The organism is Duganella sp. Root336D2 (assembly GCF_001425005.1).
Taxonomy (GTDB): domain Bacteria; phylum Pseudomonadota; class Gammaproteobacteria; order Burkholderiales; family Burkholderiaceae_D; genus Rugamonas.
Window position 1 is genome coordinate 1 of record NZ_LMDB01000011.1, and the last position, 45,059, is coordinate 45,059.

Annotated in this window: 28 protein-coding genes and 3 pseudogenes; 20 read left to right on the plus strand and 11 right to left on the minus strand. The window is 58.8% G+C overall.

All coding sequences use genetic code 11. The features are described 5' to 3' along the window. Positions 1 to 107: 107 nt before the first annotated feature. Positions 108 to 1,678: pseudogene (locus tag ASD07_RS09915) on the minus strand (IS3 family transposase). A gap of 140 nt (positions 1,679 to 1,818) precedes the next feature. On the opposite strand from ASD07_RS09915, the gene ASD07_RS09925 reads away from it, so the two are divergent. After that, on the plus strand, positions 1,819 to 2,862 hold the full coding sequence (locus ASD07_RS09925) for an RNB domain-containing ribonuclease (protein ID WP_082507240.1): 1,044 nt from the start codon (positions 1,819 to 1,821) through the stop codon (positions 2,860 to 2,862). Positions 2,863 to 3,082: 220 nt separating this feature from the next. Here ASD07_RS09925 and ASD07_RS32300 read toward each other — a convergent pair whose 3' ends face one another. Then, a complete protein-coding gene (locus ASD07_RS32300) occupies positions 3,083 to 3,271 on the minus strand; it encodes a hypothetical protein (RefSeq protein WP_156397952.1) in 189 nt (62 codons plus the stop codon). A gap of 742 nt (positions 3,272 to 4,013) precedes the next feature. Further along, positions 4,014 to 4,223 (minus strand): cold-shock protein, encoded by a 210-nt coding sequence (locus ASD07_RS09935; RefSeq protein WP_055928837.1) that lies wholly within the window; start codon positions 4,221 to 4,223, stop codon positions 4,014 to 4,016. A gap of 469 nt (positions 4,224 to 4,692) precedes the next feature. Here ASD07_RS09935 and ASD07_RS09940 point away from each other — a divergent pair, with 469 nt between their 5' ends. Next, complete coding sequence (locus ASD07_RS09940; protein ID WP_055928840.1) at positions 4,693 to 5,832, plus strand: GGDEF domain-containing protein; 1,140 nt, start codon at positions 4,693 to 4,695, stop codon at positions 5,830 to 5,832. A gap of 75 nt (positions 5,833 to 5,907) precedes the next feature. Here ASD07_RS09940 and ASD07_RS09945 read toward each other — a convergent pair whose 3' ends face one another. The 3 genes from ASD07_RS09945 to ASD07_RS09955 all read right to left on the minus strand — a co-directional run bounded on the left by ASD07_RS09945 (position 5,908) and on the right by ASD07_RS09955 (position 7,267). Further along, on the minus strand, positions 5,908 to 6,120 hold the full coding sequence (locus ASD07_RS09945) for a hypothetical protein (RefSeq protein ID WP_055928843.1): 213 nt from the start codon (positions 6,118 to 6,120) through the stop codon (positions 5,908 to 5,910). Between the two features lie 159 nt (positions 6,121 to 6,279). Further along, positions 6,280 to 6,588, minus strand: a complete 309-nt coding sequence (locus ASD07_RS09950; protein ID WP_055928845.1) for a hypothetical protein — start codon at positions 6,586 to 6,588, stop codon at positions 6,280 to 6,282. 409 nt (positions 6,589 to 6,997) lie between these two features. Further along, positions 6,998 to 7,267, minus strand: a complete 270-nt coding sequence (locus ASD07_RS09955; RefSeq protein ID WP_055928848.1) for a hypothetical protein — start codon at positions 7,265 to 7,267, stop codon at positions 6,998 to 7,000. Positions 7,268 to 7,943: 676 nt separating this feature from the next. On the opposite strand from ASD07_RS09955, the gene ASD07_RS09960 reads away from it, so the two are divergent. The 7 genes from ASD07_RS09960 (at position 7,944) to ASD07_RS09995 (ending at position 13,995) form a co-directional block, all read left to right on the plus strand. Then, positions 7,944 to 9,455, plus strand: coding sequence for a sodium:proton antiporter (locus ASD07_RS09960; RefSeq protein WP_082507242.1), 1,512 nt, complete (start codon positions 7,944 to 7,946; stop codon positions 9,453 to 9,455). Positions 9,456 to 10,396: 941 nt separating this feature from the next. Further along, entirely contained in the window at positions 10,397 to 10,663 is a 267-nt protein-coding gene (locus ASD07_RS09970) for a hypothetical protein (RefSeq protein ID WP_055928854.1), read from the plus strand. 22 nt (positions 10,664 to 10,685) lie between these two features. Then, positions 10,686 to 11,003: a hypothetical protein gene (locus ASD07_RS09975; protein ID WP_055928857.1), complete on the plus strand. Its 318-nt coding sequence runs from the start codon at positions 10,686 to 10,688 to the stop codon at positions 11,001 to 11,003. Positions 11,004 to 11,352: 349 nt separating this feature from the next. Further along, a complete protein-coding gene (locus ASD07_RS09980) occupies positions 11,353 to 11,991 on the plus strand; it encodes a hypothetical protein (protein ID WP_055928861.1) in 639 nt (212 codons plus the stop codon). 26 nt (positions 11,992 to 12,017) lie between these two features. Continuing rightward, positions 12,018 to 13,202: a fatty acid desaturase gene (locus tag ASD07_RS09985; protein WP_055928864.1), complete on the plus strand. Its 1,185-nt coding sequence runs from the start codon at positions 12,018 to 12,020 to the stop codon at positions 13,200 to 13,202. A 4-nt stretch (positions 13,203 to 13,206) separates the two neighbouring features. Then, positions 13,207 to 13,458, plus strand: a complete 252-nt coding sequence (locus ASD07_RS09990) for a hypothetical protein (RefSeq protein ID WP_156397954.1) — start codon at positions 13,207 to 13,209, stop codon at positions 13,456 to 13,458. A 306-nt stretch (positions 13,459 to 13,764) separates the two neighbouring features. After that, positions 13,765 to 13,995, plus strand: coding sequence for a hypothetical protein (locus ASD07_RS09995; protein ID WP_156397955.1), 231 nt, complete (start codon positions 13,765 to 13,767; stop codon positions 13,993 to 13,995). Between the two features lie 242 nt (positions 13,996 to 14,237). Here ASD07_RS09995 and ASD07_RS10000 read toward each other — a convergent pair whose 3' ends face one another. The 3 genes and pseudogenes from ASD07_RS10000 to ASD07_RS10010 all read right to left on the minus strand — a co-directional run. Next, the gene (locus ASD07_RS10000) at positions 14,238 to 14,555 is read right to left on the minus strand and encodes a response regulator (RefSeq protein ID WP_055928873.1); all 318 of its coding nucleotides are present in this window, start codon (positions 14,553 to 14,555) and stop codon (positions 14,238 to 14,240) included. 858 nt (positions 14,556 to 15,413) lie between these two features. Continuing rightward, positions 15,414 to 15,653 carry a hypothetical protein gene (locus tag ASD07_RS10005; protein ID WP_055928876.1) on the minus strand — a complete coding sequence of 80 codons (240 nt, stop codon included), beginning with the start codon at positions 15,651 to 15,653 and terminating at the stop codon, positions 15,414 to 15,416. A gap of 207 nt (positions 15,654 to 15,860) precedes the next feature. Continuing rightward, positions 15,861 to 16,429: pseudogene (locus ASD07_RS10010) on the minus strand (transposase); the annotation flags it as partial. 1,163 nt (positions 16,430 to 17,592) lie between these two features. Between ASD07_RS10010 and ASD07_RS10015 the strand changes: the two are divergent. Both ASD07_RS10015 and ASD07_RS10020 read left to right on the plus strand, forming a co-directional pair. Then, a complete protein-coding gene (locus tag ASD07_RS10015; protein ID WP_055928879.1) occupies positions 17,593 to 17,907 on the plus strand; it encodes an autorepressor SdpR family transcription factor in 315 nt (104 codons plus the stop codon). Next, entirely contained in the window at positions 17,904 to 18,320 is a 417-nt protein-coding gene (locus tag ASD07_RS10020) for a hypothetical protein (RefSeq protein ID WP_055928882.1), read from the plus strand. The genes ASD07_RS10015 and ASD07_RS10020 overlap by 4 nt, the downstream gene beginning before the upstream one ends. Before the next feature lie 1,586 nt (positions 18,321 to 19,906). Here ASD07_RS10020 and ASD07_RS30745 read toward each other — a convergent pair. Next, on the minus strand, positions 19,907 to 20,530 hold the full coding sequence (locus tag ASD07_RS30745) for a hypothetical protein (RefSeq protein WP_156397956.1): 624 nt from the start codon (positions 20,528 to 20,530) through the stop codon (positions 19,907 to 19,909). A gap of 388 nt (positions 20,531 to 20,918) precedes the next feature. On the opposite strand from ASD07_RS30745, the gene ASD07_RS10025 reads away from it, so the two are divergent. The 9 genes from ASD07_RS10025 to ASD07_RS10060 all read left to right on the plus strand — a co-directional run bounded on the left by ASD07_RS10025 (position 20,919) and on the right by ASD07_RS10060 (position 44,711). Continuing rightward, the gene (locus ASD07_RS10025) at positions 20,919 to 21,917 is read left to right on the plus strand and encodes an alpha/beta fold hydrolase (RefSeq protein WP_057246653.1); all 999 of its coding nucleotides are present in this window, start codon (positions 20,919 to 20,921) and stop codon (positions 21,915 to 21,917) included. A 159-nt stretch (positions 21,918 to 22,076) separates the two neighbouring features. Beyond that, positions 22,077 to 22,937 (plus strand): c-type cytochrome, encoded by an 861-nt coding sequence (locus ASD07_RS10030; protein ID WP_162246550.1) that lies wholly within the window; start codon positions 22,077 to 22,079, stop codon positions 22,935 to 22,937. 32 nt (positions 22,938 to 22,969) lie between these two features. Continuing rightward, on the plus strand, positions 22,970 to 25,105 hold the full coding sequence (locus tag ASD07_RS30750; RefSeq protein WP_156397957.1) for a DNRLRE domain-containing protein: 2,136 nt from the start codon (positions 22,970 to 22,972) through the stop codon (positions 25,103 to 25,105). Positions 25,106 to 25,173: 68 nt separating this feature from the next. Further along, the gene (locus ASD07_RS10040) at positions 25,174 to 25,995 is read left to right on the plus strand and encodes a M48 family metallopeptidase (protein WP_055928890.1); all 822 of its coding nucleotides are present in this window, start codon (positions 25,174 to 25,176) and stop codon (positions 25,993 to 25,995) included. A 310-nt stretch (positions 25,996 to 26,305) separates the two neighbouring features. Then, positions 26,306 to 28,018 carry a ShlB/FhaC/HecB family hemolysin secretion/activation protein gene (locus ASD07_RS10045; RefSeq protein WP_082507245.1) on the plus strand — a complete coding sequence of 571 codons (1,713 nt, stop codon included), beginning with the start codon at positions 26,306 to 26,308 and terminating at the stop codon, positions 28,016 to 28,018. A 5-nt stretch (positions 28,019 to 28,023) separates the two neighbouring features. Further along, the gene (locus ASD07_RS10050; RefSeq protein WP_055928896.1) at positions 28,024 to 28,551 is read left to right on the plus strand and encodes a toxin-activating lysine-acyltransferase; all 528 of its coding nucleotides are present in this window, start codon (positions 28,024 to 28,026) and stop codon (positions 28,549 to 28,551) included. Between the two features lie 5 nt (positions 28,552 to 28,556). Next, positions 28,557 to 43,439, plus strand: coding sequence for a hemagglutinin repeat-containing protein (locus ASD07_RS10055; protein WP_055928899.1), 14,883 nt, complete (start codon positions 28,557 to 28,559; stop codon positions 43,437 to 43,439). Between the two features lie 8 nt (positions 43,440 to 43,447). Then, positions 43,448 to 44,080 carry a hypothetical protein gene (locus tag ASD07_RS30755; protein ID WP_156397958.1) on the plus strand — a complete coding sequence of 211 codons (633 nt, stop codon included), beginning with the start codon at positions 43,448 to 43,450 and terminating at the stop codon, positions 44,078 to 44,080. Between the two features lie 328 nt (positions 44,081 to 44,408). Beyond that, positions 44,409 to 44,711: a hypothetical protein gene (locus ASD07_RS10060; RefSeq protein ID WP_055928902.1), complete on the plus strand. Its 303-nt coding sequence runs from the start codon at positions 44,409 to 44,411 to the stop codon at positions 44,709 to 44,711. A gap of 129 nt (positions 44,712 to 44,840) precedes the next feature. On the opposite strand, the pseudogene ASD07_RS30060 reads toward ASD07_RS10060, so the two are convergent. After that, a pseudogene (locus tag ASD07_RS30060) lies at positions 44,841 to 45,059 on the minus strand (IS5/IS1182 family transposase); the annotation flags it as partial.

The following is a 45,059-nucleotide window of genomic DNA, read 5'->3' on the forward strand; positions in this document are numbered from 1 at the left end:
AAATTCTCCGGCGTTTAAACTCCGCTTCCCAGCGGTGTTGGGAACATCATCGGTTAAAGCAGCGTGGCGCTCAAGACGGCGCTGCTTTGACGCTTACATTTGATAATTCAAGCTGCTTGTTTCAGTGTCAGTGGTTCCGCCTCCGTTTCGCTGTTCAGCGTGTTTCCTTTTTCGGGGTTCAGATGCACGATCTCGACCAGCTCCCAGTTGCGTACATCGCCACTCCAGCGGTTGGGATGCAAGGCCTTGGCGGCCTCGTAGACCACGGTCCGCTCGCGCAGCAGCGCGGCATCGAGCCCGGCATGGCGCTGCTCCGGCGTGACGAATCCGATGGCGCTGTGACGGTGTTCGGCGTTGTACCAATGGACGAAGGCACCCACCCATTGGCGCGCGGCCATCAGGTTAGCGAATGGTCGCGCCGGATAGGCCGGACGGTACTTCATCGTCTTGAACAACGCTTCGGAGTAGGGATTGTCATTGCTCACGGCCGGGCGGCTGAACGACGGCATCACGCCCAGCGTCTGCAGCGTGGCCAGCATGGTCGCTCCCTTCATCGGGGCGCCGTTATCCGAATGCAGCACCACCTGCTCGGCCGCGATTCGTTCACGCGTGCAGATGTCGCGCATCACCGCCCCAGCCAGCGTGCTGCACTCGGCGTCATAGACCTGCCAGCCGACGATTTTCCGGCTGAAGATATCCATGAACAGGTACAGATAGAAAAAACTGCCTTTGACCGAGCTTGGCAAGTAGGTGATATCCCAACTGAACAACTGGTTCGGTCCCGTCGCGCTCAGCGCGCGCGGCCTGGCTCTGGGCTTCGATGGTTTTTCGGCGCGCCGGTGCGCCAACTGGCCATTCTGTTTCAGCAGGCGGTAGATGGTCGACTCCGAGGCCAAATACTCGCCGCGATCAGCCAGCCTGGGCACGATTTGGCTGGGCGGCAAATGGCCGAACTCCTTCGAGTTGACGACCGTCAGCAGGCGTTCGCGCTCAAGCTCGCTCAGCGCGTTCACGGGCTTCTGAACCCGTGCCGGCCGACGGTCGCCCACCGCTGCCCGCGCGTCGTCTTGCCAGCGCTGCAGGGTGCGTTCGCTCAGATCGATGGCGGCGCACGCCTGCTCTTGGCGTGCACCGGCAACGACCGCCTCTGCCACCAATGCCATCACGTTCTGGCGCTGCGGGACGGCGGTCATTTTTCCTCGTCCTCCCACAACGCCCGGAACTTTTTTTGCAGCACCAACAGCGCTGCCGCCTCTGCTAATGCCTTGTCCTTGCGTCCCACTTCGCGCTTGAGCTTGGCCAACTCGTCCTTCAAAGTGCGCAGTTCGCGGGCGCTCGGCGGCGCCTCCTTGGCGCCGGCACAAAACGCCGCTTCCCAACTCATTAAATGGTGCTCAAACAGGCCGCGTGCACGGCACCACGCCTGCACCTGCTCGGTGGTCATGCCATGGGTTTCCCGCAAGGCCGAGAGTTGCTCTTGCGCTGTCCAGTCCTGTGGGCGTTTTTCCGTCGCCTGCACCGAGGCCGGTGTCGATATGGATTTTTTCTTCATCCAGGATCTTAACGTATGGTGGCTGAGGTTCAGCTCCTCAGCCACTGACGTGATGCTGCGTGAGCCGCGCGAAAACGCCTTGACCAGTGCCTGTTCGATAAATGCTTCTGTGTGTCTTGCTGTCATTCCTGCCTCGGTGGAGAGACGTCGATTCCGAGGCGGCAACTGCATTTCGCGGTGCGCCAGACCCTTGGTCAGGTTCCAATCAAACCGATTGAATTACCCGACAAGTAGTCTGACACAGGGGGAAAACGTCCGCATCCCCGGTGGGTCAAGATTCAATCAGCGCCAACACGTTGACCGCCTCTGGCGTTTATCGAGCGAGGGTTTGCAACCAGGCGCAATTGGCCTACGATGCGATAGCGGAATGGCTGGAAGGGCGAGCACCGGTGCCTGACGCGGTGCATGCCGTAGCGGGAATAGAGGCTCAACTGCGGATGCAGGACCATTTGGCGCAACTGCTCAGGTCGCAACGCCAGGCGCAAGGTGCACTGGAGTTCGAGAGCTTCCAGCCACGGGCTGTTTTTGATGGGAGCCGCATCGCGGATATCCGCTTGCAAGAACACAATCGCGCGCGCCAATTGATCGAGGAGTTCATGATCGCCACCAATGGCTGTACAGCGCGCTTCCTGGCGGCGCACGGCGGCGCTTCGCTGCGGCGGGTGGTGCGCTCGCCGGAGCGCTGGGCGCGTATCGTCCAGGTGGCGCACGGCTATGGCGTTGAACTGCCTGCCCAGCCCGATGGGAGCAAGCTGGAAGGATTCCTTGCCCGACAACGTAGACTGTCACCGGTGAGCTTTCCGGATCTCTCGCTCGAGATCATTAAACTCATGGGTTCGGGGGAATATGTTGTCGAGCGCGCAGGTGAGCAGGCGATCGGCCACTTCGGACTTGCAGTCCAGGATTATATGCACTCGACGGCGCCGAACCGTCGCTTTCCGGACCTCGTGACCCAACGGTTGGTCAAGGCGGTCATGGCGGGAAGTCCGCCGCCTTATTCACTTGCCGAATTGGCTGAGCTGGCAGTGCATTGCACAGGTCGGGAGGACGCCGTACGGAAGGTTGAACGGCAAATGCGCAAATCGGAGGCCGCGTTGCTGTTGCACGACGCAATCGGCCAGCATTTTCGGGCTATTGTATCCGGCGTCAATGCACACGGGGTCTGGGTCAAGATCTTTACTCCGCCCGCTGAAGGGCGCCTGGTTGGAGAGATTCCCGAGTTGCGACTAGGGCAGCTATTGCAAGTCCAGTTGATCTCAACTTCGGTGGAGCGCGGTTTCATCGACTTTTCCCTCCAAAGATCGCAATGAGCGTCAATGAAGGCGAAGTGCTTGGCACTCCACGCAGGCCATACCCTGGCTGACGCGCACGGCGCAAAGCCAGCGAGGACCCAACTTTTTACGGTAAAGATTGGGGGGGGCGTTGAAGCACGCGCCTTGGGGATGGCGACTATGTGGTCTGTCTGGCGCCATCGGCCAATTGTTGGAGTCTTACTTGATTGAGAATTTCAATTTCACCCTTGGTCACGCATTACAGACCGTTCTTGCGGAATCGCGCGAGTATGCGGCAGACGCATTCTGAGATCAGTCCTAGATAGTTTTCGACTTCTTCACGCATCATGGGCAACTGAAAGCAGTTGGCTGCATCGCCTTGCTTAGCCTGACCTGCACCAATAGCTGTCAGAAAGACGTGTTGTCTTATCCCTGGTATTGTTTGCATCGAAGCTGCGCCGCGTGTTCTTTGAAGTTCATTCTTGCCTCAGCTTGACTGGCGAAAACCTCGTCGGATTCGACGCGATGAGCGACCTGTCCGTTGGCGTCCATCCACGTCAAGGACCAGTGCCATCCGTTAGGATCATTCAGAAATATAGTCCTGGGGTTCGTGAGTTCCATGTTGTTCCCCTTGACAGAAACCGCTTTAACGTGTTTTCCGCTTCAATCGCCGACCAGAATCAACTTAAGCGGTTCGCCAGCACTGCCGATGTTCGCTAGCTTATTCCTGTACCCACATCGCACGCAAAGGAAGTAGGCGCCAAGGTCATCAATAGCGGTCTTGCAGAGTGAAACGGGCAACTGGGCTGTGCAGCGTTTGCAGATCTATATGCTCACATCCTTGGAAGAATGGAATGCATAGCATGACGCGCGCTCGCAAATTAACCGAGGACCAGAGTCACGAAATTCGCCTGACTTATAAGTGCCGCACGCATCGCTGCCGCTCGGGGGCCTTCGCCAAGAAGTACAGCGTTGGCTAATCGACGACGACCATGGTTCACGCTTGCTTGCGGTGCGGCCGCGGCGTGCCCGGATGGTGCACGCCGCGTGTAGGCAAGCGCTACAGGGCATGGGTTTCCGTGTCTGCGGAGGCTTTTGATCTAGCGTTCACCCGATGCGTTATGCTACGCTGCACGACTGGGAAGGCAGTTCGCGCCAACACCGCTTCGGCTGCAGGATGGTCGTCTTGTTCAGGCGGGCGTGACGTTGGTGGCCTTTTCTCCCTTGGGGCTGGGGGCGCGTTCAAAAGTAACGCGCTGATTTTCTGCCAGTGATTTGAATCCCGTCGCTTTGATATCCTGGAAATGGACAAACAGGTCAGGACCGCCCGCGTCTGGGCTGATAAAGCCAAAGCCTTTGGCTTCGTTGAACCATTTAACGATACCGCTTTGCGTAGTCATGATAGAACCTCGTAGTAGATGTAGAGAGTCGGGCCATGCCCGGCGACGCGCGCCAACAAGCAGGGTCAACAAGCGAGGGAATCAGACAGGAGTTACCAGGTTCGGCAAGACAGGACGGAGACCAGCAATATTTGCAGTGCTTCATACGCGGTGAGATCACTATACAAGGCTTAGCACGCTGCACCTAGCGCTATCTGTAAATAGTTGGCAGCCAAGTTGAAACCTATGATGTTGTTGCTGATGATAGGAAGCGCAACCGGCACATGGGATCAGCGCGTGTTACTTTAGAAACCTAAGCAGAGGCAACGCATGTTATGGCTTGCATAGGTGAAGGAATGACCTGGTGACGGTTTTGAGACGAGACGAGCGGCATGGAGACCATTGCGTGACCTTTACAATGGTTGACTCAGGGCCAGCAAGCGGGCCGTCAAATGCCGCGATCAATGATGTAGCGTTGAGTGCACGCGCAATGGAAAAGAGCGAAATTATGTCCGAAGCGCAGGAGGCAGTGTTGCCAAAGCGAAAGCGTGTTCGGACGGCCGCGAAAGCGAAGACGGGCACGTCCCGTCAGCCAAGCAAGGGTGAGTTGCTGTCGCTGCTGTGGATCGCCAAGGCGCTGCTGTGCGCAAACAGCGTAGAGGCGGCGCTGCGTTCCGTTGCCGAAGGCTTACCCGGGCTGAGGCCGGACGCCATTTTGCTTATAAGTCACAGCGATCGTGGTGATAGCTGCTTCTACCTCGATATGCCGGACGGCGGCAGTTGCCTTGAACTGAATCACCGCATGTGTAGCGAGGTGCGCAAGCTGGTGGGAAGCGGCACGCATCCATTGCCATTGCAAGCATTTACGTTAGACAACGGAAGCCACGTGGCGGCCCCGTTCTCACATGATGTGAACGGAGGCTACATTGTGCTGCGTTGGCAGGTACCGCCGGAGCTAACGGTGCAGCAGCATGCGCTCGCGTTTCTTCCGCGCATCGCAGAATTGGCCGGTGTCCGTCTCAGCACCCTCCTGGGCCAGTTACACCGGGAAGAAGAGGTGGAGGAACAATATCATGCCTTCGCAGCGACGCAAACCCGCCACATGGAGGAACTTCGCGTGAGCGAGCATGAGAAGGTCGAAGCGCGTGAACTTGCTGCGCAAGATGAGTTGACCGGTTTGCAGAATCGGCGGGGATTCCTCGCGAAATCGGAGCAATGCTTGTTGATCGCCCGCCGGCAGGACCTGGCGTGCGCTGTGATTTTTGCGGATGTGGATGGATTGAAGCTGATCAATGACCTACAGGGCCATGCCGCCGGCGATGAACTGATTCGCGATGCAGCGTATATCTTCAACAGCGCGTTCCGGCATGCTGACGTGGTGGGGCGGGTTGGCGGCGACGAGTTTGCGGCCTTCACGTTTGACAACGCGACGCCGCGTGCCATCGTCGAGCGCATCAGGGAGAAGATCGCCCAGTTCAATGCAGGCAGGAAAGGGGGGCTCACGATGTCGCTGAGCATTGGCGTGATCAATTGCGATATCCACAGCGAGGAAACGCTCTCGGAATACCTGGTGCGAGCGGATGAAGAAATGTATCGTCATAAGCGGCAACGCGGACGGGCGCCGCACTAATACAACAGCCGACAGGAACGTGGCGGAATGTGCCCGATCCGGGGCTGCTTAATCGCTGGGGCCCGCTGTGGCGCGCTATTCGGTAGGCACTTTGGCCCGTGTCGGCGTGCGACGCGCATCGATGGGTGCACTGAGAACGCGCTCGATGACATGGAGGGGAATGCGGCGAGACAGCAAATAGCGCTGAGCGCCGGCAATCCCGACGATCGCGCTCATGAGAATACCGTATTGCACATTGGCGGCGGACCAGACGTCTTCACGCCGCACGATCTCAGAATTATTGTTCATTGCCCGTTCCTTCCGTTTGCGTGAAGTATCGCACAACGCGCAGCCATTGCTATGGAATTATGCGTGACGACAACACAGGGGCGTCCTTGCAATGCGGCGATGAATCTCCGCATTGCAAGGACGCTTTCATTGAACGCAGAAAAAAAGGACGGAGCGCGATCAATGGTCTGTCTCGTGCGAACTGCCGGCCGGATAATCCACTTGCAGGCAATCCTGACCAACAAATGCGCCCCCCCGGATGTCATTGCGGAACAGGTCGAGCCATGAGGTGCTGTCACTGATCAGGTACTGTTTGGACTGCCCCGTTGATTTGCGCCGCACGGTCAACTCGCCCTGCAATCCTGGTACCTCGTCGGTCTTGGGATCCGTCGTGTCCGTAGCGCTGAGAGAAAAATCTGCACGGATGAGGCGATTGCTGCGCAAAATCCTCTGAAATTCGGCCACGTCTTCCGCTTCGATCAGTTCCATACAACCTCCAAATTTGATCCTGCAGTTTCAGTATAGGCCTAAACGCCGTTGCCCGATCTTCAAGTACGCGACGCCTGCCTCATGCGGGCGGCTATGCTCCTCGTTGCCGAGCGCAACCTGTGAGGTAATTGGTCCAGAAACAGTGGGACGTCCTGCCGCAGATGTGTTGCCGTCGCCACGTGCTGCCGTGTGGTGACCATTCTCCGGCAGCGCGCAACAAGTTTCGTGCGATTATGCGCGAGGGAATCCTGCCAGGGGCCTCCTTACGCTGAAACTTGATCGGGATCTGTCTGCCGAGAAAACAATCACTTGGTGGGCTTCGCGCCAGGTGCCGCGGCACCCAGGTGCGTAATCCCGTTCCCCGTTGGCCGCGGACAGCATCTGGCTTAACACCGCTAATGACAGCGAACTAGGCGTCCGAAGATGAATCGATCTCATCATCAAGCGAGCTCACATGCACGCTTGTAATGTGATTGAGTTCGAGGAATGCGATGGCCTGCGTAAGCCGATCGGTTCCTGGACATGCCTCCGCTTGCAAGTACATGTGATCGGTATCCCATTGAAGAATGGTGTCCACCAGGTCACTACACAACGGTTCACTGGGTAGCGCCATGTAGACCCTGCCGGTGCTGCCATCAGACCGGCAATATGAAGCTTTCCACTGCAGCATGTGTTCCATCGACTCCTCCTAACGTCGAGACAAATGGTCAGCGGCGCGCTAGCCGAGACTGATGTATTGGGGATCATGCGCGGCGAGGGGGGAATCGTCCACATGGGGCTATTGCCAAGGAGGCGCAGAACCTGAATTCATTATACGTAGGGATTGGTCCGGTTGCATCGTCCATTTTCCGTGGCACGACTGGTCGCTAGCGTCGGCGCATGAGCAGGGCGACATGAGGCACCAAGGCCAGAAGCCTCCAAGGACGCCGTTGTCGGAGTTAGTGCGCTCACTGTTTTGAAATGTTCGACGTGCATTGTGGGAGGGAGCGTATAGTGGTGCGAGGCGCGGTTCGTCGGCAAAGGGATGCGCAGCACTCTCCTTCGCTGGTGGCGCTTGGGGGGCGGTGCCCTTCCACAATTCCCCGGCATGTGCTGTCAAGAATCGCGGGCAGCTCATGCCATGCCGCCGAGTCATTCGAGGCAGTGTCGGCGCAGTCACGGACTTGTGCGCCAACGTTTTCTGCGACGTCGAGGACGTTCAGCGACAAGGGCCGGCAAGGCGTTCGGATGGTTTGCATGGGACGAGAAGTTGGCCGATGCCTGCCTGACAAAATCGGACGATCACGAGTCACGTAGCGGCGGGCGGCGGGCGGGTGAATGGTCGCGCACACGTGCGCGGCAGACGGGAGCCTTCTATGTCGATCGCAACGTGGGTGTTGTTGGGCGGGTTGATCCTGATTGCGCTGATGCTGATCGGAACGCTAGTGGTGCGCTTGCCGCTCAGTGGTGCGATGATCTACCTGGGACTTGGCGTCTTGCTCAGCCCCTATGGCTTTTGCGTCTTGGACCTGGATCCGATTGCGCAAGAGGCGTCGTTGGAATTGGTCGCTGAGGCCGCGCTGCTGATCTCCTTGTTTTCTGTTGGCTTGAAGCTAGAGGTGCCGATTCGTGACCGCCGATGGATCGCACCGTATCGCCTGGCCTTCCTGTCAATGGCGGTCACGGTGGGCGTGATCGCCGTCATTGGGGTCTATGGCATGGGGTTGCCGCCTGGCGTGGCCATCTTGCTTGGAGGGATTCTGGCACCCGCCGACCCGGTATTGGCTTCGGCGATCCAGTCCAGGCCCAGGGCCGAGCATGATGCCATGCGTTTTAGCCTGGCAGGGGAAGGTGCGCTCAATGATGGCACGGCGTTTCCGTTGGTATTGTTGGGACTTGGAATAATGCGACTACACGATTTGGGCGAGTGGGGATGGTCCTGGTGGTTGGTGGATGTCTTGTGGTCGACGATCTGCGGCATGTTGATGGGGACGTTGATCGGCGCACTGCTCGGGAAGCTGGTCATCCATTTACGCACCAGGCACCACAGCGCGATCGGTATGGATGAATTTCTCTCGCTTGGCGTGATTGCCGTTTCATTTGGTGCAGCCCAGAGTTGCTTGGCATCTGGCTTCTTGTCGGTATTCTTCGCCGGCCTGGCGCTGCGGCGCGCACGCAATTTTCCGTTGGCGGGAACGATGCCGATGTCCCGTGTTCCCGGTGCGCACGAACACGACGCCGCTGATCCCGCGACCCACTCGCATCACGCCAACGCAGTCATTGCGCGGGCCGTCCATGGCGTCAATGAGCAGCTTGAACGGTTCGCCGAACTCGGCATGGTCATGATGATTGGCGCGATGTTGCCTGCGCCCGGAAGCCTCACCAGTCTGTGGTGGTTTGTACCATTGGTGTTTCTGGTCGTGCGCCCGGCGTCGGTCGTGCTCGGGATGGCGGGTGCCGGCGTGTCCCGGTACGGGCTGGTCCTGGTCGGTTGGCTCGGCATTCGGCGGATTGGCTCAATATACTACCTGGTGTTTGCCTTGAATCACGGCGTCGCCGAGGCGTTCGCACCAGAACTGGTGAGTTTGACATTGGGTACTGTGGCTGCATCGATTCTCGCCCATGGGATCACCGTGCAGCCGTTAATGGCTTGGTACGAGCCACATCCAGCGAAATTAGCGGCCGTTGGAACTCGGCGCCAATGCGGGGCGCGTTTCGGCGTTTGCGGCGCGCGAATTGCCTCAACGCTTCAATGGTGGCGAGCGCGCAATTGCTGTGCAATGATCAAATGGTTTGCCGAGGCGCGACGGCTGCGCCATTCGCCAAAGAGCACCCGTTGTAACGTCGATTCGTCAATGTGTTGGTTCCGCAAGTATTCGACAGCATAGCGCCAGCCATGGGTACGCACCAGATCGATCGCATGGTTCAGATAGCGAAACTGTTGGACGTCGTACCTTCGATCAGAATAGATGTTCCTCATGATACGCCTCCCTGTGAGTGGGAATGCAGCTTGGATCTGGAAGTCGCCACCAATGAGCCCCAGTCGACCCATCCAGCAAACGCAATCCGTTGTTCAAAAAGGGATCCGCACTGCGAACTTACCAAGCTAACACATTGCGAATGCTCCAGCGATTGGCATTCTATATTGCAGCAGGTTGTAAGCGACCTGCGCTGCCGTAAGCGTATGTCGGACCATATCATGCTACCTGCAGCGAGGGGCTGCCGACGTTTCAGCAAACGTCGAGCTGTCGATGCTCGCGTGCAAGGAACACGGCCCGCGGATGATGTGGCGTGTCTGTGACTGGGCACACCGGGACCAACTCGTGTATTGAAGCGTCGTGTCCCGGCCCGGGTCGATGCGAGCGTTACTGAACATGACGGAAAGTTGTTGGAAATGAGCGACTGGTTGGCGACGCACTCGGCGTGATGGGCGTAGATTGCTAGGATGTCACGTCGAATCGATCATGCCACTGCGACGAAAATATCGGCAGCCTTCGCTGCCAGGGCCGCGTTTGGTGAACGGTTTGCCTACAACTCGGCGCAGTTGGCCGGGCTGCTGCAGCCTTTGGTCAGCGAGGTGTTCGCCCGCCCGATGTGGTTAACGTGCGAGCGCCATGCCATTGCCGGGCCACTGCCTGACCGGAGAATTGCTGGTAAGCGTTCCTGATGAAGCATCGTTTGGATTGTGGGTGCCCCGGGAAGTGAATGCGCGCCGGGCTTGATTGGCGGGGGTTGTTGACAGGCACCCCGTTCGCATGACGTTTCCCGGCATTTTCGTCCGTTTGGGACTACCATACTAGTGATAGCAACGTTACTGAGCTGGAGACAGATGATGGCCATTACCAATGCAATCCGGTATAAGGGCTTCTTCCTGGACTGCGAACCCATCAGACAGGGTAATGCGTGCTTCGTTGCGCAGGTCATTATTACACGCGAGTCTGGCCAGGCATTGGACGAGTATGCATTCCATGAGCTCTGGATGGCCAGGGCAGCGGCGGACGCGGTGTCCTTCGCCAAGGCATGGGGGCGAGAGTGGATCGACGACCATCTCCAAGCGGCCGACGCCGGCGTCGGTTCAGGCGTACACTTAGTGTGAGTCACCAATCAGGAGAACCGTCATGAAAGACTCTGGACCGGAATTCTCCTTCCGCGGCCTGCCTCTGAGTGCCGAACAGGAATCTGAAATTCAACACTATATTCTTCAACGGAAAAGGCGCGGATTGCGGCCGGAGGTTGAAGAGCTGCGCGCCATGGTGCACGACATGCTGGAGCCCCCAGCTTGCGAGAATCCCGGTGAGAGAGCCGAAGCCGACGGGGCACATGCCGACGCGGAACGCGCTGCCGCCATGGTCGACAACGGTGGCGACCCGATCAGCACGCGCGAGGAACGCACTGCTGTTCGTGAGGCAGAAGCCATGAAGCACTCAAAGTCGTAAGGGCGCGTCCTGCGGGTGCTGCTGTGTGGAGCGAACGGCTAATTGACCGTGAGTGAGAATGGCGACTGGGGGGTGATCTGTGTGCGTGAGCATGCAGCAGGGGCCGAAATTGTTAGGTGAATGCCGCTTGTCAGCGTATAGTAGGTAACAGGTACCCAGCCAACATTCCCAGTGTGTGCCGGTCTTCCTCCGCATTGCAGCCTAACGGCGCAATCGCGTCAAAGTCCCTCATCGACGTGCAGTGGTGTGTTACCTGCGTCTGGCACGCAGTGCCGCGCCGGAAAGGTGGGCTTGCTCGTCGCTTCCTCCTTTCCGAGTCTGTTCCTGAACGCGAGCGAAGGAGTGCGGCATGCGCCAACATTCAACATCGTGGTTCCAGGGATGGAAAATCCTGCTGAGGTGTGCCGAATTCAGGTGTCAGGACGGTTCGTTGAAGTTCGCGTCAACCGCCATCCTCAAACATAGGGCGCCGACAGCGGATTGCACGAGCCTTCAGTGGCCGGATAAGATGACGCGATCGATTGTTTTTCCGGAGGACGCATTCGAATCCTGTGAAGACGCCAATACCGATGCGATGGCGAAGGCCCGGCGTCAGGTCCAGATAATGAATGGGATCCCGGATAGCTGTGGGAGAAAGATCATGGAAAGTGCGCGCAATACAGATGCGCGCCAGGAGTCCGATGAAAGCCTGGCTGCGCAATATGAGATCTCGTTCGATGGGAAGCGTTATGCATTCCGACAGCACCGCTACGACGTGTTCCAGGATGCCTTGCGCTATGCGGTCGCGGAGCACGCCAAGGTTGACTTCTCGCACGACGAGGCGTTCCAACCGAGCTGGATGGGCGCATATCGCCCCAGCGACGAAGACGAAAGCACGATGAGACTGCATGGTATCGACTATATCGAGGGCCACTTCCTCTATGGTGGCTATCGATACGGTCAACTGTGTGACGCGGTCGCGTTTGCCGCAGAACATCCGAACTTGTAAGGCCTTGGTCGCGAAGGAGCGCCGGTATGGAGCAGTATCTGCAATGGCTGGCCGAAGGACTGCTCGCGTTGAGCTGGTGGAAGCTGCTGCTGATCGGGCTGATGACGACGCATGTGACGATCGTCGCGGTGACGGTCTACTTGCACCGGTGCCAGACGCATCGCTCGCTGCCATTGCGCCCGCTCGTGGCCCATTGCTTCCGCTTCTGGCTATGGCTGACGACAGGGATGGTGACGCGCGAGTGGGTGGCGGTGCATCGCTGCCATCACGCCCATTGTGAAAGCGAGAAGGATCCGCACAGCCCAGTGGTGGTCGGGATCAACCAGGTTCTGTGGCGCGGGGCCGAACTGTACCGGGACGCGACATGCGGTCCTGGGCTGGTGGATCGATACGGCGGTGGTGGACCGGCCGACTGGCTGGAACGACGGATATACGGCCGCTACACGTGGCAAGGCGTCGGCTTGCTGCTTCTGATCGAACTCGTCTTGTTTGGAGCGCGAGGCCTGACGCTATGGGCTTGCCAGATGATGTGGATTCCGTTCCTGGCAGCCGGCGTTGTCAACGGTCTGGGCCACTATGCCGGCTATCGCAATTATGACTGCAAGGAAGCCGCCACCAACATCGTTCCGGTTGGCCTGCTCATTGGCGGAGAAGAGCTGCACAACAATCATCACACTTTTCCAACCTCTGCAAAATTCTCGGTTCGCTGGTTCGAACTCGATATCGGCTGGGCCTATATCAGCTTGTTGCGGTGGTTGCGCCTGGCAACGCTACGGCGGCCGCCACAGCGACTGATGCGATGCGCGGGACAGTTCGTGCCGACACCGGCGACCTTGAAGCTGGTCCTGGGCAATCGTGCGATTCTGATGCGCGAGCTGACAGTCCTGACCCTGGACGTGTTTCGGAATGAACGCACGGGACTGGCGCAGTTGAGTCCCCACGAGGCGTTGGCCCAGACGAAGCGTTTGCTGCGGCGCGCACCTTGCCGGCTCACGGGAGCGCAAAAGGTGGCGCTGGAACTGGTGATCGTACACAGTGCACGACTCAATACCATGCATGTGGCGCGGCAGGCGCTGGAGAAGTTATGGGTACGTTCGCCGGCAACGCAGGAAGAACTCCTGACGGTCTTGCAAAACTGGTGCGTGGATGCCGAGCGCTCCGGTCCGCGCCCCTTGCAGCGATTTGCCCGGCAATTGGCGAGTTATGGATAGTGACATGAATCTTGCATTGCTCCACTCAACGGCGTGCCGGGAATTGCTCAACGAAGGAGACCTGGAGGACGCTGTACGCTATTGCATCGCCCAGGGAATTGAACCACCGGTCCCGCCATGCACCCGGCTCTCCTCCGACTACGAGCGGTGCGTGGAAGTGGCAAAGGAAACCTTGTCAGACTACGGCTGGTGGGAAAAACGGATAAAGGTCCGAAACACGCGTGAACGCAGGCAGGCTGAAATGCAGGAACGCTAAGGTGCGAAGTCCCGGTCGCCCTCCGGGACTGCCACACGTTGATGCGATGTTTTGCGCCGGATCGCGCCGGACTAGCGACGCCTTGGCGAGGCAGTTGCCGCAGCCTTCCGGCTTCCAAGGAACGATTCCAAGCCACGCTGATCTGGCGCGCATCGTGTGGGGTGACGGACGCATTCATCCCATGTGGCAGTCGCATGGCAGCCGCGCTGTGTGCAGGGGCGCTGGTTTCCGATAGTGCGAGCGTGGCGTTCGATGAGCGGCAGAAGTTTTGCAGCAATGAGGTGCGACGTCACGAAGGAGTCGGACATGCGACGCTATCGCGGGTACGAAATTGAATGTTCGACAGTCAGGGCGACGTTGGGAAAGCCTAGCGTAAAGTGGTACTGCCAATTGCGCATCAGGAAGTTCGGTGAGCCAATGTCGATGCAATATCAGGTCACGGTGATCGCCTGGACGATGCGCTCGGCGAGTGTGCTCGGCCTACACCAGGCCAAGGAACGCATCGACGATGTGCTCGGAATCGAATTGCCTGCTTGAGATCCCTCCGGCGCGAATCGACCAGGTTGCGCGGCGCGGCGCTGGTCAATGCTCTCCGCGCTAACGCAGCTTTCTGCGCCTACCGGTGTTGCCGATCATGCGTGGATGGGGGGGGGCGTAGCGCTGCTTCCGGGTGAAAGAGGTGCGTCGGGAGGTGCCGCCATGCGACATCTATCGTGTCGAGGCTCTGCCTCCAAAGTGGGACACCAGCGCCAGCAATTCTTCCATTGCTACGGGCTACGTTAGGCGGATACCATGTGTGCGTGTGCCATCGCTTCTTGACTGCCGGGACCATCCCAGCCGGTCCATGCAACTATGGGAAGTTCAACGCATTGGGGAAGGGCATGCATGGCAACCGCGGTTTCATAGCCATCCATTTCAGGCATTTGGATGTCGAGGAACACGATATCCGCAGGCCAGTCAGCCAGCAAGGCAACCGCTGAAGCGCCGTCATAGGCTACCTTGTTGTCGATGTGAAGGATACTTAGAAACTGGGAAACCATGTCGACGGCGTCCTTGTTGTCGTCAACCAGCAGCACACGGGCTTTGATTTGATGCATGACTCTCTCCCTGTGCCATCGTGACTCCTTCGCGATGGGCTAGAGAGGGGCCATCGGTCGGAAGTAGAAGATGCTTGAACATTTCTGTCTCCCATTTGAGTTGATACTTTCAATTTAGGACGACATTCTCGCAACAACCGATCAATGACGAAATAGCGGTGCCGGCTCGGCATTAGTGGTGCCATGACAAGACTTGCGCGAGGTTTACGCCTGCGGCAGCGCGGCTGCCGGTTTGATTCCAATGGAGATTCTGCGAGAGCTTCGATTCTTGGTCACGACCGATTGCTGAACGTTATGGCTGAAATTGTACCTTGGCGACGGCTCATGGATGAAACGCATTAGCCGTTAGCTGCACATAGGAAACTCCAATGCCGGGATGAGGTTAGGCATGTTAGATTTTCATCTTCAAACAGGTAGTCCATTTTCCATTCGAACCAGAGCCGGGAACAAATAAGGAGCGCGGAATGGGATCCAGATTGGTAATTGAAGACCGACGGTCGCTTGATGGTTTAACTCAGGTTATTGATGATGCTCTGACGCTGGCTGATGATTGCGGGTGGAGCTACGCGTTGACATATCTCATAAGTGAACGGGTTCCATCGCAAGTCATACAGCGACTCCTGTCGGGTAATGCACGCGCCAGAAAGACGGTGATCAACACGGATGTGGCTTTCCCAGACAAATGCTATGGCCGGAAGGGCAGTGATACGGACGAGATGAAGCGCCTATTCGCTGCACTGTGCATGCGGCGAACCAGGCTGAAGCCGCGTGCTGCCGACCGTCCGCCAGCGGCATCGCGTCGTAACGGACCGGTCGCGGCAGATGATTGATTCAGCGATCAAGCAGTCAGCCGCAGGTTTAGAGCTTCTCCAGAAATTCCGTTACGCGCGGATCGTCTGGCAGGAGGACATCACGCATGTCGCCGTCGTAAAAGGCGATTTCATCGCCATCCTGTAGATTGTCCAGGTGCTTGAAGTAATAAAAATCTTTGGCACGCACGATCAGGTGCGCTTCGTAGCCTTTGGGGGGAAGGGTGCGCGCCAGAAAGTCCTCGGCGAGTTCCTTTACAGGTAGCGGCTCAGACGGATCCAAGTCCATTTGCATGCCTCACTGAGTTAGACCAAGTTAATATTTTGACGATGGCGCTTCGCGGCGGGAGCAGTAATACCGCGACGTTGCAGGGTGGCGCCCCGGCTTTGTGCCCTCAAATTCATTCTAGCAACATTTCGTTGTATGGGTTGCCTACTGTTGACGCCGGCGGAGCGTGTCAATGAATTTGAAACACCTGATTGAATCGGTGAGAGTCTAAGTCTCTGGTTTCAGGCAGCTTTTCTCCATGGTTGGCGGGTTGATCCAGGCTGCCGCTGGAAGCTTCTGAGGCTGCGGCATACGGTGTTTAAAACGGTTTGGTGTGCGCTGAGGCATCTGCCAGCGTAGCTTGTCGTTGCTGACGCACTTCAGCGGCACGGCCCGTGTGGACACTCTCTGGCGTCATCATGCCGATGCTGCTGGTTATACCAAGTGAAGAACATGGCGCAGTGAGCGCGCGCGTCTGCCAGCGAACCAAAGCGGGCCAGGAAACCCGGTTGATACTTCATGGTTTTAAACTGCGCCTCCGAATAGGGATTGTCGTCGGAGACGTAAGGCCTGCTGTGCGACTTAGCGATGCCCAGGTCGTTCAATAACGTAGCCACCGGCTTGGAGCGCATGCTGCTGCCTCGGTCGGCGTGTAAGGTCAGCGCTCCAGGTTCGATGCATTCCTTGGCGGCCGTGTCGGCAATAAGCTGCTCGGCCAGTTCAGCGGTTTCCTGCTCGGCCACCATCCGGCCAACCACATAGCGGCTGAAGATATTGAGGATGACATACAAGTGGAAGCACGTTCCTCTAGGTGCCTCAAGTTATATTGGCACAGGGGGCGGACGAAAAAAACACGGCAAGAGCCATTTCGGCTACAAGCTGCGCGCCAGTGTAGATAAGCGTTACAAGCTCCTGCGCAGTCATTTTTGGCCTGATCCCGGCTCGTCCTCAGTAGCGTCGGTGATAGGCGGGGCGGGCGGTGAAGCTGGTTGCCCTTGAACTATTACAGCTTGTGCGGCAAGCACCGCTTGGCCAAACCTGTCGCTTGGTCGAAACTCTTCCAACCGTCCGAGCGACACTTCCCGCTTCTCGCCATTTTCGAGCACGCGAACTTGCCAGGTGCCGGCAGAGTCGGACGTCATTTTTCGGAAGCCAACGTGCAACCCCCGGTTCAATCTATGCCAGTATGGTTCGCGTCGTGGCTTCAGTCGATCACGGCCAGAGACAGTGTCGACCCTCTCACCCATAATGCACACCTACAGTGCAAAGCCTTAAACTAGCACTATTCGAAATCACGGCCAATCCGATCGCGCGTGGCGACGCAGAAGAAAATTCTGCAGGCAAGTACGGAGTCGGTACGGAGTATGGTGGGAATTCTTCGGATCTGTTGGGAGACACGAGATGCGCCGTCTCACTATGAAAGGTGTCTCACGACAGCTCTTGCTGGCTCGCAACTAGGCCTTCACACTGCAGGGGTCGCAAGTTCGAAACTTGCACTTCCCACCAGAATTCATTGAACAAATCAAAGGCTTGCGAATTTATGTCGCAGGCCTTTTTTGTTTTGCCTTCATGGGATGCTCGATTATGATGATTCGTCGCACGCCCGCCGAAATGGCTGCGGTTGAATTCAGAGTCGTTGTTGATTCGATTTGAGGTTAAGGTCTTGCAGCTTCGCATCTCATACACCACTTCTGGGTACACAATCCGACCAATTGGGAGAGGGCGCCATGGCACGACTGCTGACGATCATCGATATCTTCAGTCGGGAATCTTTTGCCATCGTGGCCGTTGATCGGCCGCGTGGCGCCGACCTGGTAGCGCATTGAGCCGGATTATCGGCCAGGAGCCGGCAGCGCCAAGATATCTTCTTGTCGATCATGGTAGTGGCGTCCAGACAGGGCGTCGACCGTCCACGCAAAAAAGTCCTGGACATAATTCGATGTTTAGCTAACAATCAATCATGACTTCGATCTTCAAAGCGCTCGCCGATCCCACTCGCCGCCAAGTGCTGCAGATGCTGCGTGCCGGACCGATGAGCGCAGGCACCCTGGCCGATGCCTTCAATGTGTCGAAGCCGACCATGTCGGCGCACTTCGCCGTGCTGGTGGCAGCGGACCTGATTGAGGCGGAGAAGAGTGGACGCACGATCATGTACCGACTGAAGATGTCGGTTCTCGAGGAGGCGCTCATGGGTTTTGCACAGACTTTCGGGTTACAGGTCACGCCCGAGATGCCGATCACAACCGACCATAGGCAAGAAAAGGAGAAATCATGATCATGGACCATCCGATTCGTCGTTCATTGTTGATCGCTGCGATCTTCCTGTTGGCAGCCTCGGTGCTCAATCAGATCCGGCAGAGCCACCTTGTTAGCGCCGAGACAGCCGTGCGACTGATGGGCCTGCTGATGGGCTCGGTAGTGCTCGTCTCTGCGAACGCGATTCCCAAAAGGTTGGTGCCGCTGGCGCGCCTGTCCTGCGATCCGATACGCGAGCAAACCCTTCGCCGCTTCGGCGGCTGGGTGTTGGTGCTGGGCGGCGTGGGTTATACGCTCGCGTACGCGCTAGCACCGATCTCGATCGCCGGCGCGCTGGCCATTTGCTTGCTGGCGCCGGGCGTCTTCGTTGTGGCAGGCATCGCTGCGCACTGCGCCTGGATGCACCGCAGCGCCAGGCAAGGCGGCGCTTAGGCTTGGCTGAACTCATCGGGACTTGCATCAAATCCCAAGGGATGGCGCTTGGGCCGTTCATGGTAGTCGGGCTCACCGATGCGCCGGTTCAGTCCCCTGTCGGTGATTCGGCCTAATGGTGTTTGCCTGAATCGTGGCCTTCTTCCTTGTCTGGCTTACCTGGCTTGTTGGGTTTGTCTGGTCGACCTTCGTGCCTGGGCTCCGTGTTACGGGCGAACTCGCGCACGTCTGCGTGACCTCGGCGCTGGGCTGCTTCATTAAGTGGCGCTTCGACCCTCTCAGGCGGTCTTTCATACCTTGCTACCGGAGCATCGTGAGGCGGTGATTGCCGGTCTGGTTTTGAATGCGCGCGTGGGGCCGGACGCACGTACTGTGGTTCTGATTGGCGTGCAATGTGAGCTTGATCCGGTGGCCGACGTGGCGTGCGATCGCCCACATGGTTCTGCCAGGTCTGGCGCGCTTGCGCGTCATGTGGCTTGTAGCGGTAATGCTGCTGGGCTAGTTCTCGCCGTTGCTCATCAGTTGGGTAGTTCGCCCGTGTGAAGCGTTGCTGATACCGGGGCAGAGGAGCCGGGGCAGGAGCCGCCGTGCGATTCCATCGCTGCCAATTAGAGTGTCGATGCGCCCAGTCGGGGCCCCATACCCTGTCCCAACGGGGGGGCGCATCTATCGCCCAGCTCCTGAATATCACAGGCGGATAGCGGTAATAGCGCACGGGAATGCGCAGCACGAAGAGTGGCACTGTGTCGATGGCGACCACGTCCCAGGGCCCATCGAACCATGGGCTGGTGTACCACGCGTCGTCAACGTAGACCCAATACAGGCCATCGTAGAAGAAGTAATTGGCATGCAATCGCGGTGCGTAGTAAACCGGGTACCCAGGAATGCGCTGCAAGACCGGATATTGGACTACTTGAATGGAAATGTTGACGCTTGCATTCGTGTAAGCCGGCGCCAGGTTCAACGCCGCCATCACCAATATGGTGAATAATTTACGCATAGGTCCCCCTTTGTGCGGGGTTGTGGCAAGCCTGGTTGGTTGAGTTTCAGCCACAATGATGCCAGTCTGGACCGGACGGTACTGTAAAGTCCGTACGGTAGCGCACTAATATCCAGTCGCCATGTGCATTTGCGTGAGTTTCTATGCCGGAGAAATGGAACACAATCGGAGTAGAGCAGTGCTCGATGCAGAAAATCCCACGCGGAGCCGCACATGAGTTGCGAACTGTTTTACCTCATCAGCTGCTCTGTTCCAGTTGAACGTACAAACGGTACAAACTTAAGTCCAATGCCGAACGAGCGTTGTGGTTCGGTATAGTTGGAGAGGGTGAACATGGGGCCTCGGTGGTAGCGAGCGTACAGAGCAAGTTGTTTATACAAATGCCATGTGGCGCTGACATTCCATGAATCGGTCTTTAGGCGCTTATCGCCAACTAAATGACATAGCTAGGTTCATAGGGCTGTAAGTAAAGCGGAAAATCGTCACGGGCCCTAGGCACTTCTTCCATGGCTGATGTCTGACCAAACGCAAGAAGGGGGGCACAGTATGCTGGCGGCGGCTATTGTTCTCACATTTTCTCCCTGTTTTACGGTGTTGGTGCTGCGCGAGATAGGCCTACGCACGCTGCGGAAGCGCTGATCAGTGCATTGCCACGATCCGTACCTTTTCCATCGTTTTCAGGCCGAATGCGTTCATACTTTCCTATTGCATCAAGGTAACCTCGGCGCAATTCCTCGATCTGGCTCTGTGTCAGCGTGACTTCGCTTGAAATACTGTTGGCAACGCCGCCCAAAACGGAAGTTGAATTGTTTCCTGAAGAAATCCCGACCCCCATGAGTACAGCCTTTGCTGGTGCATATGCAGTCACACCGCCGATTAAGGTAACAAGCGCGCCCCATGCGTTAAGATTTGCCTGCCGCTCAGTGCCGTCTATGCGCTTTGTCTGTAACTCTGCCAATCGAAGGGCACAGCCTTGCTGCACTTCCATGTAAAACCTAATAATTTCTCGCTCGATCGAAGTATGTTCATCATCGGTCAGTGCAGTTTTGTGAGCGACGCCTGCGAGCACTTTGGCAAGCTGGGTCCGTGATGCTTCGATTTTTTGGTCCGCACTTGCGATTGCGGTAGTAAATGCTGATGTAGCTGCCCAGCTTGTGCCACCAAGACTTAACAGCACGGGAAGAATTAACGAAAAGCGGACGAATCGCATGGCAGCCCCCTTTTAATCGATATTTGTTTGATAATTATCAAGCCCAAATCAGTTTCCGAGGGAAATTTATTGCGAAGTTTCTATTTTTTCGCGAGGGGAATGTTGTGGCGTTCTGACGCTTGCAGGACACACTGCGGTCGCTCTCAGCGGCGGTATGTTGGCAATTGACGAGCGAAGAAGAACGTCAACACGGTTCTCCCGAAAAAGGGGTTCGCGGTCGTCTTGGTGAACGAGGTGCGCATCGCGCGTGCTTCAGGGGCGTACGCGATGCCTCGACCTCAATGTAAGCGGTCGACCCGCGAATTCATCCGTTGGTCAGATAGCCGCTTGAAGGTCAAGAATGGGTCCGTTAGCATGCGCTGGTTCGATTCCTTTTCCAGGGAGAGTCATGCGTGCGATTTTTCTTCTGATTGGGCTGCTGTTGGCCAACTGGACTTCTGCAAACGGTATCGCGTTAATGGAAAAGGTCATGCTTGGAGGTGTGCAGCAATCGATCGGAATCCACGGACAGGACGTCAGCAAGCCTATCCTGCTGATCCTGCATGGCGGTCCCGGCTTCTCCGAACTCCTCCTGTTCCGGAGCTATAACCGCGATCTTGAGCGTGACTTTGTCGTTGTGAACTGGGACCAGCGCGGAGCGGGCCTCTCATATGACCCGAAGATGCCTGCTTCAACACTGCGAATCAGCCAGATTGAATCCGATGCGCACGAGCTGGTGACCCAGCTGAAGCAACGCTTTGGCCGCAACAAGATCTACTTGCTTGGCCACTCTTGGGGAACGGTGCTTGGAACTCTCCTGGCGCGCGATTATCCGGAAGACTTTCATGCCTATGTTGGTGTCGGCCAAGTGGCCAATATGGTGGAGAACGAAAAGGTTTCGATGGCCTATGTTCTCGACAAGGCGCGAAAGGACAACAACGCCAAGGCCATTCGTGAACTGGAGCGCATGCAGGTTCACTATCCGTCTGCCGACCGTCAAGGCGTGAATGACCTGAAGGCACAACGCAACTGGTTGCTCCGCTACGGCGGGGTGTTTTATGGCGACATGAATTACAAGAAAATGTTCGGCGGGGTCCACACCGAGGAAGCGGCGCTGTATCGCGATGCCCGGGGCGATAAAGGCGAGGCGCTATCGCTGATGAACCTTTGGCCCGAATTGCTTGCCCTTGATCTGCCGAGCACTGCACGCACGTTCAAGATTCCCGTCTACTTCCTGCTTGGCCGATATGATTACAACGCACCTTGGGAAGTAGCGCAAAAATACTTTGAACAGATCGATGCGCCGCACAAGGCCCTTGTCATGTTTGAGCGCTCGGGTCACTTCATCCCTTTTGAGGAGCCGGGCAAATTCAACCAGTTCATGCATGACCTGGCGGGGCGGGAATAGCTGGTCCAGGGCTTTCATCCATCTCATCGCTGCAACACAAGTGCGTCCTTTTTAGACGGCCCCACATGCAAGGCATTGAACTCATGCTAGTGTTGTAATTGAGATGTCATGTTGTATCGGTACTGTCTCCGGTTTCCTGCTTTTTTTCCATACACGTCTATGATCGAAAAAAATTCGACTGCATCTTTCGCACTCGCGTCCATTGCGATCTCGGCCTCGCTGCTATACGTGGGTGTGGTGAATAACACGTCGGCCCAGGAAGGCATTCGGCCTGCATACACAGCCGATTTCGTTGCGCAGATGCTCGATTATGTCTCCCGCGACTATGCGCTCGCCGTATCGAACGGAAAAGTCATTGATGAAGATGAATACGTGGAACAACTCGTCGTCAGTGGCTCCGCGCTGGAAGTCAGTGACCAGGTAACAGCAATCAAGTCACAGCCTGCCATTCGTGGGGAAATTGCCAGCCTCATTGAGTTGATCAAGGAAAAAGCGTCGCCCGAGGCCATCAAGAAGCAGGCATTGAAAGCGCGTGATGCTATCTATGTGGCAGCCGGCACCGCGATTGCACCGCGCAATTGGCCCAGCCTGGCGCAGGGTAAACAGATCTTCACTGCGAACTGCGCGTCCTGCCATGGCGCAGTGGGCGATGGCCGAGGCAGCGCGGCGCAGACGCTGGCTTCAAAGCCAATGAATTTTCACGACTCTGCGCGCATGGCGCCCATGTCGCCGTTGTCCGTCTTCACCTCCGTCAAACTGGGCGTTCAAAACACCGCAATGCCGAGTTTTTCCTCCTTGGCGGAGGATGAGTTGTGGGCGGTTTCGTTTTATGTGCTTTCGCTCAGGCCACGTATGGAGCTACCCCTCGCTGCCAAGCTTGACCCGACTGCCGCCGATCTTTGGTTGAAGGCAGCCGCTACGCTTCCCGATGAAGAGTTGATGCAAACCCTACCTGGGTCTTCCGCTGAGCGCCTGAAGTCGCTAGCGCTGCTCAGAACCCATTCCGAAGACCGCAAGTGACCCGACACAACCTGAGAATATGGAGGGAACAAATGCTACATCAAAGATTGCATCGCCTTTTGAAGTCCTGCGTCACGCTCCTCGTTCTGCTCTCGTCATCGATTGCATTCGCTGCCACGGTGGTGCGCGGGCCTTATCTTCAAAGCGCAAGCAGCGATAGCATTATTGTGCGCTGGCGGTCCGATGTTGCGACCGATAGCCGTGTCCAGTATGGCACCAGTTCCGGCAACCTGACATCAATCGCATCCAGTGCCACATCGACCACCGAGCACATCGTCAAGCTGACTGGCCTCAGTCCGAACACGAAATACTTCTATAACGTCGGCTCCAGCAGCGCCGTGCAGGCGGGCGACTCCACGTATTACTTCGAAACCTCGCCGACAGCCGGCACCTCGGTGCCCACTCGAATCTGGGTGATCGGCGATGCGGGCACTGGAACCTCCGGGCAGGCAGCCGTCTACAATGCCTACCGCAATTACACCGGCAGCACCTACACGGACTTCTGGATGATGCTAGGCGATAACGCCTACAACAGCGGTACCGATGCCGAATACCAGAGCAATATGTTCAATATGTATCCGGAGATGATGCGCCAGTCGCCGCTATGGGCCACGATCGGCAACCACGACGGCACCAGCGCCGATTCGGCGACGCAGACAGGCCCGTACTACGACATCCACACCTTCCCGAAAAACGCCGAGGCCGGCGGGGTCGCCTCGGGGACCGAGGCCTATTACTCGTTTAACCATGGCAATATCCACGTCATCGTGCTCGACTCTAACGAAACCAGCCGTTCAACCACCGGCGCGATGATGAACTGGATGAAAGCCGACCTGGCGAACGTCACCGCGACCTGGCTGATCGCCATCTGGCACCATCCGCCTTATACCAAGGGTTCGCACAATTCGGATACCGAGACCAACCTGATCGAGATGCGCCAGAACTTCCTGCCTGTTCTGGAAAACTATGGCGTCGATCTGGTCCTCACTGGGCATAGCCATTCGTATGAACGCTCGAAGTTCATCGACGGACATTACGGCCTCTCGAGCACTTACAACAGCTCGTATGAGATCAACGGCGGCAGCGGCCGCGTCGACGGCACCGGCGCCTATTCGAAAACCTCCAGCCTGCCGCATTCCGGCGCGGTCTATTCCGTTGTCGGTGCGTCGGGGCAGGTGAGCGGCGGCACGCTGAATCATCCCGCCATGTTCTTATCGCTGAATGAGTTGGGTTCGATGGTCCTTGATGTTTCCGGCCAAACCATGGACATCAAATATCTGAACAACAACGGCACTGTGCGTGACTATTTCACCATCAGCAAAAGCACCACGCCGCCTGCCATCCCTGCAGCGCCTGCCGGTTTGACGGCAACGGCCGTTTCGTCTTCCGCCATCAATTTGACCTGGACTGACAATTCCAACAACGAAACCGGTTTTGATATCGAGCGTTCGATCGACAATGTCAATTGGGCAGCGCTGGTCTCGGTCGGCAGCAACATCCAGTCCTACGGCAATACAGGGCTAGCCGCCAGTACAGGCTACTACTATCGGGTGCGCGCCAAAAACAGCGCCGGCAACTCGGCCTATTCCAATGTGGCCAACGCGACGACGCTGGCTCCTGGTGGCACTATGGTGACGATAGACCTGCGAGACGGATTGAATGGATATGCCGGCACCCAGGATACCTACGTCGCCAGTGGTGCGAGCGGTTCCAACTTCGGCACTTCCTCTACCGTCCTGGCGGATGGGGCGGATGGATCGAATGGAGAACTGGTTTCTTTGATCCAATGGAGCGTGACCGGCATCCCGAGCACCGCCACCGTCACTTCGGTTCGTGTGAAGTTGCAGGCTTTCAATCCGAGCGCTGGCACATACCGCCTTTATGCTCGAAATGCCGCCTGGGCCGAAAACACGGCCACCTGGGCCAACGTCAATCTCGCCGGCAACCAGGGGACCGAGATCGGCAGCTTTGTACCGAGTATCAACGGGCTTCACACGATTAACCTGAATGCGGCAGGCATCGCCCTCGTGCAGGGCTGGTTGAACGGTACGGTCAGCAATAATGGCCTGACCATCCGCTCCACCAGTGGCGATGGCGTCGACCTCCGCTCTAGCGAATATGGGAAGGTCGCCCAGCGTCCGACTTTGAGCATTACGTATCAAAATTAATCGCTACTGATTAACGCGAGCTTGGCGGGGAGCGGTCCCCGCCATTTTCATGTGTGGAGGATTCCATCATGCGGTTCAATCATGTGTTGTTCGCTCTGTTTTTTTACACTGGACAGGCGCTGGCCCATGGGTCTTTGCACAGCCAGATACAGGACCTCACCAAGACGATGCTGCGGGAGGGGAAAAGCGCGAAGCTGCTCGTTCAACGTGGCCGGCTCCATATGGAGCACGGCAATAACAAGTCCGCAACACAGGATTTCTTACTGGCCCTGAAGCTCGATCCCCGGGATCGATCGGCCAATTATTACTTGGCGGAGCAGGCCTTCAATCAGGAACGATTGCCGGAAGCACGGCGCTACGCGGAAAAATTCCTGTCGATGTTGAAAGGTGAAGCGGGCGCAATAGTGCGTGGCCAAAGTCTTTACGGGGAGATTTTGTTCGCACAGGGCGAATATCGTGCCGCAGCGGCGGCGTTCCGCATCGCCGTGGACCAGGCAGCTGAACCCTCGCCTGAGCACTACCTGCATCTTGCAGACGCGCAGGGCAAAGCGGGCTCCACGGCGGAAGCGCTCGCCAGCCTGGATGAAGGCATGCAAAAACTCGGGATGTTGAATGTACTGGAAAACAAGTCCATTAGCCTGAATGTCGAATCAAAAGCATGGGACGATGCCCTGAAACGCCTCGATGCCATGATATTGCGAGGCCAGGGCCTGCCTGATCTTTATCTTCGCAAGGCAAGAATACTGCTCGCTGCCGAGCGCCAACCCTCGGCGCAAGAGGCGGTTCAAGACGGCTTGGCGTCAATCGACCTGATCCCTGCAGCACGCCGCGAGACCCCGGCGATGAAGCAATTGCACGCCGAGTTGCTTGCGCTGCAATCAGTGCGCTGACACGAACGCCCGCAGGAAACCTGTCTACAAGTTGGTAAGTTGACATTTCAACGAAACTATTTCACACATTGTGAGAGTTTTGGTGAGAATCTTTACAACTGCAGCATGTTATATTTCCAGCTAGTAAGTTGCGTTAATCAAAATCACCTAGTTCATTTTGCAACTGTACTGGCCCGCTGAAGGCTTCGCGGGCACCAAGGCAGTCTGCATCCCAGGCACCGGTCCAAGAGATCCACCTGAGGCACCGCTCGGCGTCGCCGCATTACGCGCGCCTGGAAGTTTCACGTCCGTAAACGTATAAAAGAAACAAATGTTACCTGCAAGAATAAGTATTATCGCGGCGGCTTGTGCCGGCATGGTGTTCAGCCAGTTGGCACAAGCACAGGCGAGTAAAGATATCGACACCGATCAATTGCGCCGTACGCAAGAACGCGAAGCGCAGCAACGCAAGCAGCGCGAGACGGCGCCGGACGTGCACTTGCCGCAGCCGGCCCAGTCGGCTGCGGCCTTGCCGTTGGCGGATGAAAGTCCATGCTTCCCGATCAAACGCGTTGAGCTCGATGGACAGGATGCAAGCCGTTTTGGCTGGCTGCTCGATTACGCCGATGGCCACGCACAATTGCCCCAGCCGGATCCGGTCGCAGGGCGCTGTGTTGGGGCGCAGGGTGTCCAGATTGTTATCGACCGCATGCAAAACGCGTTGATTGCGCGCGGCTTTGTCACGAGCCGGGTGCTGGCAGGCCCGCAAAACCTGCAGGGCGGTTCCCTGGTTTTGACGGTCGTGCCTGGACGGGTAGGCGAAATTCGCTGGGCGCCGGAGACTGGTGCGCGCGGCAGCCGCTGGAATACGGTTCCGAGCTCCAGCGGTGAGTTGCTGAACTTGCGCGATATCGAGCAAGCGCTGGAAAACTTCAAGCGGGTACCGACGGCCGAAGCCGATATCCAGATCGCTCCGGGCAGCGAGCCCGGCACCAGTGACCTGGTGATCGCGCACCAGCAGCAGATGCCGTTCCGCCTGTCCGCCACCGCGGACGACAGCGGTACCCGCAGCACCGGCAAGTATCAGGGCAGCCTCACCTTCAGCTACGATAACTGGTGGACAATCAGCGATCTTTTCTACTTCACCTGGTTGCACGACCTCGGCGGCAGCGATCCCGGCGCTCGCGGTTCGCGCGGTCACATCGTCCACTATTCGGTTCCGTTCGGTTACTGGTTGGCCGGCTTCACGCAAAGCAAGAACCGCTACCACCAGACCGTGGCCGGCGCCACCCAGGACTACCTGTACAGCGGTAACAGCCGCAATACGGAATTCAAGCTTGCGCGCGTGGTGCATCGCGATGCGGTAGGCAAGACCACTCTCAGCCTGAAGGGTTTCCAGCGTACTTCCAACAATTTCATCGACGATGCCGAAGTCGAAGTGCAGCGCCGTGTGGTCTCCGGCATGGAGTGGAGCTTGAATCACCGCCGCAGCTGGGATGGCGGAAGCCTCGATGCCGGCGCCAGTTTCCGCCGTGGCACCGGCGCCTTCGACAGCCTGCCGGCGCCGGAAGAAAATTTCGGCGAAGGTACGTCGCGTATGCGCATGTGGCTGCTGGACGCTACGGTCTCGCAGTCTTTCACTTTGGGTGGGCAGCGCCTGCAGTACACCGGCGAATGGCGCAGCCAGTTCAACCGCACGCCCTTGTCCCCGCAAGACCGCTTCTCGATCGGTGGCCGCTTCACGGTGCGCGGCTTTGACGGCAAGTCGGTTCTGAGCGCGGAGCATGGCTGGTTGCTGCGCAATGAAGTCTCGATGCCGGTTCCCGGCGGGCTTCGTGCATATGGCGGCGTGGACACCGGCCATGTCGGCGGTCCGTCCGCCCAGACCCTGGTCGGTGCCAACCTGACCGGTGCCGTCGTCGGCCTGCGCGGCCAATTGCCTCACCTGCAGTACGAGGTATTCGTGGGTGCGCCATTGAGAAAGCCTGAGCACTTCAAGACTTCCGGCTATGCCGCCGGCTTCAGCCTGGCCATGAGCCTGTAACCATCATGTCGAAATCCCTGATTGTCATTTGTCCCAAAGTCGCGCCGAGCCAGAAGAGCGAGGCCGAACTGTTCGGCGCCATGGTCTGGCTGTGGATGCATTCTTCGACCCATCAGCGGTGCCCGCTGGAAGACTTGCACCGGCTGCTGATGCCTGCGATTGCAAACGGCCAGTTCGTGCTGGCCCTGCAGAACGACGAACGGCAGCAGCCGGTTGGCCTCATGACCTGGGCCAACCTGACGCCGGAAGCGGAGCTGCGCTACCTGCAGTCGCTGGACCGGACCTTGCAGCCGCGCGATTGGGATGAGGGCGATCGGCCCTGGGTACTGGATATCGTGGCGCCCTTTGGCGACACCCCGGCCGTGGTGTCGGCCATCCGCCGTGTCCTGCCGATGAGCAGCTTCCGCTGCCTGTACCACCGGGGCCACGAAACGGGACTCAAGGTCATGCATCTCAAGGGCGCTGGCGCCACCAAAGCAGAACAAGCGCATTACTGGGCCAGCCGCCCGTTGCCGCAGAACTTCAACAAGTAAAAATCATGAACAAGCAAATCTATCGTCTCGTGTTCAACCAAGCCCGCGGCTGCCTGATGGTCGTGGCGGAGACTGCAACCAGTTCCGGCAAGTCGGCCAGCGGCGAGCGGGTCAGCCGGAGCGCGAAGAAGCAGGGCGGCCAGCGGGGCCGCGCGGCGCTTGCCGCTTGCGAAACCATACACCGGGCCATGCTGCTCGGTGCCGCTTCGCTGTGGCTGGCGCCGATGCAGGTGGACGCGCAAACTGTTGCAACGCGCATCGTGGCCGACCCGGCGGCGGCACGCGCCCAGCAAGCGACGGTATTGAATGCTTCCAATGGTGTAACGCAGGTCAACATCCAGACCCCGAGCCAGGCCGGCGTCAGCCGCAATACCTACAGCCAGTTCGACGTCGGCGCGTCCGGCGCCATCCTGAATAACAGCCGCAACAATGTGCAAACGCAGTTGGGCGGCTGGGTGCAGGGCAATCCATGGCTGGCAACGGGTGCGGCACGGGTCATCCTGAACGAAGTCAATTCCAGCAACCCGAGCCATTTGCAGGGCTATGTCGAAGTGGCGGGCCAGCGCGCGGAAGTCGTGGTGGCCAACCCGGCCGGCATCGCGGTCAACGGTGGTGGTTTCATCAACGCCAGCGGCGTGACCCTGACCACCGGTATGGCGGTGATGAACGGGGGCAGCCTGGAGGGCTATCGCGTCCAGGGCGGCAGCGTCAGCATCAATGGCGCCGGGCTCGATACCCGCGGCGCGGATTACACCGCCATCCTGGCCAGGGCGGCGCAGGTCAACGCCGGCATCTGGGCCAGCCGCCTGCAGGTCGTCACCGGTACCAACACGATCCAGGCTGGCAGCCTGGGGGCGGACTCGGCGCCGCAAAGCCAGCGCATTGACGGCGACGCCAGTGTGCCGAACTATGCGCTTGACGTTTCCAGCCTTGGCGGCATGTACGCCGGCAAGATTACCCTGGTTGGCACCGAGGCTGGCCTGGGTGTCCGCAATGACGGCGTGGTGCAGGCAAGCAGTGGCCCGCTGACGCTGACGCAAGACGGCTGGCTCGCCAACAGCGGCACGCTGCAGGCAAGCGGGGGCGATCTCAAAGTCCAGGTCCAAGGCACGATCAACCAGAGCGGCATCGTCTACGGCAGCGCAAATGTGCTGCTGGCTTCGCAAGGCAGCCAGACCCACAGCGGCACTGTGGCGGCCCAGGGCGACGTGCGCCTTGAGGCCGGCGGCGCCGGCGCAGCAATCCAGGCCAACAGCAGCGCCGTCTGGGCTGCGGGGTTGCAAATGGACGGCAGCCTGACCGGCCGGCAGGACCTGGATGTACAAGCGACGTCGCAGGTGCAGACGGCGGGCAGGGCGCTGGCGAGCAGGGACCTGGCCGTGCGCGGCGCCAGCCTGGATCTTGTCCAGTCGGGCGTGCAAGCCAATTCGATCCAGCTGCAAGCCAGCAGCGGCGAACTGAATGCCCGCGGCAGCCAGATCCTGGCCTCGGACACGCTGCAGCTGCAAACCCCGCAGGCACTGACTACCGACGGCGCATTGGTTCAGGCGAATACCGTCTCGACGCAAGCGCACAGCCTGAGCAATGTACGCGGCCAGATTATCCAGACCGGCGGCACCGACCAGGCCATCGCACTGCAAGGCAAGCTGGACAACACGGCAGGCGTGATCCATTCTGCGGCCCATAACCTCGCCATCGGCGCGCAGGACATCGACAACACGGCCGGCCAGCTGCTTCACGCGGGCAATGGCACGTTCAATCTGGGCAGCCAGGGCCAACTGCAGAACAACGCCCAGGGCGCGATCCAGGGCGCGCTTGCCGATGGCGCCCGCATTGTCGGCTCCGGCGCGGTGCAGGTGCAGGCCCAGGCGTTCAGCAATACCGGCAGCATCAACGCAGCGGGAGACCTGGACACCAATGCCGCCACGCTGGACAACCGCGGCGTGATGTATGCGGCAGGCGCTCAAACCCTGTCGCTTACCTACGGCATGGCCAACCGCGGCACGATTGCCGCAGCCAGGGACATGACGCTCAATGCTGCCAGCTTCGCAGGTAGCGGCTCCAACGTGCTGGCGGCCGGCATGGCCGCCGACGGCAGGCTGACCGGCATCGGTGCCTTGACCGCCAATACAACGGGCGCACTGCAAAGCTCCGGCCAGTTGCTGGCCACCGGCAGCATGAACCTCGCTGCTGCCAGCCTGGACCTGACCGGCAGCAGCACCGGCAGTACCGGCGGCAACGTCAATCTTGCAGCGCAGGGTGGCAACATCCTGACCCGCAATGCGGAAGTCAGCACCCCCGGGCAGTTGACCATCACTGCCAAGGCGAATGCAGCGCAAGTGCTGGACAACACCGGCGGCCAGCTCAGCGGCCGACAGCTGCAGGTCCAGGTCGGCCAACTGGATAACACCTTTGGCTCCATCCAGCAGACCGGCACCGGTACGCAGCTCGCCAGTATCCAGAGCACTGGGGCCTTGAACAACACCAGCGGCCGCATCGTGGGCAACGCCCAGGACCTCGGCATCGCTGCCGGCGGCGCGCTGGCCAACGCGGACGGCCTGGTGTCGGCCATCGGCAACCTTGCCATCACCAGCGGCGACCTGCTGAACGCAGGTGCGGGCACCGGCAAGGGCCTGCAGAGCCAGGCGGGCAACATCGTCCTGAACGTGCAGGCACTGGACAATTCCGGCGGCATTTACGCGGCCAGGGACCTGGATACCGCCGCTGCTGCTGTCAACAACAGTGGCGCGCTGTACGCAGGCGGCCAGCAGCGCCTGGCCGTGCGCGATACCTTGGCCACCAGCGGCACGATTGCAGCGGCCAAGGACTTGACGATCAATGCCGCCAGCTTGGCAGGCAGCGGTTCCAGTGTTCTCGCAGCGAGCATGGCCACCGGCGGGCAATTGACGGGTTCCGGCAGTGTCGCCATCACGACCACCGGCGTCCTGCGGAATGCCGGCCAGTTACTGGCCACCGGCAATATCGTCCTCGACGGCTCCGCACTGGACCTGAGCGGCAGCACCACCGGCAGTACCGCGGGGCAGCTTCGATTCACGGCGCAAAGCGGCAATGTGCTGACCCGTGGCGCCCAGGTCAGCACGCCTGGCCAGCTCGTCATCGCTGCGAACCAGAACGGCGCCCAGACCCTGGACAATACAGCTGGCCGCATGAGTGCGGCGAAGCTCGACCTTGATGTGCGCAACATCGATAACTCGCAGGGCTCGATCCAGCAGACCGGCAATACCGACCTGGCCATCGACCTGCACGGTGGCGCCTTCAACAACAGCGCCGGAAGCCTGGTCGCCAATGCTTCAAACCTGAGCCTGGGCACCGGCGCGCTGACCAACACGGCCGGCGAAATCGGCCACTCAGGCACCGGCCAGCTGAGCCTGAATTCCAGTTCCATCGAGAATACACGCGGCCGGATCGTCGGCAACGGTACACTCCTGCTGTCCAGCACGGGCAACCTGGATAACGCCGACGGTTTGATCTCGGCCCGCGGCGACCTGGCGGCCACCAGCAAAGACGTGGCCAATACTGCCAGCGGAACGGCGACCACCGCAACCGGCATCCAGAGCCAGACCGGCAATGTAAACCTGGACGTACAGAAGCTGACCAATAGCGGCAGTATCCGTTCGGCCCAGGACCTGGCCACCCATGCCGCATCGCTCGACAACAGCGGCAGCATGTACGCGGCAGGAGCGCAGACGCTGACCGCCGGCAACGGTATTACCAGCAGCGGCACCATCGCTGCAGGAAAGGGCCTGACGGTCAATGCCGGCAGCCTGGCCGGTGCAGCCGGCAATGTCCTGGCCGCCGGCATGGCGGCCGATGGCCAGCTCACCGGTATCAGCGCATTGTCCGTGACCACCTCCGGCGCTTTGCAGACGGCAGGCCAGGCACTGGCCACCGGCAACGTGGACCTGGCCGGCGCAAGCGTGGACCTGGGTGGCAGCACCACAGGCAGTACCACTGGCGCCGTTCACCTGACCGCGCAAAGCGGCAACGTGGTAACCAGCCACGCCAAGGTCAGCACTCCTGGCCAGCTCACCATCAACGCCAACGGCAATGACAGCCAGCTGCTGGATAACACCGGCGGCCAGCTCAGCAGCCAGCAGTTGCAGGTCAAGGTTGGCGAACTGGATAACTCCCAGGGTTCGATCCAGCAGACCGGCACTGGTGCGCAGGCGGCCAGCATCGTAAGTGCCGGCGCACTGAACAACAGCGGCGGCCGCATCGTCGCGAATGCGCAAGACTTTACCGTCACCAGCGCTGCCCTGGCCAACAACAATGGCCTGATCGGCCATGCCGGTACGGAATCACTGTCGATCACGTCCGCCAGCGTGGACAACAACCACGGTCAGGTCACCGGCAATGGCGCTGTGACAGTCGCCAGCTCCGGGAATGTCGACAATAGCGCTGGCCTGATCGCCGCGCAGAACGACCTCGCCCTGGCCGGTGCCGACTTGACCAACACCAGCGGCAGCAACGCCGGCATCCAGAGCCAGGCAGGCAGCGTCAGCCTGGATGTGCGGAACTTCACCAACAGCGGCAGCGTGAGTGCAGGGCAGAACCTGGACACCCACGCCGCTTCGTTGAACAATAGCGGAACGATGTACGCGGCCGGCTGGCAGGCCGTTGCTGTCGTCAACGGCATGAGCACCAGCGGCGCCATCGCCGCGGCCAGGGACCTGACCGTGAATGCCGGAAGCTTGTCCGGCTCCGGCAGCAACGTGCTGGCTGCCGGCATGGCGGCCGATGGCCAGCTTACCGGCAATGCCGCACTGGCAGTGACCACGACCGACGGACTGCAAACCGCGGGCCAGGCGCTGGCTGCAGGCAATGTCCATCTGCGCGGTGGCAACCTGAACCTGAACGGCAGCACCACCGGCAGCACCAAAGGCGACGTCAACCTGACTGCAACCAGCGGCAATGTGTCGACGCGCAGCGCCAAGGTAAGCGCTCCCGGCCAGCTCAATATTACGGCCAACGCCAATGGCAGCCAGCTGCTGGACAACACCGCCGGCCAGCTCAGTGGCCAGCAACTGCAGGTCAAGGTAGGCCAACTGGACAACAGCCAGGGCGCTATCCAGCAGACCGGAATCGGCCTGCAGGCTGCCAGTATCCAAAGTACTGGTGCACTGAACAATAGCAGCGGCCAGATCATCGCGAATGCGCAGGACTTCTCCGTCAACAGTGGTGTACTCACCAATACCAGCGGTTTGATCGGCCACGCGGGCACTGGCTCGCTGGGCATCAGCGCCGCAGGCGTCGGTAACAGCAGCGGCCAGATCACCGGCAATGGCGCGGTCACGCTCACCAGCACCGGCAATATCGATAACAGCGCCGGCCTGATTGCCGCGCAAAACGACCTGGTCCTGGGCGGTGCCGATGTCATCAGTTCCGGCGGCGCCAACGCCGGCATCCAGAGCCAGTCGGGCAATGTCAGCCTGGACGTACAGAACTTCACCAATAGCGGCAATGTACGCGCCGCGCAGGACCTGAGCACCCATGCCGCTTCGTTGAATAATAGCGGCACGATGTATGCGGCCGGCTGGCAAACCGTGGCGGTGGGTAACGCCCTCAACAGCAGCGGCACGATTGCAGCCGGCAAGGACCTGACAGTCAACGCGGGCAGCCTGGCAGGTAGCGGCACCAGTGTGCTGGCTGCGGGCATGGCGGGCGACGGCAAGCTTGCCGCCACCGGCGCCCTGAACATCATCACTTCCAGCGCATTGAAAGCTGGTGGCCAGGTGCTGGCTGCCGGCAGCCTGAACTTGTCCGGCTCCAGCCTGGACCTGAGCGGAAGTACCACGGGCAGCACCAACGGCAATGTCAGCCTTTCCGCGCAAAGTGGCAACATATTGACGCGCCAGGCGCAAGTCAGCACGCCTGGCCAGCTCACCATCAAGGCCTGGAACAATGGCGGACAGCTGCTGGATAACTCCAACGGCCTTTTGAGCGCACGGCAGCTCGAGGTCCAAGTCGGCCGCATGGATAACACCCAGGGCATGATCCAGCAGAGCGGGACGGGTGCGCAGGGTGCGAGTATCCAAAGCCTCGGTGCAATCAGCAACAACGCCGGTCGCATCGTGGCCAATGCCCAGGACTTCACCCTCAGCGCGGGCGGCGCGCTGAGCAACGTTGACGGCCAGATTGGCCATGCGGGCACCGGTTCGCTGAATGTTTCCGCCAATGGCCTGGACAACACGCGCGGCCAGGTGGTGGGCAATGGCACGACCAGCGTGGCGAGCTCCGGGCTTGTCAATAACAGCAATGGCCTGGTGTCGGCGCAGCAGGACCTGGTGATCGGCGCGGCAGGTGTCGACAACGACCAAGGCAAGCTGGTGGCGATGCAAGGCAACTTGACGCTCAACAGCACCCAGGGCAGCATCAACAATGCGGCAGGCCTGATCCAGGCGGCGCAGGACCTGGGACTGAGCGCTAACGGCGCCGGCAACAGCCTGCAAAATGCCCAGGGCAAAATGATCGCCGGACGCGACGCCAAGCTGTCAACCGGCAGCGTGGGCAATGATACCGGTTTGATCGCGTCGGGCCGCGACCTGCAGGTGGATACCCACGGCCAAACCCTGAGCAACCTCGACGGCGCCGCCAATCCTGGCAATGCGCTCGGCCTGGTAGCCGGTGGGCAGATGACGGTCAATAGTGGCGCGCTGGATAACCGCGCCGGCCTGATCAGTGCACAGACTGGTCTTGATATCGCCAGCAGCGGGGCCGTCAACAATGCCCCACGCAACGGCTATGGGGGGCAGATTTACAGCGGCGCCAACCTGAAAGTTCTGGCCAGCGGGCTGGACAATACCGCCGGCCAGGTGCTGGCGGTGCAAGGCGCAAACATTGACCTGGGCGGAGGTACGCTAGGCAACAGCGCCGGCCTGCTGCGCGTTGGCCAGGCTCTCACGCTGAAGACTGGCGCCATCGACAATACGTCGACCAAAGGCGCCAACGCCGGTATCGAGGCGGGCACGATCGACATCGTCACTGCCAACCTGAACAACACGCAAGGCGCGGTAAGGGCCGGGCAGGACCTGACCATCCGCGACGATGGCCAGTTGAACAATAACCAGGGTGAACTCAGCGCAGGACGCGCGCTGCAGGTCACCACCAACCTGGCAGCATCGCCGAGCCTGGCGCTCAGCAACGCGGGCGGCCAGATCGTCGCTGACCAAAGCGTGAGCGTGCGCACCGGCACGCTGGCCGGTGCGGGCAGTGTCGTCTCCCGAGGTGACGTCAGCCTTGACCTGCAGGGCGACCACACCCTGTCGGGCACGCTGCAGGCGGGCGGCAACCTTCAACTGAAGGCGACCGGTTCGCTGACCAATCCGGTTTCGGTACAAGCCGGCCGCAGCCTGAGCGTCAATGCTGCCAACCTGGACAACCAGGCTGGCGCAGAGCTGCTGAGCGGCGAAACCACCACGCTGGCTATCGGCGGCACGCTGACCAACCGCGGCCTTATTGATGGCGCCGACACGCACATCCAGGCCTCCCAGGTCAACAACTTCGGCACCGGCCGCATCTACGGCGACCGCATTGCCATCGGCGCCTCGGTCGTCAACAACATGGAAGAGACTGTTGGTGGCGCCACTTCGGCGGCCACGATCGCCGGACGCCAGCGTGTGGACATCGGCGCGCAATACCTCACCAACCGCGAAGGATCGCTGATCTTCAGCGCAGGCGACATGTCCATTGGCGGCGCAGTGGATACCAACTGGCAGGCAGCCGGCATGGCGCAAACGGTGAACAACAACAGCGCCACCATCGAAGCGTCGCAAAACCTGGCGATCTCCGCCTCCGACATCCGCAACACCAACGAGCACTTTGCTACCACGGTGCAGCAGGTAAGCCAGACCCGAATCACCGAGTACCAGGTCGTCGGCCAGACGCAGCGCTACCTGCCAGGCGCGCCGGGTGTGAGCGTCTATCGCGACGAAGTCTGGATCTTGCGTACCCCGGACGGCACGTATGACAATTGGAACAGCTACGAGTACACCCGCACCGTCAATGAGACCGTTGTCACGCAAAGCGATCCCGGCAAGATCATCGCCGGCGGCGGCATTCGCCTGACCGCCAACAGCTTATTGAACGACAAGAGCCAGATCGTGGCTGGCGGCAGCATCAATGTGCAGGGCACAACGGCATCCAACACCAAGGTCGATGGCACCCGTACCAGCACCGATGCCGGCACCGTGACCGAGAACTGGCGTGATAAACACAAGGGCACGGACGACCCGGGCAAAACAGTCACCGCCTACAATCCGGGCAGTGTCGTCACCACATTTGACATGCAGGCTACCCGCTATGAGCAATTTGCGGGCAGCGCCTCGACTGGTTCGGGCCCTGGCGCCAGCAGCCTGTCGACAGTGCAGGCCAATGCCGGTGCCGGTGGCAGCGTCAATGCTTCGAACAAGACCGCCAGCCTGAGCAGTGTTTCGGGCACGCAGGCTGGCAGCGCTTCCGGCGCAAGCACGGCTTCGCAAACCGGCAGCCATGTGCAAAGCAATAATGCGAGCGCGGGGCAGGCGCAGGGAGGAACTGTTGCAGGCAACACCGGCAAGCAGATCTCGGGAAATGCGGCAATCAGCGAGCAGGCCCATGGCGACGCAATCGGCGATAACGTTGGCCGCCAGGTTGGCGGCAGCGCCGAAAGCAGCGACCAGGCGACTGGCCGGGCTACTACGCAGCAGACGGACGGACAAGTCCAATCCCTGAGCGGCGCAATTGCCAAGTCCGGCAAGACGCCTGACACGGCCGGTACGGCCACCGGGTCGGCGCAGATTTCGATCCGTACCATGCGGCCGAACTTCCGCCTGCCTACTGCCAGCCTGTTCAAGACTCATCCGGAAAGCCAGGCCAGGTACCTGATTGAAACGGATCCGAAGTTCACCAACTACAAGTCCTGGCTCTCCAGCGATTACATGCTGGATGCGTTGCAGGTCGATCCGGCCACCACCCAGAAGCGCATGGGCGACGGCTTCTATGAGCAGAAGCTGATTCGCGAACAGGTACTGGCCCTGACCGGCAATCGCTTCCTCGGCGACTACACCAACGACGACGAGGAATACAAGTCGCTGATGGACAACGGCCTGACATATGCCAGGCAGTGGGGCCTGCGTCCGGGCGTGGCCTTGAGCCCGGAACAGGTGTCCCAACTGACATCGGACATCGTGTGGCTGGTAACGCAGGACGTCCAAATGCCGGACGGCAGCACGCAAAGCGTACTGGTGCCGCAGGTGTATGTGCGGGTGCAGCCAGGTGACCTGGATGGCAGTGGTGCGCTGCTGGCAGGCAGGGAAGTCAACATCAACCTGACCGGTGACTTCACCAACAGCGGCACGGTTGCCGGCCGTAACCTGGTGAACATCAGCGCCGACAATATCCGCAATCTGGGCGGCACCATGAGTGGCGGCACCCTGGCGCTGCAAGCGACCAGGGATATCGACAACGTCGGCGGCATGCTGAAGGCGCAGAACGCTGCGCTGCTGTCGGCTGGACGTGACCTGAACCTGACCAGCACCACCCAGAGCTCGAGTAATACCGTTGGCGCGAACAGTTTCGCGCAGACCGGTATCAACCGTGTGGCGGGACTTTACGTATCGGCTCCTGCAGGCGTTTTGCTGGCCAGTGCCGGCAATAATATCAACCTGACTGCGGCCCAGGTCAGCAACGCTGGCACGGGCCTGACGCAACTGAACGCAGGCAACAACCTGAACCTGTCGGCGGTGAACACCTCGATCAGCCAGCGCGTGGTCTGGAATGCCGATAACCGCCAGAGCCAGAGCGCCAGCATGGACGTGGGCTCGCAGGTCAACGGTGCCGGCAACCTGGTGCTGAATGCGGGACAGGATATCAACGCCAAGGCAGCAGTGGTGAATGCAGGGCAGACCTTGAATCTTGCCGCCGGCCGCGATGTGAACATCACTGCCGGCCAGGCAACGCAAAGCCTGGACGAAGCGCACAAGCACACCAGCAAAGGCTTCCTGTCGAAGAAGACGACCACGACCCATGACCAGCTTGAAACCGCGACCGCGATCGGATCGAGCCTGGATGGCAGCAATGTCAACGTTGTGGCCGGCCGCGACCTGACCGTCAAGGGCTCCAGCATCATCGCCGACCAGAATCTCGCGATCGATGCGGCGCGCAACCTGAGCGTTCTCAGTGTTGAAGACACGGCGAAGTCGGCCCACAGCATGGAGGTCAAGAAGTCGGGCCTGACCGGTGGCTATTCGTCCGGCAACCTGAGTGTAGGCTACGGCAAGTCAAGCTCCTCTACCAAGACCGGCAACGAGTCGGTGACGCAGCACGAATCGAGCATTGGCGCCCTGAATGGAAGCGCCAAGCTGAAATCGGGTGAAACGCTGCAAGTGGTCGCTTCCGACATCGCAGCCAAGGAAAACCTGACCCTGATCGGCAAGAACGTCGACCTGTCCGCCGCGCAGAACACCTCGGAAGACCACCTGAGCGCATCGAGCAAGTCGTCCGGCTTCTCGGTTGGCGTGACGGTGAATCCGCTGGCTGCCGCCAAGGACGCCTACAAGGAAAGCACGAAGAACTCGAAGTCTTCCGGCACGATTGGCAAGATCACCAGCAAGGCCGACGGCGTGGCCGATGGCCTGTGGGCAGCCACCACGGCGGTGACGGTGCAATTTGGCTCAAAGAGCTCGACCAGCAACCAGAACCAGGCAACCAGCGAAGCGCGTACCACCAGCCTCAATGCCGGCAAGGACCTGACAATCCTGGCGACCGACGGCTCGATCAATAGCCAAGGCACCCAGATGAGTGCCGAGGGCAATGCCATGATCGTGGCGAAGGACAGCATCAAGCTCGATGTTGCCCACAACACGGAAAGCAAGTCGCAGGACTCGAAATCTTCCGGATTCAGCTTCGACAACCGTACCGCGATGATGGCCGGCACCTTCAACAACAAGGGCAAAGGCGATGGCGCTACCGATACCGTCACCGGCAGCAAGCTGTCGGTCGGCGGCACGACCACCATGGCAACGCAGACCGGCGACATCGCGCTGATCGGCGCCAGCGTGGTCTCGGACGGCAAGCTGGAAATCAGCGCCGCGCGCGACCTGACCATCAGCAGCGCGCAGGATACGGTCCACAATGCCAACCAGAGCGACAACAAGGCGATCGGCAAGGTCGTCATCTCTGACACGGAACGCTTCTCGGGCTACCACAACGAAAAGCACAAGGACAACTCTGACCAGGTGAAGCAGGTCGCTTCCAGCGTCGGCAGCCTGAATGGCGACGTGGTTCTCACTGCGGGCAATAAGTACACCCAGACCTCCAGCAATGTGCTGGCGGCGAACAATGTCGATATCACCGCCAAGTCGATCGACATCACGGCGTTGCAGGATACCGGCAGCAGCCAGTCTTCCAACAGTGACCTGAAGGTCGGCGCCTTCGCGCGTATCAGCTCCCCGCTGATCGACCTGGTCAACAACGTCGAAGCCGCCCGCAAGTCCGATGGCCGCGTGCAAACGATGCAGGGCATGGCCGCAGCGGCACAGGGCTACCAGGCCACCAAAGCGATAACCAGCGGCGGGACCTTGATCAAAGGCGAGGTTGGTGTTGGTTTCGCAAGCAGCAGCAATTCAAGCAACGACAACAGCAGCATCGCGGTGGGCAGCACCGTCAACGGTGGCGGCAACGTCAACCTGACGGCAACCGGCGGCGATATCCACGCCACCGGCGCCACGCTGTCAGCCGGTAAGGCACTGAGCCTCGACGCCGCGCAGAACATCGTGCTGGATGCCAGCCAGAGCACAGTCCACAGCGACGGCAAGAACAACAGCGCCGGGGTGGAAGTAGGCGTGGGCTTCCAGGCGGGGGCAAGCGGTACGGGTGTCTATGCCTACGCTTCTGCCAACGTGGGCAAGGGCCACCACAACAGCGATGCGACGATCAACAACAATACCCAGCTTAAAGCCGACACGTTCAACATCGCCAGCAAGGGCGACACCACTCTGAAGGGTGCGACAGCAACCGCCAACACCATCAACGCGGACGTTGGCGGCAAGCTGGCGATTGAAAGCCTGCAGGACGTCAGCAAGCAGGAAAGCAGCCAGACCAATGCCGGTGCACGCGTGCAGGTATCGTTCGGCACTGCATGGGAAGCCTCCGGCAACCTGTCCCAGTCGAAGAGCAACGGCAGCTCCGCAGCGGTCGGCCAGCAATCCGGCCTGTTCGCAGGCGACGGCGGCTATCACGTCAAGGCAGATACCGTGGACCTGAAGGGTGGAGCGATTGCCAGCACCAACAAGGTCGACTCCGAGCTGACGGCGAACAAGCTGACCACGGCCAACATCGAAAACAAGATGAGCTATTCGGCCAGCAACGTCAGCATGGCCGGCAGCGTTGGCGGCGGAAGCGGCGAAGGCGACAAGAACGCCGACGGCACCGCCAAGCCAAAAGACCAGCAGCAGCTATTCGGCGACCGCAAGAGCGGCAACGTGACGCCTGGCGTGCCAGTGATGGAGAAGGGCAGCGACAGCTCCACCACTTACGCCACGGTCACCGACGGGAAAATCACCATTGGCGGCGTGACCACCAATTCCGTTAAGGAGCTGGGGATCAACAGCGACGCGAGCAAGGCCAGCACCGCGCTCGACAAACTGCCAGATTTGCAGAAGGTATTGAAAGACCAGCAGGCCATGTCGGCTGCAGCCGGTACCGTACTCGCGACTTCGAAGCAAATCATCGGCGAGATCGCGACGAGCGCAAGCAATGCGGCGCTCCGTGACCAGGCAGCCGCGGCAAAAGTGCTGAACGATCCAAACAGTACGGCTGAGCAGAAGGCAGCTGCGAAATCGGCGTTCGCCGATGCGGAGAAGACTCAGACTGATTGGGGGAAAGGCGGTATCTACAGCCGCGCATTGAATGCTGGTGTTGACGTCTTGGTTGGCAGCTTGGCTGGACAGGGCAGCGGTCAGATTGCTGCAAACGCGATGGGGCCAACGGTCGCCAAAACTGTCGGAGATATTGGCAGCTCACTTCAGGCTGAAGCCTATCGTGAAGCACGTGAGTTCGAGAAGCAGTCGAAGCAGGCGGCACTGAACAACGACCAAAAACTGGCAACTGAACTCGCGGGGAAAGCTGCTGAAAGCGATGCTACTGCAGAAAAATGGGGCGACAACGGCATTTATCGAGTCGGTTTGCACTCGGCTACACAGGGAATGCTCGGCGGCTTGGCGAATGGTCAAGGCGGTGCAATGATTGGCGCAGCAGGTGTCGTCGGCGGCAACCTTGGTCAGCGGCTTGGCCAAAGCCTGGGCACGGCGGAAGCTGACAAGCTTGGATTGGAAGGGGATGCTAGAAAAGCATTCATCAATTCCTACCAGAACACCGGTGCCGTTATTGGCGGCATGCTTGCCGGTGCCACCGCTGCGGGCGTAACGGGCCATGTGGCTAACGGTGAAGCGTTGCTGGCTGCGGCTAATGGAGGTGGGGCGGCCGGCACGGTTGACGCCTACAACCGGCAATTGCATCCCAACGAGGTCGCGTTCCTGCAGGATAAGGCAAGGGTGAAACGCTATGCCGACTATATCAAGCAAAAAACTGGAACGACACTCACTGAAGAACAAGCTCAGCTTGCGCTTTCCCGCTACGGTGCAGCGATGGAAGATGAGAAGTGGGCCCAAGTCAACGGCAGGGACGGGAATACAGAAGCGTTTATTAAGCAAGAGGCAAGCGCAGCGAAATTGAGCTACACCGATAGCGTTGGAAATAAGCACGTCGGCTTCCAAGCGACAGCTGCCGAATACAAAGACGAAACAATCAACTTGCGAGCGTTGTTCGATGCCTATAGTCCAGGTAATTCGATTGCCGCGTATCTTGGCGCCAACCTGAATAGCAAGGGCCAAACCAACGCGGCCCAACGTTTCCGTCAGGGGCAACAGTTGGGATATCAGGATGCGGGGAAGGAAGCTAATCTGGCAAATGATGCATGGACTGTTGCAAAGGGCGTTTTGGGTTTGCCAGTTTATGCCTACCAATCGTTGACTAGCGACGAGGTCGGGCCTCTCGATTCAGAGCGTATGACGGCGTATCATCAAGCACTGCTCAAAACTCAGGGGCGATATGAAGAGGCAGGCTATCTTTACGAAAAGGATTGGGCTACAGCACAACGGTTGATGGTTGTCGGCCTACCGCTCACTGAGCTTGGTGGTCAGGCAATTTGGAAACTGGGATCAGCCACCAAAACTTTGATCGTGGAGCGTGGTGCCGCTAAGGAGGCAGCGCTGGCGACTGAGAAAGCGCGGGTGGAGAACAATCGCCGGCGCGATGATGACCAGCAGTACGTTAACAACACCGCTCCAAAGGATGTACCTGAGGTAGTAACGCGGAATGATCATGACTTCACTGCTACAGTAAATAACAAAGGAAATCCGAAAGCACATGTCGATGCTGATGGCAATTTGATCAGCGCTAATCCGAGCGGAACGGGATCGGTTGCAGACCACGTACGGGGTTCGAAGCCGCAGAACACTCCATATATTTCAACGACTGACCCAACGTTAACGGATGCGCCGAAGGACTTTGGCAAACAGCAAATTGAGATTAGCGCTCGTGATTTGCAACGAGATATCAACTCGGGAGATGTTCAAGGTGGGAAAGTTGTGCCACCACAAAAGGTGCTGGCCGAATTGCAAGAAAAAGTAGATCAAGCAAAGGCACGATATGACGCTAATCCAACTGAGAACAATGAAAAACGTTTAAGAAATGCCACGCGTGATCTGGGTAATGCAACGCGTGACGGCGAGTGTTTGATCTCCCCTTGTGTTCCAGCGCCTTACATTAAATGGCCAAATGGTGTTGCTCCGAAACCTAGTGTGGCAACTCCGCCGCCAGCCAAGCATTGAGGAAAACGATGAATCAAGAGCTTAATGATCTACTGTATACATTGCCCTCAGGGACGGAGAGTTATGCAAGCGACTTGACCGATTTGGATGCGCAAGATGTTCCGCAAGATCGCATTCCTAAACTAAATGCTCTTGTGCAAGGGCAAGACGAGTATCTTGCGGTGACAGCGGCACGTATATTGTGCAGTTGGGGCCGGGAAGAAGGTTTTGATTATCTGGAGAAATTTGTTTGTGATCGTCCACCTCAAAATGAGAATTGGATGCCACATCGGCTAAAAAATTATGATGAAACCTACAGATTTATCCTGGATGCAATAGTAGGCTTTTGGGCAATGCAGTCTGATGCAGAAAGGGGAGACGCGGCTCGACAGCGAATTTTCAAACCAATTACCAAAATTATTGAAATTGCCAATGTATTGCCATTTGACATCTCTCATTTCTTCTGGCTAATCGAACGCAAAGGGTTTACTGAATACATACCTGCGTTAAAAGAACATCTCACAGCGATTCTTTTAACTCCGAATTTACATCACTGGAAAATTGCAGATTGCGCACATCTGCTTATGAGATTCGATCCGGACTTTGTGCAAAAAGCGTTGGCTAAGCATGGAAAAACACTGTCAGATTATCCAGATAAGTGATGGAATAATGGTTCTCGAACGTGTAACTTGATGGGCTGCTGCCCCCCAAAAAATGTCGTTCATTTCGCTCCGTACGGGGACAGTGCACTCAAATATATCGCCATAGTAGGCCTTGAAGGGCTTTGATACTCGACTCATTTGAAGTCGCTCAGGTATACGTCGATAACCCGGTACCTCGGCAATTGGCTATGCTGCTAAATGAAATCACTGGTGTACTGGTCTACAGTCGCCAACGCCAGAGTGCCTGCAAGAATGTGGGCTTCTAGCTAAAGTGTGACGACGCCTTCACGTAAAGGGATAGGACTGGGGCCGTAAAGGTTAAGAAGCCATGATTACTGAAGATGGTGAAATTAGTAAGAGTATTTTCGAAATAATTTACCTGGCGATAGAGGAGGAGTACGAGCTATTTGAGTTTTCTGCCTTTATTCGTGATGGCTATTTAGAGACGAAATTATGGATAACCTCGGGCGGCATCTGCACGGCCATTGTCAAGAATAATATAAACTATGCGATATTGTGTGATCTGATCGAGGATTTAAAAGCAAGAGGAATGTTGCGCGGGGATGATTGGAGATCGTTCACGATGACTTACGTGTATGGCGGTCAAGTAAAAGTCAAGTTTGAGTACTGATGAATTGACGCGCATTTGCAGGAGGCCAGTGCCGATGGCCCTAAGACATAATATGAAAACAAGAATGTCAGTAGTTTGGAACTCGGTGTTAGAGAGGCCCCAATTAGTCCGGTCTGAATAAATCGTTATTCAGCAATGCCTGGGCTGGAGTCGGCGCCAAGTCCCCGCCACCGGAATCGGCGGCGGCATTGCCTGGGCTGCGATCAAGGCCAAAAGAAGCCGCAGCTTCCGCAGGATCATGCGCGGGTTGTGTCCGCAGCCGCACAGCAGCGCATGGTACGCATCGCCATCTGTGCCTTTCAGCCAGTTCCGTCGCAAACGGCCATCATTTTTCATGTGCCCGATTGC

Coding starts and splice junctions, on each gene's coding strand:
- ASD07_RS09945 (WP_055928843.1), bottom strand. CDS start 6,120: ATGAACAATAATTCTGAGATCGTGCGGCGTGAAGACGTCTGGTCCGCC.
- ASD07_RS10025 (WP_057246653.1), top strand. CDS start 20,919: ATGCGTGCGATTTTTCTTCTGATTGGGCTGCTGTTGGCCAACTGGACT.
- ASD07_RS09990 (WP_156397954.1), top strand. CDS start 13,207: ATGAATCTTGCATTGCTCCACTCAACGGCGTGCCGGGAATTGCTCAAC.
- ASD07_RS09935 (WP_055928837.1), bottom strand. CDS start 4,223: ATGACTACGCAAAGCGGTATCGTTAAATGGTTCAACGAAGCCAAAGGC.
- ASD07_RS09970 (WP_055928854.1), top strand. CDS start 10,397: ATGATGGCCATTACCAATGCAATCCGGTATAAGGGCTTCTTCCTGGAC.
- ASD07_RS09995 (WP_156397955.1), top strand. CDS start 13,765: ATGCGACGCTATCGCGGGTACGAAATTGAATGTTCGACAGTCAGGGCG.
- ASD07_RS09985 (WP_055928864.1), top strand. CDS start 12,018: ATGGAGCAGTATCTGCAATGGCTGGCCGAAGGACTGCTCGCGTTGAGC.
- ASD07_RS10030 (WP_162246550.1), top strand. CDS start 22,077: ATGATCGAAAAAAATTCGACTGCATCTTTCGCACTCGCGTCCATTGCG.
- ASD07_RS09960 (WP_082507242.1), top strand. CDS start 7,944: ATGTCGATCGCAACGTGGGTGTTGTTGGGCGGGTTGATCCTGATTGCG.
- ASD07_RS10015 (WP_055928879.1), top strand. CDS start 17,593: ATGACTTCGATCTTCAAAGCGCTCGCCGATCCCACTCGCCGCCAAGTG.
- ASD07_RS09950 (WP_055928845.1), bottom strand. CDS start 6,588: ATGGAACTGATCGAAGCGGAAGACGTGGCCGAATTTCAGAGGATTTTG.
- ASD07_RS09980 (WP_055928861.1), top strand. CDS start 11,353: ATGCGCCAACATTCAACATCGTGGTTCCAGGGATGGAAAATCCTGCTG.
- ASD07_RS32300 (WP_156397952.1), bottom strand. CDS start 3,271: ATGCAAACAATACCAGGGATAAGACAACACGTCTTTCTGACAGCTATT.
- ASD07_RS30745 (WP_156397956.1), bottom strand. CDS start 20,530: ATGCGATTCGTCCGCTTTTCGTTAATTCTTCCCGTGCTGTTAAGTCTT.
- ASD07_RS30750 (WP_156397957.1), top strand. CDS start 22,970: ATGCTACATCAAAGATTGCATCGCCTTTTGAAGTCCTGCGTCACGCTC.
- ASD07_RS10020 (WP_055928882.1), top strand. CDS start 17,904: ATGATCATGGACCATCCGATTCGTCGTTCATTGTTGATCGCTGCGATC.
- ASD07_RS10060 (WP_055928902.1), top strand. CDS start 44,409: ATGATTACTGAAGATGGTGAAATTAGTAAGAGTATTTTCGAAATAATT.
- ASD07_RS10050 (WP_055928896.1), top strand. CDS start 28,024: ATGTCGAAATCCCTGATTGTCATTTGTCCCAAAGTCGCGCCGAGCCAG.
- ASD07_RS10055 (WP_055928899.1), top strand. CDS start 28,557: ATGAACAAGCAAATCTATCGTCTCGTGTTCAACCAAGCCCGCGGCTGC.
- ASD07_RS09940 (WP_055928840.1), top strand. CDS start 4,693: ATGGAAAAGAGCGAAATTATGTCCGAAGCGCAGGAGGCAGTGTTGCCA.
- ASD07_RS30755 (WP_156397958.1), top strand. CDS start 43,448: ATGAATCAAGAGCTTAATGATCTACTGTATACATTGCCCTCAGGGACG.
- ASD07_RS09955 (WP_055928848.1), bottom strand. CDS start 7,267: ATGGAACACATGCTGCAGTGGAAAGCTTCATATTGCCGGTCTGATGGC.
- ASD07_RS09975 (WP_055928857.1), top strand. CDS start 10,686: ATGAAAGACTCTGGACCGGAATTCTCCTTCCGCGGCCTGCCTCTGAGT.
- ASD07_RS10040 (WP_055928890.1), top strand. CDS start 25,174: ATGCGGTTCAATCATGTGTTGTTCGCTCTGTTTTTTTACACTGGACAG.
- ASD07_RS10005 (WP_055928876.1), bottom strand. CDS start 15,653: ATGGACTTGGATCCGTCTGAGCCGCTACCTGTAAAGGAACTCGCCGAG.
- ASD07_RS10000 (WP_055928873.1), bottom strand. CDS start 14,555: ATGCATCAAATCAAAGCCCGTGTGCTGCTGGTTGACGACAACAAGGAC.
- ASD07_RS10045 (WP_082507245.1), top strand. CDS start 26,306: ATGTTACCTGCAAGAATAAGTATTATCGCGGCGGCTTGTGCCGGCATG.